Here is a 57,310-nt window from a genome sequence, read left to right on the forward strand (position 1 = left end):
CGGATTCCGCACACCATCAGAAGCACTCGAAGAAGTGTTGCGATGACCGCCTGAGCCCGCACCGCATACCGCGTGCTGACCGAACCGGCCAGCACGAGGCGCCGGCGGCGGGAACCTAGTGCGATGCAGAACGTCCGCAACTGCCGATGAGTATGCCGCTGAACGCAGTTGGTAACCGTCGCACTACCGCTGGCCGAACCGTCAACCGAACACACCCTGGGGACCGGGTTGCGAACCCTCGATTGGCCTTTCGCGCTCCGGATCGGTTCGGATCATGTGCAACAACCGGGCGATGCGGGGAAGCTTGCTGGCGCGTTGGCCGCTTGTGGCCTCTCAACCGTTAGCGGCGTGGATCAATGCCGCCTTGCGCCACCCTCCCGGGCTGATGCCGTTGGCTTCGCGGAAGCGCCGGGAGAAGTGGGAGGGGTCGCGGAATCCACACATGTGCGCGATAGTGCTGACCGATTTGTTCTCGACGCCGGGAGCAGCGAGAAGCTCGCGCGCATAGGCCAATCGCGCAGCAATGATGTGCTGTTCCAATCTGATTCCTGCGGCAGCCAGCAATCTGTAGAGATACCGGACCGAAACGAAATGAGCCGCCGCGATCGTTGATACATGGAGGTCGGGGTCGGTCAAGTGGCGATTGATGTAGTCGACGACCTGACCGACCATGATCGTCGAATCCACTGCAGTGCCATCGGGCACGGCGGCGTAGGGGTCCGTGTCGGTCGCCGAAGCAACGACTGCATTCACCAGAGCGATGAAGCCCCGGGCGAGTTCGCCGGCGCCGAGGTCGGCAGCGTAGCGATCGGCCTGGGCCGCTAGCAGGCCGATCTGCCTGGAGAGCAACGAATGCAAAGGCGACCGGTACAGGCCGCCGACCGCGCGTTCGATGATGTCTGGCGGAACGTTCAACTGTGAGCGCGGGATCCGGACGCTCAGCATCGACCCTGGATTCTGGAGATCGCCGACGTAAGGAGCGTCCGGGTCGTAGAGGATGCAGCGACCCTCTGGTAGGTCATGCGAGCCACGCTGCTCGACGCGGCTGGCGCCAGCGGCTTGCATCGTGACCGTTACTGCGCCGATCTCGTCACCGCGGCGGACCTCGGCCGCCGAGCGCCGGACGGTCAAACCCGTCGAGGTTATCCGCCCGAGCCAGATACCCCCGATGCTCCATGCCTCGTACCGTCCGGAGATCGCAGCGCCCGGGTCCGGAATCGACAGTGTTGCAAGCCCCGTCCGCTCTCTGGTGGCTGCCAAGAACGCTTCAACCCGATCCGCGGGCTGAACCGACTCGGTATCGAAAACAACCGCCATGCAGGCTCCCATCTGCCCGACCCCTCGGACACGAACCTTCCCCTCCACCGACTCTGGGGGGAACAAACGACACGCGATTATGTCAGAACCGGTCGGTCTCTGCGTAGGGTGAGAGTTACACGAGTGGCCACGGCCAGCGATCCAGCCACGAGCACCGATATGAACGAGATCGAGCGCTGGGTCGGCGACGCTCCGTACGGGATCCGATGGTCTCCGGCCCGACAGCAGTTCATCGCCCGCACCGATCGGTACCCCGGCGGCCTCAGCTATGGAGCCGACTGGCCCGGCACCGCAGTGCGAGGGCTCCAAGAAATCATCCGCCAGCGCCTCGTCGCAGGTAGCAATCGACCTTCGCGACGGCACCGGTCCACCGCAACGCACGCCTTCCGGTCTATCGCGGCCCCGCCGACGAATGCATGCCTATGCCACTTCGGGTCCGCCGCGGTGTCCGGTCATGCCGCATACCGCGCTAGCCGAACGGGCCCGCGATCTCAATGGGTTAACGCACCGCGTATCGAGTGGATGGAGCAGGCGCGGCTCCGCCGACTGGGCAAGCGGGACAGCTAGGTAGGCCTGAAGAAGCCTGCGGTTACCGGTGTGGGTTGAGGTCGCGGGTGAGCGGCTGTGTAGTGGTCGAATTCGAGTCCCTGGATGACACGCGCGCTCATATGCCCTCCGATCGGATGAGTTCGTCGAACCTATCGTGCCGCCTTCGACGCGGCACGTGGTTCTCTCCGGCGGACCGCTTACCGGTCAGTGGCCCGATTGCGGGGTGTCGCGTTGTTCGGCGATACGGCGGCGGATTTCGGGCCAGGGGAGGGGGAGTTCGTCGGCGGGGGCCTTGAAGAAGACGAAGGTTGCTTCTTGCATGACCTTTCGCTTGCGTTCGACTGTGGATTTGTGAGGTTCGGTGCGGGCGTAGGTGTAGATGGCTGCCTTGTCGTCCCAGGCCGAGTAGGTCCAGAAGGTGCCTTTGAACATTTCGGCTTTCAGGGCGACGCCGAGGGCTCCGGGGGAGCGGCGGGCCTGCCACCACAGGGAGAGGGAGGAGATGAGGAAGCCTGGGGCGTGGCGGAGGGATTTGACCTCCAGGCGGGAGGCCATGCATTGGACCTCGGGGGTGGTGGGGGTGCCTACTGTCGTCCACGGGAGGGTGGGCATGGGCTGGTCTCGTCTCTGGTGGTGAGATTCGCGACCGTTCGGTCACTCCGTGAAACCTACCGGTGTGAGGTAGCGAAACTAATGCCCCGAAAACTCATGTTCATATCCTGGTCGCTCATGGTTGGCCGCGACCGGACCGGATTCCTTGCGGCCGAGCGCCATTCGGGATCGGTTGCCGTATCGGTCGTGGGCTGTGCTGCCGGTGGAATGGTCGGCGATCTGAGATACGCTCGCCATGACGTATTGCGCGGGGGCGGAAGCTTTTCGTGCCCATCGGAAGTTAGGAAACGGAAGTCGACATGGGCGTTCTCGGGGTTCTCTTCACGCTGCTCTCACAGGCGTTCGGGATCGTGACCAACGGGTCTGCGTACATGAACAGCCCGCACTGATCAGAAGCCGAAAACTTCTGCCAGCTCGATCGATTCATCGTCCCAGCGGCGCTCGATGCGCTCGCGTTCGATGTCGGGGAGGAACGGATCCCATCCGGCCTTGCGCCAGAAGGCTTCTCGATGCTCATCGCTGAGCGGGTGCGGCGTGCTCATGGGGAATCCCTGGATCGTGATGGCCGGCGCATCCAGTTTATCGAGCAGCACTGAGCGCTCGTACCCGAATGGGGTACGAGCGCTCAGTCTTTTCGGGGCGGTGGCAAGCCCGCCGGTCAGTTGGTCTTCGGGGCCGTCAGGTCGTAGAGGGTGATGCCGTCCACCTCCTGAGAAGTGAAGTGCTCCTTCACCCAAGCGGTGATCTGGGCGCTCGGGCCATTCGCGTTCCCGCCCCGCTCACCACCCATCTGACTACCCGCGATGAAGTAGTGGATGCGACCGACCTGGACGTACTCCTGGAACTGGGCCAGCGTGGGGGACGGATCGCTGCCGTTGAAACCGCCGATCGGCATCACCGGCTGCTCGGACGCCAGCTGGAAACCGGCCGCCGAATTGGAGCTGACCGTCGCGGCCACCCAGGTGTATTCGGAGGCGTTGGCCTTCAACAGTTCGGTGACCTCGGCGCTCGGCCGGCTCGCCATCATCATGTTGCCCGCCGAGCCGCCCTCGGGACCGCCGGTCGGGGCGGAACCGTGATTCATGCCCCCGCCGTGCTGGCCGCCGGGCTGCCCGCCACGCGTGCCATTGCCGGGATTGAAGCCACCGGGAGCATTGAAACCGTTGCCGGGGAATCCGTTCGGCATGTCACCGCCACGCGGCCCACCCGGACCCCAACCGCCGCGCACCGCGGGACCGGCCGACGGCATCGGGCCCTGATGTGCGGAGGTGATGCCGTTCGCCGCATACGCGGTGGGCGCGGCCAAACCGACCAGCACCGCGGCCGCCGCGACACCCAGACCGGCCTTGAGGGGCAGCCGGACCAGCAGCAGAACCGTGGCGACGATGCCGCCAACCAGTACCACCCAGCGCAGCCACGGCATGAAGGAAGCGCTGCGGGACAGAATGATCCACGCCGTCCAGGTGGTCAGGCCCAGCGCCGATGCCATGGACAACCGCACCCACACCCGGTCGCGATGCTGCCACGCGAGCATCGAACCCGCGCCGATCAACGCCGCCACCCCGGGAGCCAGCGCCACCGTGTAATACGGGTGGAAGATGCCCTTCATGAAGCTGAACACCAGCCCGGTGCCGACCAGCCAGCCACCGAACAGGATCAGGGTCGCGCGCTGCGGGTCGGTGCGGGTCAGCTTGCCGCGCAGCAGGAGTCCCGCCACCAGCAGCACCAGCGCGGCCGGGATGAGCCAGGCGATCTGACCGGCCTGCGCCGGCTCGAACAGCCGCCCGATGCCGGGCGTGCCCCACATGCCGCCCCCGCCGGTCGGCATATCGCCGCCGCCGAAGCCGCCGACACTGCCGCGCTCCTCACCATTGAGGCGGCCCAGGCCGTTGTAGCCGAGGGTCAGCTCGATGATCGAATTATGCTGCGAACCACCGAAGTACGGCCGATCCGCGGCCGGCCACAGCTCGGCCAGCAGCACCCACCAGCCCGCGCCCGCCACCATGGCCGCGCCCGCCGCGAACAACTGCGCGACGCGCTTGCCCAGCGCGGGCGGACCGGCGATCAGATAGGTCAGCGCGAGCGCGGGCACCACCAGCAACACCTGCAACTGCTTGGCCAGGAAGCCCAATCCGATGAAGGCGCCGGTCAGCGCCAGCCAACGCCAGCGCCCGTCCTCGACCCCGCGCAGTAGCGCCCAGGCCGCCGCGACCATCAGGAACACCAGCATGGCGTCGGGATTGTTGAACCGGAACATCACGGCCGCGATCGGCGTCAGCGCCATGACCAGCCCGGCCAGCAGTCCGGCGCTCGCACCGAAATTCCGTCGCACGATCGCCCACAGCAGCGCCACCGACGCCACACCCAGCAGCGCCTGCGGCAGCAGCATGCTCCAGCTGTGCAGTCCGAAGAGGCGGACCGAGATCTCCATCGGCCACAGCGACAGCGGCGTCTTGTCGACGGTGATCGAGTTGGCGGCATCGGAGGAGCCGAAGAAGAACGCCTTCCACGACACCGAACCCGCCTGCACCGCAGCCGAATAGAAGGAGTTGGCCCAGCCGTTGGCGGACAGATTCCACAGGTAGGCGACCGCGGTGCCGATGAGCAGCGCCGCCAGCGCCAGATACTCCCGGCGATCGGTGCGGGCCGCTGGCGGTTCGGCCGGAGGTGCGGCGGGCCGGGTCTCGGTCAGTGTCGCGGTCATCGGTCGCCTCCTCGGCTGGTTCGTTCGGTCGGGTGGTCGGAGGGGGTGGCCCAGGCGGGCAACTCGCCGTGTTCGAGGTGGCAGCGGCCGGGGAAGTCGACCGCTACGAGCTGGAAGCCGTCGCCCGGAAGTGCCTGCGGCGCAGGGTCGATGATGGTCACCGGGCAGCCTCGGGAGCAGGATGCTTGCCCGCGTTGCGGAACACCCAACGCAGGCCGACGAACCGCAGCAGCGTGGCGACCAGGTTGGCGACCACCAGCACCAGCAGTTCCAGGTGCACGGCTGCATCCGGCGCCCAATGGTGCAGTGCGAAAAGGGAACCGGAGGTCAATGCCAGCCCGACGCCGAAGATGACCAGCCCTTGGAAGTGGTGCGACACCGCCTGACTGGACCCGCGCACCCCGAAGGTGAAGGCGCGGTTGGCGGCGGTATTGCCGATCGCGGTGATCAGCAGCGCCAGGAAGTTGGCGGCCTGCGCGCCCGTGATCCCTTGCAGCACAACGTAGAGCAGCAGATAGGCCAAGGTGGAGGTGACGCCGACGATGCCGAACCGCACCAGCTGCCCGACCATGCCCAGCGGCACGCCCTCGACCAGCGGTTCCCGCCCGATCGCGGCCCGCAGCTCGTTGGTCGGCAGCCGCCCGCTGGTCAGCGCGCGCCCGACCCGCCAGATGCCCTGCAGGTCCTTGCGGGCGGTGTCGACGATGTCCACGCGGGAGTCCGGGTCGTCGATCCAGTCCACCGGCACCTCGTGGATGCGCAGCCCGATCCGTTCGGCCAGCACCAGCAGTTCGGTGTCGAAGAACCATTCGCCATCCTCGACCAGCGGCAGCACCAGCTTCGCCACCTGCGAGCGCATGGCCTTGAAGCCGCACTGCGCGTCGGAGAACTTGGCCTGCAGCGAGGTGCGCAGGATGAGGTTGTAGCAGCGGGAGATGATCTCGCGCTTGGGTCCGCGCACCACCCGCGAGGAGGAGGCCAGCCGGGTGCCGATGGCCACGTCGGAGTGCCCCGACACCAGCGGCGCGACCAGCGGGAGCAGCGCGTTCAGATCGGTGGAGAGGTCCACGTCCATGTAGGCGACGACCTGCGCGTCGGAGGCCTGCCACACCTCGCGCAGCGCCCGCCCGCGGCCCTTGCGGTCCAGGTGCACCACGCGGACGCCGTCGAGCTGGGCGGCGAGCTGCCGCGCCACCTCGAGGGTGGAGTCGGTGGAGGCGTTGTCGGCGATGGTGATCCGCGCAGTGAACGGGAAGCCCAGGGTGAGGAAGGCGTGCAGCCGGCGCACGCACGGGCCGAGGTCGACCTCTTCGTTGTAGACCGGAACGACCACGTCCACCACGGGCGCGGTCACTGCCTTTGCGGATTCCGCCGCCCGGACGGCGGTCACGGTGTCGTTCATGGTGACCAATCTCGATCACCAGACTCACATCAGTCTGCGCCCTGCCTGGGAGGTTCCTGGGAGCCGTGACCGCGGCTATTGCCCGTCGAGCTGCAGCCGCCACAACGGGGAGACCGGTCCGTGTCCCGCGCCCAGGTCATAGGAGGCTTCCAGACAGCGGAAGGTCCACTCCTTGGCGAAGGCCACCGCGTCGGGCACCGAGTACCCGTGGGCGAGCGCGCAGCAGATGGCCGCGGCCAGGGTGTCGCCGCCGCCGTGGTCGTTGCCGGTGGTCAGCCGCCGGGCCGGGAGCTCGTGGAAGGCGTCGCCGTCGAAGAGCAGGTCGGTGGACTGCTCGGAGGTGCGCAGGTGCCCGCCCTTGACGATGGCCCACTGCGGGCCCAGCGCGATCAGCGCTTCGGCGGCCTTGCGGGCCGAGCGGTCGTCGACCACGTCGATGCCGGTGATGAGCCGGACCTCGTCCAGGTTCGGGGTGACCACGGTGGCCAGCGGAATCAGGGTGTGCCGCACCGCGTCCAGGGCCTCGGCGTGCAGCAGGGCGTCGCCGTGCATGGAGGCCGCGACCGGATCCACGACCAGCGGGATGCTGCCCTGGCGTCCGATGCCGACCTCGCGGCACACGCCCGCGACGGCCTCGATGATGGCGGTGGAGGCCAGCATGCCGGTCTTGGCCGCGCCGATCCCGATGTCGCCCACCACGGTTCGCACCTGGTCGGCCACGATCTGCGGCGGAATCTCGTGGAACCCGCTGACGCCGAGGGTGTTCTGCACGGTCACCGCGGCCACCGAGACGCAGGCGTGCACGCCGCACAGGGCCATGGTGCGGGAGTCGGCCTGGATGCCCGCGCCGCCGCCGGAGTCGGTGCCCGCGATGGTGAGGGCGCGAACCGGGGTGGAGCCATTCGGGGCAAGCGGTAGGAACTGCACGTCACAGACCCTACCGACAGCCGGATCGACCCGGTTCGGCATCCTCCGCGGCGGGTTCGGACGCGCCCGAAAATTGTTTCCGAATGAAATGATCAAAAGTGAAACATGTTCTAGTCATACCGTGCATACTGGCGGCGATTCGATCGATTTGTCCGGTTCCATCGCTGTAGCCGGGCGTTAGGAGTCCCCGTGAACCATTCGACCAAGCGGCTCGCCGTCGCGCCCGTCACCGGCGCGGCCATGATTGCCGGGATACTGCTCACCCCCGGCCAGGCGAGCGCCGGCGACACCAGCTTCACCAGCTCGTGCCAGGCGAAATCGATCATCACGGTCGACAAGTCCGTCGCCGCCACCATGAGCGTCACCGCACCCGCCTCGGTCGCGGCGGGGGATACCTTCACCTACCGGATCCAGCCCAACGTGTCCTCGTACCCGGACAAGGACTCCGGCGCGACCACCACGAACCTGTCGCGGATCAAGTACGACTACGCCATCCCCGACAACACGGTCTTCGTGAGCGCGGCCGTCGTGCCGGGCACCGCCGTGAACATCGACAACGTGGCCCCGAACGTGCTGCGCGTCAACGACTCCGGCACCGTGGATAACGCGGCGGGCACGATCGTGCGGCTGTCGGGCAACAACGAGGTCGTCGGCAACAGCCCGACCAGCAGCACCAACTCCGAGGGCGGCATCCGCGCGCCGAAACTGAAGAAGAACATCGACGGCAGCGCCAACTCCGCGGGCGACTCCTTCTACCGGCTCCCCGCCGTCGACATCACCGTCACCGCCGTCGCGGCCGGAGTGATCACCCCGAAGGTGCGGACCGCGGGCAGCGCCGCCAACTACGGCAACGACCAGAACTTCAGCACCTCGCTGGCCAAGGCCTCGCTGCTGGGCACCCAGTGGGCCCCGACCCGCTGCATCCCCAGCGACGACAAGAGCACCCTCAATGCCGGTGCGGGCCCGCTGGCCACGATCACCGTCACCGGTCCGGTGAACAACAACACCACGACCACGCTCACCGCTCCCGCGACTGCTACCACCGGTCAGGCCGTCACGTTGAGCGCCGCGGTGGCCCCGGCCGCCGCGACCGGCACCGTCCAGTTCAAGGACGGCAACACCGATCTGGGTGCGGCCGTACCGCTGAACAACGGCAACGCGACCCTCTCGCAGACCTTCACCACCGCCGGCGCGCATTCCATCACCGCCGTCTACAGCGGTGACTCGAAGAATCAGCCGTCCACGTCGGCCGCCTCGGTCGTCAACGTCACGGCCGCGATCGTCGACACCACCACCACGATGAATATCCCGAGCACCGCGACGACCGGTCAGTCCGTGGATCTGTGGGCCACCGTGAACGGTCCGGGCAACGTCCCCGCGACGGGTGGCACCGTGCAGTTCAAGGACGGCGGCACCGATATCGGCGGCCCGATCGCCCTCGCCTCCGGCGGTGCGAAGCTGACCTACACCTTCAATGCCGCGGGCTCCCACGCGATTTCGGCGGTGTACTCCGGTGCGGACGGCTTCAACCCGTCCACCGGCGGCCCCACCACCGTGACCGTCAGCGATCCGGCTCCGGTCGAACTGAACACTGTCACCACCCTGACGGTTCCGGCCACGGCCACCAAGGGTGACGCGGTGGCCTTCACCGCCGAGGTCAAGACCGATGCGGGCGCGGCCGTCACCTCCGGCACCGTGCGATTCATGGACGGCGGCACGCCGATCGGCGATGCGGTCACCGTGGTCAACGGCAAGGCGACCCTGCAGTACACCGTGGGTCAGACCGGCAATCGGGTAATCACCGCCGTCTACACCGGCGGTACCGGCTACAAGGGCTCGACGTCGGCGGCGTCGACCCTGAACGTCAAGGACGCCACCACGCCCGGCGGTGGCGGCGGCTCCTTCGGCCTGCCCGGTCTGGGAACGGGCTCCCTGGGTAAGTGATCGAACGGGATCAGTGATTGAACGCTGAAACGCCCGGCTGGACTGTTCCGGCCGGGCGTTTCGCGTTTCGGGGGCACCGAACCCGGGCCTGCAAATGAAAACCGTTATCATTAATGCCATGACTTCGGATCCGCAGACCCAGCCGCTGCCCGTGACCGTGCTGTCCGGCTTCCTCGGCGCGGGCAAGACGACCCTGCTCAACCACATCCTGGCCAACCGGGAAGGCCGCCGAGTCGCGGTCATCGTCAACGACATGAGCGAGGTGAACATCGACGCGGCCCTGGTCGCGGGCCAGGGGCACCTGGACCGGACCGAGGAGAAGCTGGTCGAACTCACCAACGGCTGCATCTGCTGCACGCTGCGCGAGGACCTCATCGAATCGGTCGGCAAGCTCGCCCGGGAGGGCCGTTTCGACCAGCTGGTCATCGAATCCACCGGCATCTCCGAGCCGATGCCGGTGGCGGCGACCTTCGAGTGGGAGTTCGAGGACGGCTTCCGGCTCGGCGAGCTGGCGCGGCTGGACACCATGGTGACCGTCGTCGACTGCTCCACCTTCCTCGCCGAAGTGGTCAAGGGGCAGGCGCTGGCCGAACGGAACCTGCAGGCGGGGGTGGGCGACGTGCGCACCATCGCCGACCTGCTCATCGAACAGGTCGAGTTCGCGAATGTGCTGGTGCTCAACAAGACCGACCTGGTGAGCGCGAACGCCGCGGGCACCGTCGAAGCGACCGTCCGGCAATTGAATCCGGGCGCGCGCATCGTGCGATCCGCGCACGGCGTGGTCGACCTCGCCGAAGTGCTCGGCACCGGCCGCTACAACCCGGACCTGGCCGCCCAATTCGACGGGTGGGCAGAGGAATTGGCGGGCGGGCACACCCCCGAGACGGAGGAGTACGGCATCGGCAGCCTGACCTTCACCGCCGATCGCCCCTTCCATCCGCAGCGCCTCGACGCGGCCCTGTCCCAGTTGGAGCGGCTGCTGCGCAGCAAGGGCTTCTTCTGGCTGGCCAGTCGTCCCGAGCTGGCCGCCATCTGGTCCCAGGCCGGCCCGAATCTGACCTTCGAAGCCGGTGCGTATTGGGACGCCCTGGATCTGGCGCCCGGTCAGGAGATCGTCTTCATCGGCGTGCAACTCGATCGCCCGCACGTGCGGGACCTGCTGACGGCCGCGCTGCTCACCGATGCCGAACTGGAGGCCGGGCCGCAGGCGTGGCTGCGGTACCCGGACCCCTTCCCGTCGTGGGGTGAAGCGCACGAGCACGCCTGACCCGGTCAGTGCGAAATGCCCGGCGTGCGACGCACATACGTGCCGTCGGTGAGCTGCTCCACCAGGAAGCCCGCCACGTCGGCGCGCGAGATCTTCAGCGACAGACCGGTTTCCGTGCCGGGGAAGTCCCGGCGGTAGTCGCCGGTGGCCGGTCCGTCGGTGAAGGCGCTGGGCCGCACGATGGTCCAGTCCAGGTCGCAGGCCAGCACGTACTCCTCCTGGCGCACGTGATCGGCGAACGCCGGCCGCAGCAGCATGCCGAACATGACGTACTTCCAGACGAAGTTCAGATTGCCGCGGCTGTCGCCGACGCCGAGCGTGGACTGGCAGATCAGCCGCTTCACCCCGGTGCGGTTCATGGCCTCGATGATCAGGCGGGTGCCCTCGGCGCGCACCACGCCGTTGCGGCCCGCGCCCAGCGCCACGATGACCGCGTCCTGTCCGATGACGGTGCGCTCCACGGCGGCCGGGTCCAGCACGTCCCCGGTCACGGCGCGCAGCCGCTCGTGCGTGACGGTCAGTTTGGCGGGGTCCCGCACCAGCACGGTGACCTGGTGGCCGGCCGCGAGGGCCTGCGTGACCACGTGGCGGCCGATGGTCCCGGTGGCTCCGAAAATGGCGACGTTCATGTCTCTCACCTCGTGTTATTCGTTGTTGCGAAGGTGAATTCAGTACATCAACCGGAGCCGCCGCGGAACATCGCCGCGCGTCTCGCGAACATGCGGGAGGGTCCAGACATGCGTCGGGCCCGCAACCCGACGGGGTGCGGGCCCGATACGGCGAATCAGCGCAGACCGGCGAAGAATTCGCGGATGTCGGCGACCAGGACATCGGTCGCCTCGTGTGCCGCGTAGTGCCCGGCCGCGTCGTTCGCGCTCGTCGACGTCGACGAATTCACGTCGTATGCATGCCAGCTCACGATGTTCTTGTGATCCCGCTCCGCGAATCGGCGGATGGACTGGAAGTCGCCCTTGAACATGGCCAGCCCGGTCGGAACCGTGGTCGGGCCCTCCGGCTGCTCGGCGTGCGCGTCCTCGTAGTAGAAGCGCAGCGCCGATCCGGTGGTGCCGGTCAGCCAGTAGATGGCGGTATTGCCGATCACGAACTCCGCGTCCAGGCCCTCGCTGAAGAGCTGCGCGTTCCAGCCCAGCAGGCCCACCGGCGAATCCGCGAGCGCGAAGGCGAGGGTGTGCGGCTGCTGGCTGTGCAAGGTGTTGAACGCCATCTTGTTCTCGTAGAACCACTGCAGATGCGCCAGCCCGGCCAGGTCCTCCTCGGACAGCCCGGCCATCTCTGCCGGATCGCCGGACGGGAACGAGAACAGCTGCGTCACATGGACTCCGAGTACCTGATCGGGTGCGATACGGCCGATTTCCGGGGAGACCATCGAGCCGCCGTCATTGCCGATCGCGCCGAAACGCTGGTACCCGAGGCGGTTCATCAGCTCCACCCAGGCGCGGGCGGTGCGGTAGCGGCTCCAGCCCGTGGAGCGGGTCGGGCCGGAGAAGCCGAAGCCCGGCAGGGACGGGATGACCACGTGGAAGGCGGGCGCCGCGGCGTCCTCGGGCTCGGTGAGCGGGGCGATCACGTCCAGGTATTCCAGGACCGAGCCGGGCCAGCCGTGGGTGAGGACGACCGGGGTGGCGTCCGCCCGGGACGAGCGCACGTGCAGGAAGTGGATGTCCTCGCCGTCGATCTCGGTGGTGAACTGCGGGTAGGCGTTGAGCCGGGCCTCGAGCGCCCGCCAGTCGAATTCCTCCAGCCAGTACTTCGCCAGCCCGCTGACCCGGTCGTTGGTGACGCCGTAGGCGTCGGCGACACCGGGGAGCTCGTTGGGCCACAGCGTCTTGCGCAGCCGGTCGGCCAGCTCGTCCAGCTGGGCCTGCGGGACGTCGATGCGGAAGGGGCGGATGGCGGCGGTGGTCTGCTGGGCGTTCATCATTCTCTCCTTTTTGGAACGGAATGCTTCGTTCTGTTTAAACCATAACGGAACGGATCATTCCGTTCAAGTGGTAATCTGAAGTCATGTCGAAGACAGCCGAACCCGCAGCTCAGCGCGCCCTGCCCGGACGCAAGGCGCAGGCCGCCCGCAATGACGAACTCATCCTGGCCGCCGCCCGCGACGTATTCCTCGCCGAACCCAAGGCCCCCATCTCGGCCGTCGCCGAACGGGCCGGCGTCGGCATCAGCGCGCTCTACCGCCGCTACCCCGGCAAGGAGGACCTGCTGCGCACCCTCTGCTACGGCGGGCTGCGCCGCTACAACGCGGAAGCCGAAGCGGCCCTGGAGAACACCGACGGCTGGGCCGCGCTGGTGGACTTCCTGCAACGCGTCGTCGACGCCGATGTCCACTCACTGGCGGTACACCTGGCCGGCACCTTCACCGCCGACGAATCGATCCTCCCCGACGTCATGCGCTCCGCCGAACTCAACGACGAACTCCTGCGCCGCGCACGGGAATCCGGCACGCTGCGCCCCGACGTCACCGTCGCCGACCTGGGCCTGATCCTCGAAGCCTGCGCCGCGGTGTCGCTCCCGGATCCGGAACGCACCGCCCAGCTGCGCCGCCGCGTGCTGGCCCTGCTCATCGACGGTCTCGCCGCCACCGGCGACCTCCCCGGACCGCCGCCCGCCGCAGGCGAATTCGCGCACCGCTGGCAACGCCGTGACCAGTGAACGGTAGCGTTCGCCACGTTCTCGCCGACATTCGTTCGTCCCCGTAATCGATTCGAGGAGTCGCGATGCGCTGGATCCGCCCCCTGCTCGCCCTGCCGCTCGCCGCGGCGGCGCTGTTCGCCGCCACCGGCACCGCCGCCGCCGACCCGGTCACCACCTTCACCCCCGCCTACACCGCGGGCTCGGGAGCCTTCCCCTGCTTCGGGCAGATCCAGGCGTTCCACGACCCCCAGAACACCTTCTACGGCAAGCAAACCGTCTGGGTGCGAGCCGAATTCACGTTCCTGCCGATACCGAACCCGGGCTGCGGCGCCACGGCGACCCTGAGCTGGCGCAACCTCGACACCGGTGCGAGCGGCAGCTTCCCGCCGGTGCCGCTCGGCGACGGTACGCCGTTCGGGCCGACCAACGCGCTCTGGGTGCCCGAGACGCTGCCCACCGGCCCCGGACGGGTGGAGGTCACCATCGACACCGACCTGCCGCACATCGCGGGCAAGGGAACCTTCTACTCGCCGGAGTGAATTCCGGTCAGGAATTCCGGACGCGACGCATCTACCAGCACGGACAGGCTCATTCGGCGCTGTCCACGCTGGGCTCGCGCGCGGGGGAGTCCTAGCGTCGGGACCGATCGGCAAGCACTGGTGCACAGCCGATCTCGGTTCTCCGGCACGTGAAGGATCCCGATGTACAAGCTTGTCACCACACTCACCATGACCGCGGTCGCGTTCCTCGGGCCCGTTGTCCCGGCCAACGCCTATACCTACAACCACGGCGCGATCTCCATCGGCAACAACGGAACCTACGCGGCCATCGTCGTGGACTACCCGACCTGGCAGGAAGCCACGGTCGCCGCCAACAATCGCTGCGGCTACACCGACTGCGGCTGGGTCATCACCTTCATGAACCAGTGCGCCGCCGCTGCCGTCTCGTCCAGCGGGCACTGGGGGTGGGCGCGCGAATCATCGATCGGGTACGCCGATCGGGTCGCCCTGGACTGGGCGGGGGCGGGCGCCCAGGTGATCGTGCACGGGTGCACGTCCGGATCCTGAATCGGCCGTTCGAACAGCGGTAGCGTTCCACGATGAATTCCGTGCTGTCGCTCCGACTTCCTGGAGAACACCCGAATCGGAAGGATATGTCGTGAACTGGACACTCGAAGTGGTCATCGTCCCGGTGTCGGACGTGGACCGCGCCAAGGACTTCTACGCGAACAAACTCGGATTCTACGTCGACCACGACACGCAGCCCGCACCGGGAATCCGGATCTGCCAGCTCACGCCGCCGGGCTCCGGCTGCTCCATCGTGATCGGGGAGGGCGCGATCCCGAAAATGGAGCCGGGCAGCATCAAAGGGCTGCAATTGGTGGTCAACGATGTGCGGCGGGCGCACGCCGAGCTGGTCGGACGGGGCGTGGCGGTCAGCGACGTGCAGGTGCTGCCGGGGCCGAGCACCGAGGGGGATCCGCTGAACAACGCGGGATTCATCTTCTTCGACGATCCGGACGGCAACAGCTGGGCCGTGCAGCAGATCAGCAACCGGGGCTGAGACGGATCGGGGCGGGTGGCTCGAAAGCCACCCGCCCCGGACCGGATTCGTCCGTAACTACACGACCGGCAGGTACACCTTGTTGCCCGCCTCGGCGAACTCGGCGGACTTCTCCGCCATGCCCGCCTCGATGGCGCTCACATCGGTGAGGCCGTTCTTCTCGGCGTAGTCGCGCACGTCCTGCGAGATGCGCATGGAGCAGAACTTCGGACCGCACATGGAGCAGAAGTGGGCGGTCTTGGCGGGCTCGGCCGGCATGGTCTCGTCGTGGTACTCCCGCGCGGTGTCGGGGTCCAGGGCGAGGTTGAACTGGTCGGTCCAGCGGAACTCGAAGCGCGCCTTCGACAGCGCATTGTCCCGATCCTGGGCGCGCGGGTGCTGCTTGGCCAGGTCGGCGGCGTGCGCGGCGATCTTGTAGGTGATCACGCCGACCTTCACGTCATCCCGGTTGGGCAGACCCAGGTGCTCCTTGGGCGTCACGTAGCAGAGCATCGCGGTACCGGCCTGCGCGATGATGGCCGCGCCGATCGCCGAGGTGATGTGGTCGTAGGCGGGCGCGATATCGGTCGCCAGCGGGCCCAGCGTGTAGAAGGGAGCCTCCTCGCAGAGCTCCTCCTCCAGCTTCACGTTCTCCACGATCTTGTGCATCGGCACGTGGCCGGGGCCCTCGATCATCACCTGCACGCCATAGGATTTCGCGATCTTGGTGAGCTCGCCCAGGGTGCGCAGTTCCGCGAACTGGGCCTCGTCGTTGGCGTCCGCGATGGAACCCGGGCGCAGGCCGTCACCGAGGGAGAAGGTGATGTCGTACTTCGCCAGGATCTCGCACAGCTCGCGGAAGTTGGTGTACAGGAACGACTCCTGGTGATGCGCCAGGCACCACGCCGCCATGATGGAACCACCGCGCGACACGATGCCGGTGACCCGCTTGGCGGCCAGCGGCACATAACGCAGCAGCACGCCGGCGTGCACCGTCATGTAGTCGACGCCCTGCTCGGCCTGCTCGATCACGGTGTCCCGGTACATCTCCCAGGTGAGCTTGGTGGGATCGCCGTTCACCTTCTCCAGGGCCTGGTAGATCGGCACGGTGCCGACCGGGACCGGGGAGTTACGCAGGATCCACTCGCGGGTCTCGTGAATGTTCTTGCCGGTGGACAGGTCCATGATGGTGTCGGCGCCCCAGCGGGTGGCCCACACCATCTTCTCCACCTCCTCGGCGATGGAGGAGCTCACGGCCGAGTTGCCGATATTCGCGTTGATCTTCACCGCGAACTTCTTGCCGATGATCATCGGCTCGGACTCGGGGTGCTTGTGGTTGGCGGGGATCACCGCGCGACCGGCGGCGACCTCGTCACGCACCAGCTCGGCCGAAACACCCTCGCGCGCCGCGATGTAGCGCATCTCGCTGGTGATGATGCCCTGACGCGCCCAGTTCAGCTGCGTCGGCGGGCCGTCGACCTGCGGCTTGTCCCATTCGTCGCGCAGCTTGGGCAGGCCGGCCTCGAGGTCGATGGTCGCGGTGTCGTCGGTGTACGGACCCGAGGTGTCGTACACGTCGAAGTGCTCGCCATTGGTGAGGTTGATGCGCCGCACCGGAACCCGCAGCGTCGCGCCGTCGGCGTCGACCTGTTCGTAGTGCTTGACGCTGCCCTGGATGGGGCCGGTGGTGACGGTGTCGACCGGGGCGGCCGAGCTGGAGACACGACTCGATGACATTGGAGATCCTCCCTACGCCGGCATTACCCGGTCAGGTTCATACGGTCGACGGCCCACTAGCCGTCCTCTCAGCCCGCTGGTGCGAGCCCCCGTTGGCAGACGTACTTTTTCCGAGCCGACCATACCCGGCCCCGGGGTACGCCAACCCCGGGACCGTGGAATATACGATTCGGTCTGCTCCGATCGGGTGTGTCGCTCAGTGCTCCCGCGGCCCGATCGGCCAGCCCAGCGCGCCGAACGCGGCATTGAGGCCGATCTCGGTCTGGGTGGCGAGCGCGTCCGGACTGCCCAGCATGGTGACCACGTCCTCGGTGCGGCAGCCCGACGGGTCGGGTGCGCCGGGAGCCAGGCGCGACTTCACCCAGTTGAAGGCGTCCGCCATGCCGAGGGTGGTCAAGGTCAGATGCTCGCTGAGGTGATCGCGCTTGTAGTAGACCGAGGCGCCGCCGTCGCACCAGCGCCCGACCATCCGGTCATTGGTGAACCACGGCACCGCCTCGTCGTAGACGCCCTGGTAGACCAAGGTCGGCGCGGTCGGCGGACGACTGCCCAGCACCGTCGAATCGAAGACCTCCCGGATCTCGGGCAGCGCGAGGAAATCCGCGATCGGGATGGTCAGCAGGCGTTGGTAGTCGGTGAACATGAGGGTCAGCGCATTACGCACCAGGCACTGCCCGGCGGTGCGGTCCATCAGCACCCGGCCCTCCGGTGTCAGGTACTGCTCGGTGGTCGCCGCGAACTTCGGGTACGCGTTGCGCAGTGAGGCGATGCCGACGCCGATCAGGCTCGCGAACATGGAACCGTTGACGTGCAACAGGGATTCGACATCCGAGACCGGCGCGCCCAGCGCGACGCCCTTGATGTTCAGCTCCGGCGCGTAGCCCGGCTGCATCTCCGCGGCCCAGCCGCTGCCCATGCCGCCGCCGGAGTAACCCCACAGTGCTACAGCCGTATTCGCGCCGTCCAGGCCCAGCGGCGCGAAGCTCTCGGCGGCGCGCACGCTGTCGAGAATCAGGTAGCCGGGCTCCTCGGCGACCGCGAGATGCCCCTGCACGCCCTCGTAGTCGGGGACGTTCACGGCGTAGCCCTGGCTGATGGAGGCGGCGAGTTCCAGGTACTCGGTGGTGGAGTGGATGCCCTCCAGCGCGGGCAGCCCGCCGCCCTGTTGCAGCACGTAGGAGGGTGCGCAGGCGGGGGAGGTGCTGTCGTAGAAGAACTGGTGCGAGACCAGCGGCCGGCTGTGCGAGGTATCGGCGCCCTCGGGAACCGCGACGGTGGTGGCGGCCACCGTGGGCTGACCGAACAGGTCGGTGGTGCGATACAGCAGCTGCCACGATCGCACGTGCACGGGTAGCACGGTGAGCACCGCCAGCTGCACTTCCCGGGTGCGCAGAACGGTGCCGGGCGCGGCCGATTCGAACCCGTCCGGCGCGCCGTAGAACGGATCGAGATTCACCGGAAGTGGTTGGGCAGCAGCGGTTCCCGCTGTCGCGCCCGATAGTAGTGCGGCCGAAGTCGCCGTCAGTGCCGTCGCGAGGGCGGCCGCGAGCAGCCGCCTCCCTCGCCGCCGGCGATCCCCTCTGATTGCCACGTCTCTGTTCCCTTCCTCGACGTGACAGCGATTACAGCACGGCCTCGGGTTACCAACAAGATGTCTTTCTGAAATGACCTTGGCTATCGTTTAGGCATGTCCCGCAGCAAATCTGCCGCGTCGACCGACCGGACCCCCGTGCGGCGTCGCATCCGCGGCCTCGACGCCGACGAGCGCAGCGCCCAACGTCGCCGACAACTCCTCACCGCCGCCACCGAACTCTTTGCCCGCCAGAGCTATTCGGGCACCTCCATCGAACAGATCTGCCAGCAGGCGTTCGTCGGCACCAAGGGCTTCTACGACCACTTCGAGAGCAAGGAAGCCTGCTACACCGCCCTGCTGGAACAGATCAGCACCGGCATCCAGCAACGCGTCGCCGAGGTAGCCGCCGACACCGCCGACGCCGACTGGCCCACCCGCCGCGCCGCCGTCCTCGCCGCCTTCGTCCACGCCATCGCCGACGACCCCCGCCTCGCCAAGGTCACCTTCGGCGAAGCCGGCGGCATCTCCCCCGCCGTAGAAGCCATGCGCCGCTCCAACCGCCGCTGGTCCGCCGAATTCCTGAAACACCAATGGCTACAGGCGGACCCGGCCGAAGAACCCCGTCTCCTGGCCCTGGCCCTCGCCACCATCGGCGGCATGTTCGAACTCGTCGCCGACTGGCTCCACCACCACGACGACGGCGGCGCCCCGGAATCCGTCGACACCCTGATCGCGGACCTCGAGCGCTTCGTGTCCGTCGTCGACGCGGGACGCGCCGCGATCCGTTAGCGCGCCAGAGCGACCGCGCGGTCGTTCTCGGTCGCGGCGCTCGGTTCCTCTTCCAGGCCGATCCGCTTGTGGAGGGCGGCAAGGGGTTTGGGGGACCACCAGTTGGCGGTGGACATGAGGCGCATGAGGGCGGGGGCCAGGAGGCCGCGGATTACGGTGGCGTCGGAGACTACCGCCAGGGCCAGCCCGATGCCGAAGAGTTTCATGGGGGCCACTTCGGAGGTGGCGACCGCCAGGAGGACCACGGCCATCAGGCCGGCCGCGGCGGTGAAGATTCGGCCGGTGCGGGCCACGCCGAGGGCCACCGAGCGGGTGTTGGCCTCGGGGGAGCGGTCGGAGGCCAGCCACTCCTCGCGGATACGGGACAGGAGGAAGACCTCGTAGTCCATGGACATGCCGAAGGCCAGGCAGATCATCAGGATCGGCATGAACAGGTCGATGCTGCCGGTGGAGGTGAAGCCGAGCAGGCTCGCGCCGTGGCCCTGCTCGAAGACCCAGATCATCGCGCCGAACGTGGCGGTCAGGGACAGCAGATTCAGCAGCAAGGCCTTCACGGGGAGCACGACGCTGCCGGTGAACAGGAACAACAGGATCAAGGTGATGATCGCGATGATCGCGCCCGCCAAGGGAAGTCGGCTGATCACCGAATCCATGGTGTCCTCGTTCAAGGCCGCGGCGCCGCCGAAGAGCACCTCACCCGGGGCGGGCACCGCGCGCAGGTCCGCGAGCTGCTGCTTGCCCTCCGCGGAGTACGGGGCGATGCGGGTGCCCACCGAGAGGTAGGCGCCGTCGGGACCGGTCATCTGCGGTACCCCGGCGGCCATCTTCGCGCCGTTCACGTAGACGCCCTCGCTGGACAGCACCGCGGGAACATTCGGCACCTGCGACAAACTGGATGCGTACGCGCCGATCTCCCTGGCGTCGCCGTGGAATCCGGGCAGCGCCACCACCGCGCTGGCGGCCATATCGGCATTGAAGTCGTGCCGCAGCGCGTCACCCACCTGACGGCTGGAAGCGAACGTGCCGATCACCCGATCGTCGGGGGTGCCGAAATGCGCCTTCAGGAACGGGGATCCGAGGGCCAGCAGCACCGCCGCGGTGACCACCGCGACCGGCAGCGCCCGCCGCATCACACCGGTGACCAGCTTGTACCAGAAGGTCTCCTCCGGCTGCTTGGGCGCGGGCTCACCGCGACCCAGCAAGCGGCGCACCGGCTTACGCAGATCCCAGGCATTCACCCGATCACCGAGCAGCATCAGCGCGGCGGGCAACAACAACACCGACGCGCCCACGGCCGCCACCACCACCGCGACGCCGGCGTAGGCGAAGGACTTGAAGAACGGCTGCGGGAACACCGCCAGCGCGGCCAGCGCCAGCGCGACGGTCAAGCCGGAGAACACCACCGTGCGCCCCGCCGTCTGCACCGACCGCAGGATCGCCGCGCGGGTATCGCGGCCATTGGCCAGCTCCTCGCGATACCGGCTGACGATGAACAGGCTGTAGTCGATGGCCAGCGCCAGACCCAGCGCGCTGGTCATGTTCAACGCGAAGATCGACACGTCCATGAACGTGGTCATCGCGCGCAGAATGCCGAGGGTCGCGGCGATCGCGAACAGTCCCACGCCCACCGGCAGCAGCGCCGCGATCACGCTGCCGAACACCAGCACCAGCAGCAGCGCCGACACCGGCACCGCGATCGCCTCGGCCAGCACCAGATCCTTCTCCACCTGGTGATTGATGTCGGCGAAGGATCCGGCCATGCCGCCGACGCGCACCTGCACGCCGTCACGATCGCCGTTGAGCTGGTTGGACAGCTCCGCCGCCCGGTTCTGCACCTCGGTGTCGGTGCCGGTGACCGTGGCCATGATCAGCCCGCGATGCCCGTCCTTGCTCTTCAACGCGGAGGCCAGATCGGGCCGGGTGGCGCTGTTGGCCCAATAGGACTGCACGCCGGTCACCGTCGAGTCGTGGCCCAGCTCGTCGGTGATGCGCTGCGCCGCGGCGCGGACCTCGGGGCTGTTGACGCCGCCGTCGCCGCTGACCATGACGATCAGGTTCGGATTGCCGCCGGGGAAGCTCTCGGTGATGAAGTCGTTGGCGCGCACCGATTCCAGCGAGCCGGTCAGATAACCGCCGCCGACCATGTGCGATTTCACGGTGGCCCCGAAGCCGCCGCAGACCAGCATGAGCAGCAGGGCCGCCACCAGCACCGCGCGGGGGCGGGCCATGGCGAACCGGGCAGAACTGGTCAACATCGACGCCACCTCCGAAGGTCCAAACCTTCGGAACGTTAGCGTTCCTGACTTACCGGTCGGTAGGGACAGTGACCATGCTCATGGCAATGCAACCCGGCTATCACTCGGCTTTCGCGATTCGCCCCCGGACCTCGCCCAGCTCCAGACGGCCACCCCCGGCCGCCGGCGCGGTTGCCGTGATCACCACCTCATCGCCGTCCTGCAGGAACGTGCGCTGCACGCCGTTCACCTCGAGCGGCTCGGCGCCACCCCAGGTCATCTCCATCAGCGATCCGCGCTCACCCCGATCCGCACCCGAAATGGTGCCCGAGGCGAACAGGTCGCCGGTCCGGGTCGAGGCCCCGTTCACGGTCAGATGCGCGAGCATCTGCGCGGGTGACCAGTACATCCGGCGGTACGGGGGAGTGGAGACCAGCTGACCGTTCCACACCACCCGGACCGCGATGTCCAGACCCCAGCCCGCCGCGTCGCGCAGATACGGCAGCGGCTCGGGATGCTGCGGCGGCAGCGGAATCCGCGCCTGCGACAGGGCGTCGAGCGGAGTCACCCACGCGGACAGGGAGGTTGCGAAGGACTTGCCCAGGAACGGACCCAGCGGCTGCCCCTCCCACGCCTGGATGTCGCGCGCCGACCAATCGTTCACCAGCGCCACCCCGAACACATGCTCGGCGAATTCGCCGGTACCGATCGGCTTGCCGAGCGCCGACCCCGCGCCCACCACGAAACCCAGCTCGGCCTCGATATCGAGGCGACGGGTCGGGCCGAAATCCGGTGCGCCGGAATCGGACCGGCGCTGACCGTACGGGCGGATCACATCGGTGCCCGACACCACCACCGTGCCGGCGCGTCCGTGGTACCCCACCGGCAGATGCCGCCAATTCGGCAGCAGCGGTTCACCATCCGGCCGCAGCATGCGACCCAGCGCCGTGGCGTGGTCGAGGCTGGCGTAGAAGTCGACGTAGTCGCCGACCTGGATCGGCAGGTCCAGCCGCACCGCGCGCAGCGGATACACCGCGCCCGCCGGCAGCTCCGCCTCGGCCACGTCGCGCACCCGCTCCCGGATCTCGCGCCAGCACCGCGGCCCCTGCGTCATAAAGGCGTTCAGGGTGGGCTGGGCGAACATCGGATCGTCCAGCGCCACCGCCAGATCGATGACCGAATCACCCAGCCGCGCACCCACCCGGGGCGGACCGCCCAACGGGCGGAAGACGCCGTACGGCAGGTGCTCCAGGCCGAAACCGGACTCCGCGGGAACCTCGATCCGAACCCGGCTGTTCACGTCGTCAGATCCATTCCGTCGGGCCCCGTCCCGACCAGGTCCAGGCATAATCGGGGTCCTCGCAGGCCAGCGCGCCCTCGCCCAGTTGCAGCGGACGGAAGGTGTCCACCATCACCGCCAGTTCGTCGAAGAAGTCGAGACCGATGCTGCGCTCGTAGGCCCCCGGCTGCGGCCCGTGCGCGTACCCGCCCGGATGCACCGACACCGAACCCGGCCCGATCCCGGATCCCTTGCGCGCCTCGTAGTTTCCGCCGCAATAGAACATGATCTCGTCGGAGTCCACGTTCGAGTGGTAGTAGGGCACCGGAATCGAGAGCGGGTGATAGTCCACCTTGCGCGGCACGAAATCGCAGATCACGAAGTTCTGGCCCTCGAACGCCTGATGCACCGGCGGCGGCTGATGCACCCGGCCGGTGATCGGCTCGAAGTCGGCGATGTCGAAGGTGAACGGGTACAGGCAGCCGTCCCAGCCCACCACGTCGAAGGGGTGGGTGGCGTAAACCAGACTGGTGCCGACGATCTCACCGGCGGGACGATGCTTGACCAGCACCTCCACATCCTCGCCCGCTTCCTCCGCCGGTGTTGCCGGGCTGTGCAGATCTCGCTCGCAATAGGGCGAATTCTCCAGGAACTGACCGAATTTCGAGAGATACCGTTTGGGTGGCGTGATGTGACCGGAGCCTTCGATGATGTAGGCGCGCAACGGTTCCGGACCGTCGGGAATCCAGCGGTGGGTGGTGGCGCGCGGCAGCAGCACCTGATGCCCCTGCCGCACCGGCAGCGTGCCGAACACGGTTTCCACTCGCCCCGAACCGGATTCGATGTAGGCCAGCTCGTCGCCGACGGCATTGCGGTACAGCGCCGACTCACGCAGCGCCGCCACATACGAGATGCGCACGTCGGCATTGCCCAGCAGCAGCCGCCGCCCGGTCACCACGTCGGTGTCGTCCGGCCGGTCGTCCGGGAACAGGTCGTGGAGTTTCAAATGCCGGTGCTGCAGTGGATGATTCGGGATCAGTCGCTGCTGGGGTAGCACCCACACCCGCGAATCCACGATGGCCGGAGGCAATCCGCGGTGGTAGAGCAGCGAGGAATCGCCGGAGAAGCCCTCTTCTCCCATCAGCTCTTCGTAATAGAGCCGGCCCCGCTCATCCCGATGCTGCGTGTGCCGCTTGGGCGGCACCGAACCAACCTGCCGATAGAACGTCATGGCGTCCTCCCGCTGACCGATGGTCGCTTTCCATCGTAGCCATCGGATAGCCGGTGCAGCCCGGATTCCGGGCGTGGCGCGGGGCCCTTCAGGCGTGGCGCAGGGCCCGGTAGACCGCCGCGCCGACGAACTCGCCGAGAGTGTCGGGAGTCCAGTCGCCCGGCTCGGTCAGCAGCGTGCGGACCGCGCCCTCACCGGCCGACACCCACAGCTCGACCAGGGCCGGAAGTTTGCGTTCGGCGTCCGCGGTGCCCCAGGCCAGCAGCGTCGGGCGCAGTCGCCGGGCGCAGCGTTCCACCGCCAGCAGCCGGCCCTTGCCGAACGAATCCGCCACGGCCGGATCGGGATTGCCGTACAGCAGCCGCCAGGTGTCGGGCCGCTGGGAGACGGTGTGCAGCAGCGCGCGGAAGCCCTCCACGAACACGGCCTCGTCGGCCTCCACCCGGCGGCGGGGCAGCGTTTCCAGGACGCCCTCGATCAGGTAGTCCTCCTCGCGCCGGATGAGCGCTTCGAGCAGCTCCACCCGATCGGCGAAGCAGGCGTAGACGACCGGGCGGGTGACCTTCATGCGCTCGGCCACCGCCGCGATCGTCACCGCGGCGATGCCGTCCGCGACGGCGATCTCCAGGGCGGTGTCGAGGACCTGCGGGCGACGGCGTTCCGGACCCAGATGCCGCGCGCGCTGGCGTGGTCGCGTCGCCGAATCGGTGCCCATGCGAACCGACGATAGCAGCGGTCCCGAAGATCGCTTCCTACGGCGGTGCATAAAAATGCTACATTCACGAATGAACCCACTCGGCGTAGCCGGGTGAGCCCCCGGCCGGAGGAGACGAAGACCGATGAGCCAGACCCTGTTCAACCCGAAGACCTGCGAATTCACCGAATTCGACGCCGAGACCGGGCGGCTGCTGCGCGCCACCGTCGACTACTTCGAGACCTTCGGCAAGACCCGGCTGCTGGCCGAGAGCCGGGACCGGATCTGGTACGCCGACTTCCTCGACTTCAGCAAGCGTGAACGCGTCTTCGCGACCTTCCTGACCCCGGCCGCGCAGGCCGGCGGCGACCCGAACAAGCGCTGGGACACCGCGCGCATCGCCATGATGAGCAAGATCCTCGGCTTCTACGGCATGCAGTACTGGTACGTCTGGCAGGTCACGATCCTGGGCCTGGGCCCGATCTGGCAGAGCGCCAACCAGGAAGCCAAGGCCCGCGCCGCCGCCCTGCTCGAATCGGGCGAGATCTTCGCGTTCGGCCTCTCCGAACAGGAGCACGGCGCCGACATCTACTCCACCGACATGGTGCTCGAGCCCGACGCGAGCGGCGGCTACACCGCGACCGGCGGCAAGTACTACATCGGCAACGGCAATCTCGCGGGCATGGTGTCGGTCTTCGGCCGCCGCGCCGACAAACCGATCATCGACTCCTCCGACTTCCTGCGGAAGATGACCGACGAGGAGTACTCCGGCTACCTGTTCTTCGCCGCCGACTCCCGGCACAAGAACTACAAGCTGCGCAAGAACGTCGTCGACTCCCAGATGTACGTCGCCGCTTTCGATCTCGACGGGTACCCGGTCGCCGAGTCCGACATCCTGCACACCGGCCGCGCCGCCTTCGACGCCGCCATGAACACCGTCAACGTCGGCAAGTTCAACCTCGGCTTCGGCGCGGTCGGCGCCTGCGAGCACGCCATGTTCGAAGCCGTCACCCACGCCCACAACCGAATCCTGTTCGGGCACCGCGTGACCGAGTTCCCGCAGGTGCGGTCGCTGCTCGCGGACAGCTACGCGCGGCTGATCGGCATGAAGCTCTACAGCGAGCGCGCCATCGACTACATGCGCTCCGCCGACGAGCACGACCGCCGCTACCTGCTGTTCAACGCCATCGAGAAGATGTCGGTGACCCGGCACGGCCAGAAGCTGTACGAGGACCTCGCCGACGTGATCGCCGCGCGCGGCTTCGAGAACGACATGTACTTCCCGATGGCCATGATCGGCATGTTCGGCCTGCCGCGGCTCGAGGGCACCGTCCACGTGAACATGGCGTTGTCGCTGAAGTTCATGCCCAACTACATGTTCCATCCCGCCGACGCGGGCCTGGCCGCGCTGCGCTACCTGCCCGGCGCGGGCGTGGCCCCCAAGGCCGCGGTGCGCGCGGTGTCCGGCGCGCTGAGCTGGACCAGCCGCCACGCTACCGGTCCCGCCGCCAAGGCCGTGCCCGCACTGAAGACCGAATTCGCCCGTGCCGCACACGCTCCCGTGCCCACCCGCCGTGATGCCGCCGACGACGAATTCCTGTTCCGGCAGGGCCCGAGCAGCGGCCTGGGCAAGATCCGTTTCGCCGATTGGCGTCCGGTCTTCGAGAAGTTCGCTCACATCCCGAATGTCGCGATCTTCCTGGAACAGGCGCTCGCCCTGCAGACCCTGCTGGCCGCCGCCACCCCGACCGCCGAACAGCAGCAGGACGTCGACTTCCTCTTCGGCCTGGGCGAGCTGTTCACCACGCTGCCCTACGCCCAGCTCATCCTCGAACAGGCCGAGATCGCCGGCGCCGACGAAGCCGTGCTGGACCAGCTCTTCGATCTGTTCGTGCGCGAGTTCTCCAAGCACGCGCTGACGCTGCACACCAAGCCTTCCGCCACCAAGGCCCAGCAGGTCCGCGCTCTGGATCTGGTGCGCCGCCCGGCCGCCGACCCCGCCCGCTTCGAGAACGTGCTCACGCAGGTCCGGGCCTTGGCCGGCACCTACGAGATGAATCCCTGACCACCATCATCGCCACTGCCAAGGAGCAGACACGATGACTTCGGCCGCCACGCGCCCCCAATTCGACGCGCCCGCCCGCACCATCCGTGAACTCGACTACGGCTTCTTCGGACCGGGATCCCCGACCTGGAAGGTGTGGACCGCGCCGACCGCGCTGATCGGGTTCCAGCGCGCGGTCACCCTCGAGCACTTCGACCCGGACCTGACCGCGGCCGTCGCCGATGTCGGCGGTATCTACAGCGATCCGCGCGGGCGGCTCGCCCACACCTTCGCGTACTTCCTGATCGCGGCCGTGGCCGACGCCGCCTACCCGCCGGCGGTCCGCGCGGCCATGTCCGCGCTGAAGAGCGATCGTCTGAAGCTGGCGGTCGCCCGCCATGGAATTGGTCAGATGACCGGTCGGCTTCTGGCGGAGCATATGCGAGCCGGGGTTCCCGTGAATCCCGTCACCGTGACTCCGCAGCAGGCCAAGGCGCTATATGGGCGCAAGTCCAGCTCGAGCGCATAACGGCGCGGTTAACTTTTCGGCATTCCGCCGGGTCGGACGAGGCCCGGCGGGTTAAGAGGTCTGCCTACGGTTGCGTAACCGGACAGGCGTACGGCAGCCTTCGGCTTGATCCCAGATCTTGATCGCCAGCATCGCGTCGAAACTTCAGCCGAGGAGGCCCTTCCGTGTCCCACTACAAGGCGAACCTACGAGACATCGAGTTCAACTTGTTCGAAGTACTGGGGATCGGGGAACTGCTGGACGGGGGCGCCTACGGCGACCTCGACGCCGACACCGCACGAGAGATGCTCGCCGAGGCCAAGCGCCTCGCCGAAGGGCCGGTCGCCGACTCCTTCGCCGACGCCGACCGCAACCCGGTCGAGTTCCTGCCCGAGCAGCACACCATCACGGTGCCCGAATCGCTGAAGAAGACCGTCGCCGCGGTCAACGAGGCCGGCTACTCCGGCCTGGGCATGGCCGAGGAGATGGGTGGCGTGCCCGCCCCCAACGCCCTCATCTGGTCCATCCAGGAAATGCTGGTCGCAGCCAACAACGCGGCCTCCTTCTTCAACATGGGCCCGCTCATGCACAAGGTGCTCTTCGACGAGGGCACCGAGGAGCAGCAGCGCTGGGCCGCACACGCGTGGGAGAACCGCTGGGGCGGCACCATGGTGCTCACCGAGCCCGACGCCGGCTCCGACGTCGGCATGGGCCGCACCAAGGCCGTCGAACAGCCCGACGGCACCTGGCACATCGACGGCGTGAAGCGCTTCATCTCCGGCGGCGACGTCGGCGACACCGCCGACAACATCTTCCACCTGGTGCTGGCCCGCCCCGAAGGCGCCGGACCCGGCACCAAGGGCCTGTCGCTGTTCATGGTGCCGCGCTTCCTGTTCGACTCCGAGACCATGGAGATCGGCGCCAAGAACGGCGCGCTGGTCACCGGCGTCGAGCACAAGATGGGCATCAAGTCCTCGCCCACCTGTGAGATCACCTTCGGCGGCGACATCCCGGCCGTCGGCTACCTGGTCGGCGGCGTGCACAACGGCATCGCCCAGATGTTCAAGGTCATCGAGAACGCGCGGATGATGGTGGGCACCAAGGCCACCGGCGCGCTGTCCACCGGTTACCTCAACGCCCTCGAGTACGCCAAGCAGCGCGTGCAGGGCGCCGACCTGACCCAGATGACCGACAAGGCCGCCCCGCGCGTCACCATCACCCACCACCCGGACGTGCGCCGCTCGCTGGCCACCCAGAAGGGGTACGCGGAGGGCCTGCGCGCGCTCTACATGTACTGCGCCTCCTACCAGAACGCCGATGTGGCGCAGGTCAATTACGGTGTCGACGCCGAACTGGCCGAGCGGGTCAACGACCTGCTGCTGCCGCTGGTCAAGGGCTGCGGCTCCGACCGCGCCTACGAGTCACTGACCGAATCGCTGCAGACCCTGGGCGGCTCCGGCTACCTGCAGGACTACCCGATCGAGCAGTACATCCGCGACTGCAAGATCGACTCCCTGTACGAGGGCACCACCGCCATCCAGGCGCAGGACTTCTTCTTCCGCAAGATCATTCGTGACAAGGGCGTCGCCCTCGGTCATGTCGCGGGCCTGATCCAGAAGTTCGTCGACGGCGGCCCCGACCAGTTCAAGGTCGAGCGCGGACTGCTCGGCGCGGCCCTGGCCGACGTGCAGGCCATGGCGGCCGCGCTCACCGGCTACCTGATGGCCTCCCAGCAGCAGGTCGACGAGCTCTACAAGGTCGGCCTCGGCTCGGTCCGATTCCTGTACGCCGTAGGCGATCTCGTCATCGTGTGGCGACTGCTCGAGCACGCCGCCATCGCCCAGGCGGCGCTGGACGCGGGCGCGGCCGAGAAGGACAAGACCTTCTACACCGGCAAGGTCGGCGTCGGCTCCTGGTTCGCCAAGAACAAGCTGCCGCTGCTCAGCGCCTCGCGCGCGGTCATCGAGAACCTCGACAACGACATCATGAAGCTGGACGAAGCGGCTTTCTAACTCCCGCTGCATCTCCCGGCCCCCGCACCAGTGGTGCGGGGGCCGGATTCGTCGGGGGACGCACCTCGCAGGTGTGTCCGATCGGCGAGCCGAGACTCACCGATAGGACACGCACACTTCATTTCTGACCCGCCGATACGTGTCGTGCCCAGCGGGTACAACTACCACATGGTCTTCCCGGTTTCCTTCGGCTGGATCCAGATGGTGCTGTTGGTGCTGGGCATCGCGGCCATCGGATTGCTGGTCACGGCGGTTCTGAAAGCGCGCAAGGTTGGCTGGCGGGTGCTGGTCGGACGCGGCATCGGCGCGATGGGCCTGGTGCTCGTCGCGGTGGTGATTCTGTGGATCACCACGCTGCTGCAGGCCTTCCTCGGCCTCACCGGCGAAGTGAAGGCCGCGCACATCGAGGCCAAACCCGTTGCGGGGCAAGAGCACATGCTCAACGTGGACCTCACCCTCTACGGCGACGAGGACCACGGCGACCAGCACAAGACCTACCAGGTCGAGGGCGACATGTGGGTGCTGCAAGCCAATATCGTGGAACTCGAGGCGTGGGTGAACGCCCTCGGCTTCAACGCCGGATACAAGGTGACCCGGCTCTACGGGCAGCGCCTCGACGGCATCGCCACCAAACAGAACCAGATCTTCCTCAACGGCAGCGACGCCGACTTCTACCAGGACATGAAGGACAAGACCTGGTACACCAGGCCTTTCGTGCGCTCGGCCAACGGCAACGCGGTCATCGCCATCGCCGGCAGCTACGACGTCTTCATCTCCCGCGACGCCATCAAGGCCCGGCCGGTCTAGCCGGGCCTCGCCCGCACTAGTCGGCGAGCACCGCCGTCACGGGCGCATGATCGCTGGCGCCCTTGCCTTTTCGCTCCTCACGGTCCACGTTCGCCTCGGTGACGCGAGCCGCCAGGGCGGGGGACGCCAGGATGTAGTCGATGCGCATGCCCTCCTTACGGGGGAAGCGCAGCTGCGTGTAATCCCAATAGGTGTAGACGCCGGGACCCGGGTGGAACGGCCGCATCACATCGGTGAAACCGACCTCGCCGAACGCATCGAAGGCGTCGCGTTCCCGTTCGGAGACATGGGTCTTGCCCTCGAAGAACTCCGGCGACCACACGTCCAGGTCGGTCGGGGCGATGTTCCAGTCGCCCACCAGCGCGATCTGCGCCTCCGGGTCCTCCGACAGCCACTTGCTGCCCGCGACCCGCAGCTGCTCCAGCCACTCCAGCTTGTAGGCGTAGTGCGGGTCGTCCAGCGCGCGGCCGTTGGGCACGTACAGACTCCACACCCGCACACCGCCGCAGGTCGCGCCGATCGCGCGGGCCTCCACCACGGGGGTGCTGAGCAGGGACTCGCCCGCGTCCTTGTCGAATCCGGGCTGATCCGGGAAGTGGATCTCGACATCGTCCAGGCCCACCCGGGAGGCGATGGCCACGCCGTTCCACTGGTTCAGGCCGATATGCGCGACCTCGTACCCGGCCGCCTCGAACGCCTCGAACGGGAACTGCTCGTCCTTGCACTTGGTTTCCTGCATGGCCAGCACGTCGATATCGGCGCGATCCAGCCACGCCAGCACCCGATCCTGCCGGGTGCGGATCGAGTTCACATTCCAGGTCGCGATACGCACGGCGGTAAACCTTTCAGAACTAGTGTCTTTCGAAAGCGGCGCGCGCGCCATCAGGGCGCGGTGTACCGGTAACGGTGGTGCTCGACGAAACCCATCTCCTGGTACAACGCCAGCGCCGCCTCATTGTCGTCCGACACCTGCACGTAGGCGTGCGTGGCCCCGTGGGTGCGGCCCCAGCGGATCATCTCCGCGCACACCAGCGCGCCCAGCCCGTGTCGCCGATGCCCCGACGCCACCGCCACGCAGGTCAGGCCCACCCAGCGGCGGCCGTCCGGAGCCGTGGTCACCGCCGCGCGGCCGATCGCGATCGGCGCGGGCAAACCCAGTGTGGCGAAGACGACTTCGCCGTCGCGGACCGCGGTCAGCACATCCACCACCGGGGTCGACCCGACATCGGTATCGCCGCCGCGATGCCGGTGCATGGACAACCAGGCCCCGTCCGGTTCCGGCGTGAACCGCACCATCGACGGGCCCGACGGCAGCGCCATGGTCTCGATATCGACGGCCAGCACCTGGGTTTCGTGCCAGCGCCGCCACTCCGCGGGCGCGGACGCCAGCCGGTCGGGCAGTTGCAGCTGCAAGGGCAGGCCGTGCGCGGTGTACCACTCGCCGATCCGGCGCAGCGTGTCGGTGTTCAGCGACGCCGGGCCGTCCGTACCGCCCAGCGGCACCGCGGAATTCGCGCGATAGGTATAGCCGTCCCCGGCGCGCAGCAGCCAGCCGTCGATCCAGGACCGCATCAGACCCGGCCAGCCGTCCGCGGCCGCCGCCTCCAGCGAGCGGATCTCACTGGTCCGAATGGGCCGGGGCCCGAGCGGCTTCCAGGCCACCACCTCTTCCCAGGCGATCGACACCACCTGGCCGTCGGCGGTGCGCACGGTCAGCGGGTCGGTCGCGGTGAGTTCACCGATCACATCCGTCAGCGGTTGTGGATAACCTGCGGGCAGGCGGTATCGAACCACCACCCGCTTACCGATCGGCGGGAGTTCGGAAGCGGTCATACCCGATCAGTCGTCGAGATCGTCGTCGTCGTGTCCGAAGGGGTCCGGCACGGTGCCCGGCACCCAGCTCAAACCCGGCTTGCCCCAGCCGTTTCGCTTGATGGACTTCTTGGCGGCGCGGGCATTGCGGCCGATCAACACGTCCACGTACAGGAAGCCGTCCAGGTGCCCGGTCTCGTGCTGGAGCATGCGGGCGAAGAAGCCGTGGCCCTCCAGCTCGACCGATTCGCCGCGCTCGTCGGTGCCGGTGACCTTGGCCCAGTCGGCGCGACCGGTCGGGAACTGCTCGCCCGGGACCGACAGGCAGCCCTCGTCGTCATCGTCGGGATCCGGCATGGACTCCGGGATCTCGGAGGTCGTCAGCACCGGATTGATCACGCAGCCACGGCGGCGGACAGTCTTGCCGTCCGCGGTCTCGTCGGGGCAGTCGTAGACGAAGATGCGCGGCGACGCCTCGTCCTCGTCCTCGATGATCACCTGATTGGCGGCCAAGCCGACCCCGTGCGCGGCGTCCATCGTCTCGTACATGTCCGCGATCAGCTGCGCCAGCTCTTCCGGTGTCCGCGTGACCGGAGTGGTCGGGCGGTGCAGAACCGGGTCGCCGACAATGCGAATCGGGAGAATAGCCATGCTGAGCAGCGTACTGTGCTGCGTTTCCCCCGAAGATCACACCCTGGGGACGGGTCCGGAGCAGTGCTGGAAGCCCCGCCGAACTGCCCGACACGCCGGGGCCTTTGTCACAAAACACGCCGATTGGTACGCATCGCGTTGTCTGTGCCGCGTGGTTGAATGGGCTCCGACGCAAGCACCATATTCGTCTGGTGACCACTCGGCGAGGGAGCTCTATGGACAGCGCAGCGGCACGCGACATTCCCGCAAGCGAGGACGGTCCTTCCGACGAGGATGGCGCGCACGGGCTTTCCCGCCGTGAGCTCGAGATTCTCGACTTCGAACGCAAATGGTGGAAGTACGCCGGTGCGAAGGAAGAAGCCATCCGCGAACTGTTCGACCTCTCGGCAACCCGCTACTACCAGGTCCTGAACGCGGTCGTCGACAAGCCCGAGGCGCTGGCGGCGGACCCGATGCTGGTCAAACGCCTGCGCCGGCTGCGCGCCAGCCGTCAGAAGACCAGGGCCGCACGCCGTCTCGGTTTCCAGGTGTGAACCGAGCCCCGACCGTGAACCGGCGCTACACCCCGCCTGCGTCCGCGCTTGATCCCGCGCGCGTGGGCCTGCACCCATTAGGCTCGACGCCGTGAGCAACCCGAATTCGCCGGCCGGCGGTCCGCCACTGCGGGCCCTGGCGATGGTTTTGATCGCCCTGGCCATCGTGTTCGCCGGGATCGGCGCGATGTCACTGTCGAGTTCGGACTCCTCGGACAGCAGCGCCGGATCGACCTCCGAGGCCGCCACCAGCACTGCGGCGCAGCAGAATTCGACCGTGGCGGGCACCCCGCAGCTGGTGTCCAGCACCATCGCGCCCACGACCACCACGGCCGCGCCCACCACCACGGCCGCCACGCCGACCACCAGCGCGGCCGCGGGCGTCGACAAGTCCCTTCCGGTCCGGGTCTACAACAACGGCACCGTCGCCGGCCTCGCCAAGAAGACCGGCGACCAGCTCAGCGGCGAGGGCTACAACATCACCGAGGTGGGCAACTACCCCGGCGGCGTCATCCCGAAAACCACCGTGTACTACGGCAGTTCGGCCAAGGAGCAGGCGCTCGCCAAGGCCATCGCCGCGGAACTGGGCTGCTCCGCCGAGCCCCGCTTCCCCGGGATCTCGGATTCGCCCACCGGTGTCATCGTCATCGTCACCGGCAACTGAATCGTTGTCCGGCCAGGGGTCGCAACGCCGCGCGAAAGAAACCGTGCGGCCCCTCCACGGGACACACGCACGGCTCTGGCATCATCTTGTCCGGTACGAACTATGTCCACCCTGCTTTCCCGATAAACTCGGACTCGTAAAGGAGTTCCCCGATGGCCTCGTCCTCAACTCGTCGCCCTTCCTGGTGGACTGTTGCTCCGGTGCTCGCGGTCGCGGCCCTCGGCCTCACCGCCTGCTCCAACAGCCAGGAATCGAGTGACGTCAAGGGGACGACCCCGCCGGTGTTCACCAGCTCGCCCGCGCCCGCCGGCGCCGAGCACGGCACCGAGCACGGCGCCGCCACCCCGCAGGACTCCACCAGCGTCACGCTGAAGGACCCCAGCGGCGGCACCGTCGGCACCGCCTCCGTCGTGAAGGTGGGCAACCACCTCGAGATCACCGTCGAAGCCCACGGCCTCAAGCCCGGCTTCCACGGCCTGCACATCCACCAGTTCGGCAAGTGCGAGACCAACTCCACCGCCCCCTCGGGCGGCGCGCCCGGCGACTTCCTGTCCGCCGGCGGCCACCTGCAGGTCGGCGAGCAGAACACGCACCCCGCCAGCGGCGATCTGGACTCGCTCCAGGTGCTCAAGGACGGCACCGCCAAGCTGGTCACCACCACCGACGCCGTGACCCTGGACGACATCAAGGGCAAGGCGCTGATCATCCACGCCGGCGCCGACAACTTCGGCAACATTCCCACCCGGTACGCGCCCGCACCGGATGCGGACACCCTCGCGACCGGCGACGCGGGTGCACGGGTCGCCTGCGGCGTCGTCGCCTGAACCCATTGAGGTGAGCCATGGCCGGGGCAGGCATTCCGAAGGTCCCCTTCAATTCATCGCCCCGGCCCACGCTCGGCGTGGAATGGGAGGTCGCGCTCGTCGACAAGACGACGCGTGACCTGTCCAACACCGCCGCAGCCGTTTTCGAGGCCTGCGGCGACCTCCGCGCCTGGGACGGCACCCCGCAGATCACCAAGGAACTACTGAAGAACACCGTCGAACTGGTCTCCGGCAAGCACGACACCGTGAGCGAAGTCGTCGACGAACTCCGCGCCACCCAGGAAGCCGTGCGACGTGCCGCCGACCAGGTCGGCGTCGACCTGTTCTGCGCCGGCACCCATCCGTTCGCGCAATGGTCCACCCAACAGCTCACGCGCAGTGCGCATTACGACGAACTGATCGAGCGCACCCAGTGGTGGGGCCGCCAGATGCTGATCTGGGGCGTGCACGTGCACGTCGGAATCTCGCACCCGGACAAGGTGTTCCCGATCCTCAACGCCATGCTGCCGGCCTACCCGCACCTGCTGGCGCTGTCCGCCTCCTCGCCAATGTGGGCGGGCGTCGATACCGGTTACGCCAGCAACCGGGCGCTCATGTTCCAGCAGCTGCCCACCGCCGGACTGCCCTTCCAGTTCGACAATTGGGGCCAGTTCGAGGGTTTCGTGCACGACCAGCTGAAAACCGGTGTGATCGAACAGATCGGCGGCATGCACTGGGACATCCGGCCCGCACCCAAATGGGGCACCATCGAGGTGCGCATCTGCGACGGCATCCCCACCAAGGCCGAACTGGCCGCCCTCGTGGCCCTGATCCATTCCCTCGTGGTCGATCTCGACCGCCGGGTGGAGAACGGCGAACCCCTCCCGGCCGTCCTGCCGCCCTGGCACGTGCAGGAAAACAAGTGGCGCGCAGCGCGATACGGGCTCGACGCCATCATCATCACCGACGCCGACAGCAATGAGCGCCTGGTCACCGACGACCTGATGGACCTGCTGAACCGGCTCGAACCCACCGCCAAGAGCCTCGGCTGCGAGAACGAGCTCGCCATGGTCGCCGACATCCCGAAGAGGGGCGCGTCGTATCAGCGGCAGCGCCGGGTCGCCGCGGCCGCCCAGGGTGATCTGGTCGCGGTGGTCGACTCCCTGGTCCACGAACTCGAGCAGTAGGGACCCGACGCCCGGAACTCTCGGGCGCGACGCTCCGCGAGTTGCACTGGTGTGATTTCGATTACGGCGAAATGCGGCCGCCGTACGCCGTGGCCAGGGGCGATATCACGCTGACCGGGGGCTGTTCATCCGGGGTGGGATGCGGCGTTCAACTGGGTATGGGGGCTGCGTTCACACGGCGTTTACTATGGCTGGATGTTGCTCGACGATCCGCGTTCCCAGACCGGCGGCGCAGCACGCCGATCAGGGATGTGGATGGCGTCGCCGCGCGCCCGGCTGACGGCCGTGCTGAGCGTGGGCGCCGTCGCGCTGCTCGCTTTGCAGCTCGTCGCCTCCCGTCACCACTTCACCGGTCCGCTGGAAAGCATCTGGGACGACTTCGCCGGCAATGCCAAATCCTTCACCGTGCCGTGGGCCGGACTCGGGCTCGCCCTGATCGGGCTGAGCTGGCGGCGGCGGTTCCTGGCCGTCGGGGCCGCGCTCGGCATCGACGTCGCGTATCAAACGGTGCGCAGTCTGTCCGGCGGACCGTTGGCCATGGGCAACGGACCGGTTCTGGTCCTGCTGTCCATCCTGGGCCTTGCGGTCTGGAAGTGGCAGGGCAAGGACCGCTCCAACGCCCTGCACGCCGCCGCCCTCGGCATTCTGCTGGTGCTGTCCAGCAAGGTCGCCGACGTCTGGCTCGGCATCACCGTGCTCGCCGGGCCGCGCGTGCTGGACGAGCACATCGTGCTGGTGGACCACGCCCTCGGCGACCCGTCGTGGATGGCCGGGCAGCTGGTCGACTGGCTGGGACCCGTGGCTTCGGCTGTGCTGCACTGGGTTTACATCGAACTGCCCGTCGGCGCGATGATCGTGACCATCTGGCAGCTGCGCAATGTGGTCGGGACCGGGGTGTGGCCGCGGCACTATCTGGTGCGGACCTTCCTCGTGCTCGGTCTGATCGGGCCGCTGTTCTATGTGCTGTTCCCCGTCGTCGGACCGATCTTCGCGTACGGCGCGGACGGGCACGCCTTCTCGCTCGGCCAGTACTGGCCGAATGTGGTGCCGCCGGTGGACCTCTCACCGGGGTCCATCGGCTTCGACCACTACGCCCCGCGCAACTGCATGCCGTCACTGCACACCGCGTGGGCGCTGTCGATCTTCATCCACTCCCGGCGCGACCCCCTGACCGGCGCGCCCGCACCCACCTGGCTGCGCTGGGGCGGAGCCTTCTGGCTGGCCGCCACCATCGGCGCCACCCTCGGCTTCGGCTACCACTACGGCGCGGACCTGGTCGCCGGCGCGGTGCTGTGCCTGACCATCGAATCCGGGCTGCGCGCACCGGAAAGTGGCTGGGACCGCACCCGCATCCGGCTGGTGTCCGCGGGAGCCGCGCTCTTCGCCGGGCTACTGCTGTCCTACCGGTACCTGTCGACCGGGTTCGCCGAACACCCGGTGCCCGCGGGCATCATCGTCATCGGCCTGTTCGTGGCCTACGTGACGGCCTTCTACCGCACCTGGTTCGCCGAGCCCGCGCCCGCGCCCGCTACCCCGCTCGAAATCGCCGCGCGCGCCTGACCGTTCGCCGTCATTCGGTGGTGCCCGCCTGGGACTCCGGCGCGGCCGAGGTCGGAACCGGCAGCGGACGCATGCGTCGCAGCAGGAACATGCCCGCCAGGCAGCCGCCCGCCACGATCACCGAGGTCCACCCCGGGGTCGACGTATTACCCGAACTCACCGTGCACATCAGCACGTTGCCGGACGACTGCATCGCGTAATCGCCACGCGCCACGAAATCACGCATACCCAGCACCGCCGACGGCACGAACAACACCAGGGTGCCCAGCACCCGGCTCGGCACGTACCGCGGCCGGGTCGCCAGCAGCCCGAAACCGAGCAGCCAGGACACCACCGCCGCGCTGCCCACGATCAGCCACGCCTTGGTGCTATCGCTGGTGAGCGCCGTCGACGCCCCGACCGCCATGGCCAGCCACAGCACCGGCATCGGCGCGGCCACCTGGCTGCCCGCCCACATACCGAACGCGCTCACCGCGACCAGCAGCGGAATCGACCACGCGGGCAGCTCGGCCGCGATCGTCGCCGCACCCACCGCGCCCATGCCCACCGCGACCAGCACGATCTCCCCGTCGCGGCCCGGCAACAGCATGGACGCGATCAACGCGGTACCGACCGACGTCAGCACCGCCAGCACGATGCCCGCGACCGTGCCGCCGTGCCGGGCCAGCCATTCCGCACTGAACAGTGTGATCAGCACCATCAGCACGCCCGCCAGAATCGGCGCCAGCGGCAGCTCGATCGACAGCCGTTGCGAGACCGGGCCCTTCCGATTGATCAGCAGCGACGCCACGGCCAGCGCGAAGGCCAGCAAGAGCATCCAGATGGGCGGCAGGTCGGTGCTGTGCCACGTGGTGCTCACGTCGGTGTTGATGCCGCCACCCACGCGTGGCACCGGATTCACCGAGCCCAGCAGCAGACTGATCAGGATGCCCAGCGTCCACGCGAACGCGGGTAGCCGGTGATGCAACACCGCCGCTCCGAGCGCACCCAGGATCACGCCGCCGGACAGCGAATCGATGAAGTTCATGGTGGACAGCGAGGCATTCGGGTCGTGGGTATGTCCGAACACGTGATTGGCCACCAGTACCACCAGCCCGCCCACCGTCGTCGACCACGCCGCCGACGGATTGCCCAGGGTGGTGATGAACACGGCCACGATCATGGCGATGAGCACGCCCGCGGCGATCGCCCGCGGCAGGCTGTAGGCCAGCAGATTCAGCTCCAAGGCGGAAGTCTGTGAGGTCCAGCCGAAGTTGATCGGCAAGGCCAGCGCCAGTCCAGCAACCAACGCTGCGACCAGCGCAGTGAGCGTTTCGGTGGCGACCTTATACGACCTCACCTGCGCAAAAGTACCGGCCGGTGGCGGGTCGATCGGTCCGACTCGCTTGCTTTGTGGATATTTGGCGAATTTCTGGCATCGATCGGACTCGGCGGGATGATTCAGACATAGCCGGAGGGGTCACCGGCCGGGCCGGGCAGCTCGCGCTTCGCCGCGAACAACCGCAGCGACTCCACCTGGACCGGATCCAGCGACGGTCGAACCGCCTTGCGCGCCGCCGCCACATCGGCCGCCGTCACCTCCCCGGCATCCACATCGCGGCGCATGGCCGCCAGCGCGGCCTCCCGCAGCAGGGCCGAACAGTCGGCGGCCGAATACCCGTCCAGCTCACGCGCCAGCCGCCGCAGATTCACGTCCTTGGCCAGCGGTACGGATTTGCCCGCGGTGCGCAGGATCTCCACCCGGGCCTCGGCATCCGGCGGCGGCACGAACACCAGCCGCTCCAACCGGCCGGGCCGGGTGAGCGCCGAATCGATCAGATCCGGGCGGTTGGTCGCGCCGACCACCACCACGTCCCGCAGCGGCTCCACCCCGTCCAGCTCGGTGAGCAGGGCCGCCACCACCCGATCCGACACCCCCGAATCCGAGGACTGCCCGCGCTGTGGGGCCAGCGCGTCCACCTCGTCGAGGAAGATCAGCGACGGCGCGGAATCCCGTGCCCGCTGGAACAACTCGCGTACCGCGCGCTCCGACGAGCCGACCCACTTGTCCATCAGCTCCGCGCCCTTCACCGCGTGCACACTCAACTGCCCGGACCCGGCCAGCGCCCGCACCAGGAAGGTCTTGCCGCAACCGGGCGGCCCGTACAGCAGCACCCCGCGCGGCGGCTCGATACCCAAGCGCGCGAACGAATCCGGATGCCGCAACGGCCACAGCACCGCCTCGGTCAGCGCCTGCTTGGTCTCGACCATGTCGCCGACGTCGTCGAGACTCAGCTGACCGATGGACAATTCCTCCGAACCCGAGCGCGACAGCGGGCGGATCACCTCCAGCGCACCGGTCAGATCCTCCTGCCGCAGCACCGGATCCACGTCCTCACCGGTGTCGTGGTGTTCCCGGCTCGCCCGGACGGCCGCCTGCAGCGCCGCCTCCCGCACCAGCGCCGCCAGATCCGACACCACGAACCCCGGTGTCCGCGAGGCGATCTCGTCCACCTTCAGCCCCTCGGTAGGGGCCTTGCGCAACAGCTGCTCCAGTAATGCCGCCCGCACCGCGGCGGTCGGCAGCGGCAGCGACACCTGCCGGTCGAACAGCTCGGGGCCGCGCAGCCGCGCGTCCAGGCCGATCGGATTCGACGTGGTGGCCAGCACCGCGACCGCGGGCAGCGCCACCGCCCGGCGCAACTGGTCCAGGATCATGGTGGCCACCGGCTCCGGCTCGGCGGGCAGCAGCGCGTCGATATCGGTGATCAGCAGCACGCCGCCCGCGCCGGAACCGATCTCCTGCACCTTGTCCCCGACATCGCGGAAACGTTTGCCGCTCTCGGTGGCGCCGACCGCCGGGCCGTCGAGTTCGACCAGCCGCCGCGAACCCACCACCGCCCGCGCCAGCGTCGCCTTCCCGACCCCCGCCGGACCCGTGATCAACACGCCCAGATGTGAACTGGCCCCCAGCGCCTTCAGCAGTTCGGGCTCGTCCAAGGCCAGATTCAGCCATTCCCTCAGTTTGGCGGCCTGCGCCTGCACCCCGGCCAGATCCGCCACGGCCACCGCCGAGGTGGGCGCCGCCACGGACAGATGTTCCTGCGGCACGGCGGAGGGGATGTTCAGCGGGACGTCGTCGAGCAGGCCGAGGGGCGCGTCGGTGGCGCCGAGGCTGGACCCCAGCGTCACCGCGGTGCTCGGCAGAATGGTGACCGGCCCCGGATACGGCTCGGTCGACACCACCGTCAGCACCTCCGAGGTCCAGGCGATCCCCAAGCCCTTCAGCGCCTTTCGGGCCGCGGCCGGATTGTCGCCGGGCAGCAGATCCCGCGGCAGCAGGGTGACGGTGTCGCCGACGGTGACGATCTTCCCCAGCAGCGCCTGCCGCAGCGTCGACTCCGGAATCGAGGCCATGGCCAGCGAGGACCCCGTCACCGAGACGCGACGGGCATCGGTCTCGGTCGCCGGAGCGATCGTGATGTCACCGCCGTCGCGCACCTTGGCGTTCGACAGGGTCACCTCGTCGAGCAAGGCGACGCCGGTGCCGAAACCCTGCGACGGTTTGAACGCCCCCACCACCGCGGTGGTGCGCCGCCCGCCGGTCAGGGTGACGCCCTGACCGGGGTGCAGGGCCAGCGCCATCAGCACTTCGGGGTGCAGTCGCACCAGCCCCCAGCGGGCGTCGCCACCCGAGGAGTTGCGGCGCGCGGTCAGCTTGAATTCCGGCACCTGTCAATTCTGCCCGGGCGAACCGGTCGCCGGTGTTCTATCCGCGTCGGATGATCATCCGCGCTGGCCGGGACGCCGCAGTCGCAGCCGCGCCGTCGAGACCTTCGGCACCCGGCTGCCCAATGGCCGCTGCCGGCGCTGCGCCTTGCGCTGGGCGCGGCGTTCGGCCGGCTTGTGGTTCCAGGTCTCCGGCCGCGCGGCCACCCAGCGCGCGGAGTGCACCGCGAACGGAATGTGGCCCAGGTACAGCACGACCAGCGCCATCATCAGGATGAGCGGGTAGGTGACCAGCAGGGCGGCGGCCAAGGCGACCAGCACCAGCAGGATCGGCGCGGTCCGCGGCGCCACCGACACCGACTTGACGGCGAGGGTCGGCAGCGTGCTCACACACAGCAGACCGGTCAGCACGGTCCACACCGCGACCATCGGGAAACTCACCCACCAGCCGTCGCCGAACTGCTCGGACAACGCGATGGGGGTCAGCACGATCAGCGCGCCCGCGGGCGCGGGCACCCCGACGAAATACTCCCGCTGCCAATCCGGGCGGTTGTCGTCGTCCATCAGGGTGTTGAAGCGGGCCAGCCGCAGCACCATGCAGACGGCGAACATCAGCGCCAGCACCCAGCCGATGCTGTCCCCGTGCAGGAATGTCACATACAGCACCAGCGCGGGGGTGACGCCGAACGCGATGGCGTCCGACAGCGAATCCAGCTCCGCGCCCATCTTGGAGGTGGCGTCCAGCATGCGGGCGATCCGGCCGTCCAGCATGTCGAAGACGGCGGCCGCGCCGACCAGCGCCAGCGCGATTCCCAACTGGCCCTGGATGGCGAACTTCACCGCCGACAGGCCCGAGCACAGCCCCAGCACGGTGACCATGCTGGGGAGCAGCCGGATGGTGCGATTGCGGCGGCGCGCATGCGGCGCGGGCGCGAGTTGCTCCATCATGAATCCAGTTCGGCCAGCACCGTTTCCGCACCGATGGTGCGCTGTCCGGGAACCACCAGTGGCTTGGTTCCGACCGGGAAGTAGGTGTCCACGCGCGAACCGAACCGGATCAAGCCGTAGGTGTCGCCGATGCCCAGCTTGTCGCCGGCCTTCGCCTCGCACACGATGCGGCGCGCCAGCAGACCGGCGATCTGCACCACCACGATCCGCTGGCCCGACTCGGTCTCGATGACCATGCTGTTGCGCTCGTTGCGGTCGCTGGCCTCGGGCAGATCGGCCGACAGGAACTGGCCCTTCTGGTAGGCGATCTGCTCCACCAGGCCGTTCACCGGCACCCGCTGCACGTGCACGTCCAGCACCGACAGGAAGATGCTCACCCGCGGCAGCGGTGTGTCACCCAGGCCGAGTTCGGCCGGCGGCACCGCGGTGTCGACCAGGGCCACCTCGCCGTCGGCGGGAGCGACCACCACACCGGGGCGGTTCGGCGGCACCCGGTGCGGGTGCCGGAAGAAGGTGGCGCAGGCGGCCGCGGCGGCAAGCCCGGTGCGGCGCACCCACTTTCGCCGGAAGCCCAGCGCCGCCACCGCGAGCGGGGCCGCCACGAAGGGCAGGCCGGCCGGATGCAGCGGCGGAATGGAGGATCGGACCAGGTCGGCCACGTGACCGAGTCCGGTCGTTTCCGGGGTGCCGGGCGGGGTGGGGCGACGGGCCACGAGCTCCTCTTTCATGCGCGGGTAGGTGCGGTCATAGACCGCGTCACACGATACGGGAAGTGCGTTCGACGCTCGCGTTCTCGGTAGCCGAGACCGTGTGGTCAGGCTCCGGACCGGATGTGCGGTTCCGGGCAAACCACCCACGATTGTGACCCGAAGCACATACATGAGAAGCTGACGCGATTAAGCTGAGGGAGCCTCATGTATGCGGCGTCTGGTCCGCGGGGGTGGGAACTCGATGAAGGTCACGTTCGACGCGCAGTACGCAGTACATAGGAGAGAACCAATGTCTGCTCGAATTGCCTCGATCAGCGGGGCAGAGCACACGGCAATGCTCGGGCTCGGCGTGTACCGGCCGGAGCGGATCGTCACCAATGACGAGGTGGCAGGGCCGATAGATTCCAGCGACGAATGGATCCGGACGCGTTCCGGCATCCGCACCCGCCGTTTCGCCTCCGACGCGGAGACGATCATCAGCATGAGCGCCGCGGCCGCCCGCGACGCCATCGAAGCGGCGGACATCGATCCGAGCCGGATCGACTGTGTCCTCGTCGCGACATCCACCTGGCTACTGCTGACGCCCGCCGCGGCTCCGCAGATCGCTACCGAACTCGGCCTGAACAATGTGGCCGCCTTCGACATCTCGGCCGGTTGCGCGGGCTTCTGTCACGCCGTCGCGATGGGCTCGGACCTGGTCAAGGCGGGTACCGCCCGCAATGTCCTGGTCATCGGCGTGGAGAAGCTGACCGATACGTTCAATCCGCGCGACCGCGGCACCGCGTTCCTGTTCGCCGACGGCGCGGGCGCAGTGGTGATCGGTCCGTCGGAGGAAGCCGGCATCGGCCCGACCGTGTGGGGCTCCGACGGCACCCAGCACCGCGCCATCCGTCAGGACAAGGACTGGATGGAATTCTTCCGCGAGATCGACGAGAAAGGTTTGGACGCCGTCCGCCCCTACCTCGCCATGGAGGGCACGGCCGTCTTCCGCTGGGCCGCACACTCTTTGGAGAAGGTCTGCCGGGAGGCCATCGACCGCGCCGGCCTGACCCCCGCGGATCTGGACGCCATGGTCCCGCACCAGGCCAACGGCCGCATCATCGAGATCATGGCCCGGGTGCTGAAACTGCCCGAGGACTGCGCGCTGGCCAACGACATCGAGGAGACCGGCAACACCTCGGCCGCCTCGGTTCCGCTGGCCATGGAGGCCATGATGCGCAAGGGCGACGCCAAACCCGGCGGCACCGCCCTGCTCATCGCCTTCGGTGCGGGCCTGTCCTACGCGGCCCAGGTGGTCCACCTGCCGAACTGGAAGTAGCGCAAGGGCTTTCGCCCGCGCGGTCAGCCGATGTCCCAGGCGGCGGTCACGGTGAACGTGACCGTCTGCTGACCGGGTTCGAGGTTGACGGCGGGCGCGCCCCCGGGCACCGCGTCGCGGTACATCGGGGTCTGGGTGGGCGTCGTGCCGCTGCCGTTCTCGCTGATGGTCTTGACCTTCTTCAGCTTCAGCCCGGACAGGTCCGCGTACTGCTGGGCGCGGCTCTTGGCGTCCTCGAAGGCACGGGCGCGGGCATCGGCGAGCAGCTTGGTGTTGTCCTCCAGCCCGAACGCGACCGAGCTGATCCGGGTGTCGTTGCCGCCCGCCTGCACCGCCGCCGACAGAATGCCCGAGGCCTTCGGGAGTTCCCGCACGGCCACGTGCATGGTGTTGGTGGCGCGATAGCCGGTGATGAGGCGTCCCTCCGGCCCGTAACTGGGCTGGACGGACAGGTCACTGGTGGTGATGTCCTCGCGCTTGGCGCCGGCCGTCACCATGGCGTCGGTGATGGCCTTGGCCTTGGCGTTGGCCTGATCGACCGCGGTGGAGACGTCCGCCGCGCTCACCTCGGTGCCGAGATCGGCATTGAGCACGTCCGGCGTGCCCTGGACCTTTCCGGTGCCGGTCACCGTGACCGTGCGGTCGCCCGAGGATTCCGAGCTGCCGCATCCGGTCAGCAGTAACGCGACACCGGCGGTCGCGGCGCAGATCGCTGTGAGTCGTCGCATAGGCCGAACCTACGCTCAGCGCTCCAGGGTTTCCTTGATCCGGCCGAGGGTTTCGTGCATGCCCTGCACGAGCCCGCCCTCGAAGGCGGCTTCGCCGCCGAAGACCTTGTCGACGGTGAGCTGCAGCCAGCCCGGCAGCTTGCCCTTGGGCACGTCGCGGCGCTGGATCAGCTTGGTGCCGCCGTCGGCGGTGGGCTCGAGGGTGTAGCTCCAGACCGTTCCGTTCTCGTTCATGCGGAACGCCAGCGCCTGGTTGGGTTCGAAGCGCACGATCCGCGAGGTGCTCGGGTAGACGTAGCCCTCGGCCTTGTTGAGGTTCACCGTCCAGGTGCCGGTGCGGACCGTGCGGCCCAGCGGCTGCATGCGCAGGGTGTTCGGGCTGAACTCGCGAATGCGCTGGAGATCGGAGACGACGCCCCAGACCTGTTCCGGCGCGGCCGCGATGTCGATGGTGGCTTCGAGTACGTTCGGCAACACTGCCCCCTGGTACGTAACGGTCGGTTGCACGCATCCTAGTTGGAGTGGCGTGGATCACCGGGTCGCCGTGGCGTGGATCACCCTCTCCGACCTGCGCGTATTGGATGTGTCCCGCAGGCATTCCGGGGCGAAAAATCACTTACATCACATTCTGGGTTTGTTGATGTCCGAACTGTAATGCCCGGAGCAGAATGACGGATAAACGAAGTTACAGACACTGCCACCTGCTTCCGATTGGGAAACGTGAGGTGATCGGCCGTGAACCTGCGTTCGCTTCTGCATCTGGACACCAAGACGGTCCCGCTGCTCCCCGCTGCCGAGCCCGAGGGGTCCGGAATCGGCGCGGATTCCGATCCCGCTAAACCACCCGGCCGGTCCGGTCTGAAGGTAGATCGTGAGCTCGAGGAACGACTCGAGCGATTACTGACCCCGACCGAGATGGATCTCATTCAGCATCACCGAATTTGAGTCGGCGATACTGGTCAGGTGACTTCACCAGCTGCCGCCAAGCCGGCCATCCTCAGCGTCGACGACGACCCGGGCGTCTCGCGTGCGGTCGTGCGGGATCTGCGACGCCGGTACGGGGCCGACTACCGGATTCTGCGCGCGGAATCCGGGGCGGACGCCCTCGACGCGCTGCGTGAGATGAAACTGCGCGGCCAGCCGGTCGCGGTCCTGATCGCCGACTACCGGATGCCCGGCATGAACGGCGTCGAATTCCTCGAACGGGCCATGGACCTGCACCCGTACGCGCGCCGCGTGCTGCTCACCGCGTACGCCGACACCAACGCCGCCATCGAGGCCATCAATGTGGTCGACCTCGACCACTACCTGCTCAAGCCGTGGGATCCGCCGGAGGAGAAGCTCTACCCGGTCGTCGACGCCCTGCTCGAGGCGTGGCGCGGCGACGACCACAAGCCGGTGACCGAGACCAAGGTGGTCGGCCACCGCTGGTCGGCCCGCTGCTCGGAGGTGCGGGAGTTCCTGGCGCGCAACCAATTGCCGTATCGCTGGTACCAGGTCGACGAGCCCGAGGGCGCGCGGCTGCTGACCGCGGCCAACGCCACCGAGGACCAGTGCCCGGTCATCATCAACCCCGGCGGTGATGTGCTCATCATGCCGACGGACGCGCAGCTGGCCGAGGGCGTCGGCCTCAATGTCGATGCCTCCAGCGACTTCTACGACCTGATCGTGATCGGCGGCGGACCGGCCGGTCTCGGCGCGGCCGTCTACGGCGCCTCCGAGGGCCTGCGCACCGTGCTCGTCGAACGCACCGCCACCGGCGGCCAGGCCGGGCAGAGCTCGCGCATCGAGAACTACCTCGGCTTCCCCGACGGACTCTCCGGCGCGCAGCTGGCCGACCGGGCCCGGCGGCAGGCCGTGAAATTCGGGGCCGAACTGATCACCGCCCGCGAGGTTGTCGGCCTGGAGGCCTGCGGTTCCGCGCGCGTGGTGAAGTTCGCCGACGGCGGCAGCGTCGCCGCGCACTCGGTGCTCATCGCCACCGGCGTCAACTACCGCCACCACCCGGCCCCCGGCGTCGACGAATACACCGGCCGCGGCGTCTACTACGGCTCGGCCATGACCGAGGCCAGCGACTGCGCCGACAAGGACGTGTACATCGTCGGCGGCGCGAACTCGGCGGGCCAGGCCGCGGTGTTCCTGTCCCGGCGCGCCCGCACCGTGCACATCCTGGTGCGCGGGGAGTCGCTGGAAGCGTCCATGTCGCACTACCTGATCCAGCAGATCGCGCAGATCCCGAACATCAAGGTGCACACCCACACCGAGGTGGTGTCTGCCGACGGCGACGACCACCTGGAATGGATCGTGCTGCGCGACAACGCCGCCGGCACGGAAGAAAAAGTGGACGCGGAGCGGTTGTTCCTGTTCATCGGCGCCGCACCGGAAACCGACTGGCTGGAGGGCGTCGTCCGCCGCGACGACGCCGGCTACGTGCTGGCCGGACCCGACCTCATGGTGGACGGCGAACGCCCGGCCGGCTGGGAACTGCCGCGTCCCCCACAGCATCTGGAGACCAGCGTGCCCGGCGTCTTCGTCGCCGGCGACGTGCGTTCGGAATCGGCGAAGCGGGTGGCCTCGGCCGTCGGCGAGGGCGCGATGGCCGTCATGCTGGTTCACCGCTGGCTCGCGAAACAGTAGGAGTAGGCGCACATGGGCAACACCCGATTGATCTGCGACCCGAACGAACTGCGGCACCTGTTCCTGTTCGAGAAGCTCGACGACACCCAGCTGGCCTGGCTGTGCCGCGACGGTCGCGTCGAAATGTTCGAGCCCGGAATGGTTTTCCGCGAGGGTGACCCCGCCACCTGCTTCTACGTCCTGATGGACGGCGAGGTGCGGCTGACCAAGATGTCGGGCGGCGAGGAGATCGAACTCGTCCGCACCGAACACGTCGGCTCGTACTCGGGCGCGTGGACCGCCTACATGGGCGACAAGGTCGAACAGACCTATACCGCGTCCTTCTACGTGACCCGGCCGTCGAAATTCTTCGTCCTCGACGCCGGCACCTTCGCGAAGATGATGCAGGAATGGTTCCCGATGGCGCTGCACCTGCTGGAGGGCGTCTTCTTCGGCAACCGCAATGCCAACGAGCGCATCGGCCAGCGGGAACGGCTGCTGGCGCTCGGCTCGCTCTCGGCGGGTCTGACCCACGAGCTGAACAATCCGGCCGCCGCCGCCGTGCGCGCCACCTCCTCGCTGCGCGACCGGGTGGCCGGGATGCGGCACAAGCTGCGGATGATGGCGCACGGCAAGTTCAACTCCGAGACCCTCGAGGCGCTGGCGCAACTGCAGGAGGAGGCGGCCGCGCAGGTCGCCAAGGCCCCGGTGCTGACGCCGCTGGAGGCCGCCGACCGCGAGGACGAGCTGGGCGACTGGCTCTCGGACCACGGCGTCGCCAACAGCTGGGACGTGGCGCCGAATTTCGTGCAGGCCGGGTTCGACATCGACTGGATGGAGAGGGTGCACGGCACGCTCTCCGGTTGCGGCGCCGACGTTTTCGAGGCGGCGATGAAGTGGCTCAACTACACCGTCGAGACCGAGCTGCTGATGAACGAGATCACCGACTCGACCAACCGCATCTCCTCGCTGGTGCACGCGGCCAAGCAGTACTCGCAGATGGATCGCGCCCCGTTCCAGGTGGTGGACATCCGGGAACTGCTCGACAGCACACTGGTCATGCTGGCCCGCAAGATCGGCGACGACATCACGGTGGTCAAGGAGTACGACCCGGCGTTGCCGCCGGTGCCCTGCTACGCCGCCGAACTCAACCAGGTGTGGACCAATCTGATCGACAACGCGGTCGCCGCCATGAACGGCCGCGGCACGCTCACCGTGCGCACCTATCAGGAGAACGACTGCGCCGCAGTGGAAATCGGCGACACCGGGCCCGGCATCCCCGACGAGATCCGAACCCGCATCTTCGAACCGTTCTTCACCACCAAGCCGGTCGGTGAGGGCACCGGTCTGGGGCTCGACATCTCCTTCCGGATCGTGGTGAACAAGCACCACGGCGACATCCGCGTCGAATCCGAGCCGGGAAACACGCGATTCATCGTCCGGCTGCCGCTCGAAGCGGCAGCATCGTCGGAAACCGGGACAGTGCAAGCGACTACGGAAGGCAACTGATGACCGGACAGATCGAGGGCATCGACATCACCGTTCCGCCCAGCGGATCGGGCTGCGTCGAATGCGACGCGGCGGGCGGCTGGTGGGTGCACCTGCGCCGCTGCGCGCAGTGCGGGCACGTCGGCTGTTGCGACATGTCGCCGAACCAGCACGGCACCAAGCATTTCCAGAGCACCGGGCACCCGTTCATCCAGAGCTTCGAGCCCGGTGAGGACTGGTTCTACAACTTCACCTCGGAGGAGATGTACGAGGGCGGCCCGGAGCTGGCGCCGCCGCACGCGCATCCGCTGGATCAGCCGGTGCCGGGGCCGAGCGGCCGGGTTCCGGCGGATTGGCAGCAGCACCTGCACTGACCAACCGTCTGGTCTGAATCTTCTGCTTTCGGGAGTCGCCGAGGCCGGGTACGCTGCTGCGAGCGCCGGGCCGGTCCGGCGTGTCCGGCACACTCGGGAACTTCGGAAAGCAGGGTATGAAGCGTCTTTCGATGGTCGCCCTCGCCGCTGGTGTGATGGTGTTGACCCTCGCTGGTTGTAGTTCGGGCAAATCCGGCGACGCCGGCAGTCTGAAACAGGCTGGGGCCACCACCGCGTCAGCCAGAACCACCAGCGCGGCCGCCACCACCACGACCGTCGAGTCGCCCGTCGACCTACCCGCCGCGGCCCCCACCGCCGCGACCGTGGTCAAGAAGACCAGCGCCCCCAACGGCGCCCAGACCACCTGCGCCGACTTCCGCGACCTCACCGAGGACGCCGAGCAGCAGGTCATCCAGCAGGTCCTGGCCGCCCACCCGGGCTCGTTCCTGGACGGCAGCCCCGCCGCCGCCCTCAGCACCGCCAAGCTCGCCTGCCTGGCCGGAACCTACGCCAACACCCCGGTCGCAGTCGCGATCCGGGTGGCCCCCAAGTAGTCTCACAGGAGAATTTCCGGGGAGGCGGTACCCATGCTCGAATTCGAACGGCACCGGCCGAGACTGTTCGCGCTCGCCTACCGCATGCTCGGATCCGCCGCCGAAGCCGAGGACGCCGTCCAGGAGACCTACCTGCGCTGGCACGGCGCCGACCAGGCCGAGATCCGCAATATCGAAGCCTGGCTGACCACCGTCCTGGTCAATCAATGTCGCACCTGGCTGGACTCGGCCAGGGCCCGCCGCGAAACCTACGTCGGACCCTGGCTCCCCGAACCCGTCCCCACCGGCCACGGCGAACTCGGCCCGCTCGAATCGGCCGAACAACGCGACCTGGTGTCCATGGCCTTCCTGGCGCTGGCCGAACGGCTCAGCCCCACCGAACGCGCGGTCTTCGTGCTGCGCGAAGCCTTCGGCTACGCGCACCGCGAGATCGCCGACATGCTCGGCATCACCGAATCCAACGCGCAACAGGTGTACCGCCGCGCCGCGCACCGCGTGCAGGAGGAGAAGCCGCGCTTCGACACCGCCCCGGCGCACGCCCGCGAACTGGTCGAAAAGTTCCTCGGCGCAGCGCAATCCGGTGACATCGCGGCGCTCGAATCCATGTTCAGCGCCGACATCGTCGCTGTCGCCGACGGCGGCTCCAAGGTCAACGCGGCCAAGCGGCCCATCGTCGGTGTGTCCCAGGTGGCCCGCTACCTGCTGGGCCTGTTCGGCAAGATCCCGAGCTTCGGCGCCGACATCAGCGTCGTGGTCGAAGAGGTCAATGCCGCGCCGGCCTTCGTGGTGCGGTCGGGGGAGACCGTGCTCGGCACCGTCTCGGTCGGCTTCATCGGGGAGTCGATCGCCTCGCTGCATCTCGTGGTGAACCCGGACAAGCTCGCCTACTTCCAGCGGGACGACCAGAAGTTCGCGGACGAAACCGCTGGTTAGCGGCAATTTCAGCGTCACGGATGCGCATGTGACGGAGGACACAACCCGAATCTGTCAGGGATCGCGGGGCTGTCCGGTCTAGAGGGTGTCGGCTACCGAGCGGGGCCGGAAGAGGAGCACTCTCATGACCGAGCAGCACCGAATCGTCGTTCTGGGCGCGGGCTACGCGGGACTGGCCGCGGCACAGCAGGTGAGCAAGGCCAAGGGCGCGCACGTCACCGTCATCGACCTGCACACCGAATTCGTCGACCGGGTGCGCCTGCACCAGGTCACGGCCGGGCAGGACGTGCAGCGCTGGGAACTGCGGAAGGCTCTGGCGGCCAAAGGCATCGAGTTCGTCAACGGCCGCGCCGAGCGCATCGACACCGCCGCACGCCGGGTCGAGCTGGCCGGCGGCGACGCCGTCGCCTACGACTCGCTGATCTACGCCCTCGGCAGCCGCGCCGACCTCTCGATGGTGCCCGGCGCCGCCGAATACGCCCACACCGTCGCGACTTCCGAAGACGTGCAACGGATTCCGGAGCTCGCCGGCCGGGTGGCCGTGGTGGGCGGCGGCGCGACCGGCCTCGAGACCGCGACGGAACTGGCCGAATCGCGCCCCGACCTGGAGGTGGTCCTGGTGAATTCGGACCAGCCGGGCGGCTGGCTGATCCCCAAGGCCGTCACGCACATTCGTACGGTGCTGGATCGTCTCGGCGTCCAGGTGCGGGTGGCCAAGGTGGCGGCGGTGACCGCGACCGGACTCGAGCTGGTCGACGGCGACCGCATCGACGCCGACATCGTGCTCTGGACAACGGGTTTCAAGGTTCCCGAGGTGGCGGCCGACTCGGGCCTGCCGGTGGACGCGCGCAACCGGGTCCTGGTCGACGAGCACCTGCGGGTGCCCGGGGTCGAGGGTGTGTACGCGGTCGGCGACGCGGCGGTGATGATGGGGTACAACGGCCGTGAGGCGCGGATGTCGTGCCAGGCGGCGCAGCCCGCGGGCAAGTACCTGGGTGCGGCCGTCGCGGCCCGGCTGCGCGGCAAGGACCCCAAGCCCTTCCGGGCTCGCTTCGTGCTGACCTGCATCAGCCTGGGTCGCCGCGACGCCGTCGTCCAGTTCATGAAGGCCGACGATTCGAACGGCAACACGGTGCTGACCGGTCGCACGGGGGCCTGGATCAAGGAGCAGATCGTGAGCGCGGTGGGCCGGGGTGCCAAGCCTTGATCCTTTCCGCCACCATCGTCAACTCATGGTTGACCATCCATGCATGGTCAACCTAGAGTTGACGCATGACGAATTCCATTCGCCTCGACGATCTGATCGACGGCATCAAGAAGGCTCGCCCCGACGACGTCCTCGAGCAGCTCTCCGACGCCGTCGTCCTCGGCAACCACATCGGTGACGTGGCCGATCATCTGATCGGCCACTTCGTCGACCAGGCCCGCCGCTCCGGCGCCTCCTGGACCGATATCGGCCAGAGCATGGGCGTCACCAAGCAGGCCGCCCAGAAACGATTCGTCCCCAAGACCCCCGCCGACGCCGGCCAGGCGGGCGCCCTCGACCCCAGCGCCGGTTTCGCCCGCTTCACCTCGCGCGCCCGCCAAGTGGTGATAGCCGCGCAGGAAGAAGCCCGGGCCGTCGGCAACCTCGAGACCCGCCCCGAACACCTGATCCTGGGCCTGCTCTCGGAACCGGAGTCGCTGGCCGTCAAGGTCATCGAGGCCAAGGGCATCTCCGCCGACGCCGTCCGCAGGGTGGCCACCGCCGCCCTGCCCGCCGCCACCGGCGACCCCGTCCCGCCCCTCATCCCCTTCGACGCGCAGGCCCGCAAGGCCCTCGAGCTCACCTTCCGCGAGGCGCTGCGGCTCGGCCACAACTACGTCGGCACCGAACACCTGCTGCTCGCTCTCCTCGATCTGGAGCACGGCGCGGGAGTCCTGTCCGGCCTGGGTCTGGACAAGGACGCGGTACAGGCCGACGTCGCGGGTCTGCTGGCGTCGCTGCAATTGCCCGGTTCCGCGGCGACCGAACCGGACACGCAGTAGTCCGCGTGTCGCTCCGCACTGCTGCCGACCTGGTGATGTAGAACTCGGCACCGCTCCCGTCGCCCCGGATCCCGTGGGGAGCATGTTGCGCCAGATACGATTGTGGAATGGCGGACGACGAGGGTTCCGACCTAGTTGCGGGGGAGCGGCGCGCTGACCTGCTGCGCGCCCTCAACTATGTCTCCACCGAGGACACGCCCGACGGCGGCTACATCGTGAACGGGGACCTCCCACCAGAGGTGGCGCCTCCGTTCATCCGCGCGATCATGCGCATCGAAGCCGAACTCCTGCTGCAGGACGCCGAACTCGTCACCGTCGAGCACGGCGAACCCCGCACACCCGAGGAGCGCCGCACCGATGCGCTGATCGCCCTGCTGCTGCGGGTGGATGACCGGTCGCACTTCGGGTAGTCCTCGTGCGATCCCCGGCCGCCGAGAAGCCTCGCGCGGCCATCGGCGGTTTCCGCTCCGGATCCGGGGCTCGGAACGCCGCCCCAACCTTGCACTCGTCTTGGGTGAGTGCTAGAAATGGCTTTGGCACTCCCTACCGGTGAGTGCTAGGTCGGGGCGGTGAGGCCGGGCTGTGTTTCAACCGAAGCTCCTCGGTCGTCCGTCGCGGGCACCATGCCTGGCCAGAACACTGTCAATCCCCAGATCTGGAGGATCTCAACGCAATGGCCAAGACAATTGCGTACGACGAAGAGGCTCGCCGCGGACTCGAGCGTGGCCTGAACGCCCTCGCTGACGCCGTCAAGGTGACCCTGGGCCCCAAGGGCCGCAACGTCGTGCTGGAGAAGAAGTGGGGCGCCCCCACCATCACCAACGACGGTGTCTCCATCGCGAAGGAAATCGAGCTCGAGGACCCGTACGAGAAGATCGGCGCGGAGCTCGTCAAGGAAGTTGCCAAGAAGACCGACGACGTCGCGGGTGACGGCACCACCACCGCCACCGTGCTGGCCCAGGCGCTGGTCCGTGAGGGCCTGCGCAACGTGGCCGCCGGCGCCAACCCGCTCGGCCTGAAGCGCGGCATCGAGAAGGCCGTCGAGGCCGTCACCGCCAAGCTGCTCGACACCGCCAAGGAGGTCGAGACCAAGGAGCAGATCGCCGCCACCGCCGGTATCTCGGCCGGCGACTCGTCCATCGGTGAGCTCATCGCCGAGGCCATGGACAAGGTCGGCAAGGAAGGCGTCATCACCGTCGAGGAGAGCAACACCTTCGGTCTCCAGCTGGAGCTCACCGAGGGCATGCGCTTCGACAAGGGCTACATCTCCGGTTACTTCGTGACCGACCCCGAGCGTCAGGAAGCGGTCCTCGAGGACCCGTACATCCTGCTCGTCGGTTCGAAGATCTCGACCGTCAAGGACCTGCTGCCGCTGCTGGAGAAGGTCATCCAGGCCGGCAAGCCGCTGCTGATCATCGCCGAGGACGTCGAGGGCGAGGCCCTGTCGACCCTGGTCGTGAACAAGATCCGTGGCACCTTCAAGTCCATCGCCGTCAAGGCGCCGGGCTTCGGTGACCGTCGCAAGGCCATGCTGGCCGACATCGCCATCCTGACCGGTGGCGAGGTCATCAGCGAAGAGGTCGGCCTCTCGCTGGAGACCGCCGGCATCGAGCTGCTGGGCCAGGCCCGCAAGGTCGTCATCACCAAGGACGAGACCACCATCGTCGAGGGCGCGGGCGACGCGGAGGCCATCAAGGGCCGCGTGCAGCAGATCCGCACCGAGATCGAGAACTCGGACTCGGACTACGACCGTGAGAAGCTGCAGGAGCGTCTGGCCAAGCTGGCCGGCGGTGTCGCGGTCATCAAGGCCGGCGCCGCGACCGAGGTCGAGCTCAAGGAGCGCAAGCACCGCATCGAGGACGCCGTCCGCAACGCGAAGGCTGCCGTCGAAGAGGGCATCGTCGCCGGTGGTGGCGTGGCCCTGCTGCAGTCGGCTCCGGCCCTGGACGCGCTGACCCTGACCGGTGACGAGGCCACCGGCGCGAACATCGTTCGCGTCGCGCTGTCCGCGCCGCTGAAGCAGATCGCCTTCAACGCCGGCCTGGAGCCGGGCGTCGTCGCCGAGAAGGTCTCGAACCTTCCCGCCGGCCACGGCCTGAACGCCGACTCGGGCGAGTACGTCGACCTGCTGGCCGCCGGCGTTGCCGACCCGGTCAAGGTCACCCGCTCGGCCCTGCAGAACGCCGCCTCCATCGCGGCGCTGTTCCTCACCACCGAGGCCGTCGTCGCCGACAAGCCGGAGAAGGCCGCCCCCGCGGGCGACCCGACCGGTGGCATGGGCGGCATGGACTTCTAGTCCGCGCCTCCGGCAACGGAATTGATCGAACTGGGCCCGGTCACCTCACGGTGACCGGGCCCAGTGCTGTGTGTGGTGAGGATCGGCACCGAAAACACTCGGTGGCGGGCGGGAGTCAGTCGGCGGCGGGGAGGCCGACCAGGTCGGCCATCAGGTTCATGTGGTGGTGGAAGTAGTCGGCGACGGCTTCGATGGTGCCGTCCAGGCGGCCGAAGATCTCGAAGGTGACCAGGCCGAAAAGCTGTGTCCAGCCGAGGAATACGCGGTCGAGGACCTCTTCGGGGAGGTCGGAGGACTGCTGGTCGATGAGGGCGCGCAGGTCGGCGCGCACGGGGGCGGGCAGGGGAGTGGGCAGGGCGGCGGGGGTGAGGCGGTCGGCGGCCGCGGCCTGGGCGGCGATGTCGGCGAGCAACAGGACGACCGTGGCGGCGGGCGCGACGGTGTCCTTCGGGGCGTCGTAGCCGGGGATGGGGCTGCCGTAGAGCAGGCCGTATTCGGTGGGGTTGGCGATGGCCCAGTCTCGTACCGCGGTGCATACCGAAAGCCATTGTGCGCGTTCATCGTTCGCTGGTGCGGCGGCGCGGGCAGCGCCGGCGGCCGCGCCGAGAGCGCGGTAGCCGTCCAGGATGAGCGCGGTGAGCAGGTCGTCGCGGCTGGGGAAGTAGCGGTACAGCGCGGAGGCGACGATGCCGAGGTCGCGGGCGACGCCGCGCAGGGAGAGGTTCGCGCCGTCGGTGGCCAGCCGCGTGCGCGCGGTGGCCTTGATCTCCTCGATCATTTCGGTGCGGACGCGGGCGCGCAGGGATCCGGCGGACATCCTCGCAGTGTAGAGAACAGGCAACCGGTTGGAGAACGGCTGGCGACTAAGAGAACAGTGTTCTTGACAGGAAACGGTGTGCACTTCTACCGTCGATGACACGAGAACAGTGTTCTCGGAACACCCGTCCGACAGGATCGAGGACCTCATGTCCCTGCACGTCGTCATCGGCGCGGGCCCGGTGGGCACGGCCACCGCACGCCTGCTCGCCGCGCGGGGTGATCACGTCCGCGTCGTCACCCGCCGCGGCACCGGCCCCGAGCACCCGAATATCGAGACCGTCTCCGCCGACGCCACCGATGCCGCGGCGCTGCTCACCCACTGCGCGGGCGCGACCGCCCTCTACCAGTGCGCCCAGCCCGCCTACCACCGCTGGCCACAGGACTTCCCGCCCCTGCACCGCGCCATCCTGACCGTCGCCGAACGCTCCGGCGCACCGCTGATCACCGTCGGAAACCTATACGGCTATGGCGAATTCGACGGCCCGGTCTCCGAATCGCACCCGCTGCGACCGAATTCGACGAAGGGCCGGGTACGTGCGGACCTGTGGTCCGAGCAGTTGGAAGCCCACCGGACCGGCCGGATCCGCACCGCCGAGGTGCGTGGCTCCGACTACCTCGGCCCGGCCGCGACCTCGGCCTTCACCGCCCTGGTGCTGCCCGCCGTGCTCGCGGGCAAGCGCGCCCTGGTCCCGGCGGACCTGGATGCCCCGCACAGCTGGACGGCCACCGAGGACGTGGCCCGCCTGCTCCTGGCGGTCGCCGACGACGAAACCGCTTGGAGCCGAGCCTGGCACGTGCCCACCGCGCCGCCGCTGTCGATCCGAGCCCTCGCCGACCTGACCGCGTCGGTCGCCGGCACACCGCCCGCCCGGGTCGGCCGCCTGCCCGGCGCACTGCTCTGGGCGGCGGGCTGCTTCAACCGCGATGCCCGCGAGCTGCGCGAGCTGCGCTACCAGTTCGATAGGCCTTTCGTCCTGGACTCCTCCGCCGCGACCAGCCGTTTCGGGCACACGCCGACCACGCTCGAGGACTCCTTACGCGCCACGCTCGACGGACTTCCCAGCGGCGTTCCCGCTCATACCGCCGCAAAAAGGTAGGTCACGCCATGTCCGCAATGCGCGATTCCGTATCTCCAGGTGCTCCGAACCCGGCGAGCGTCGCTGTCTCCGCCACATCCCACGCCCCCAAGCGAACGGCTGTCGCGGCAAGGGCGCTGATCGTGCCCGTGTTGATCGTCGCGGCGGTGGTGTCCATGAACGCTGGGTTCGCCGGTCTGGGCGCGGTCTTCGATTACCCGCGGGTGTTGTCCCGCCCGGGCGCGGAGGTGTTGGCGTCGTTCCGGATGCACGAGTCCGCCGTGGTCGCGTGGTTCTCGATGCTCGCGGTCGGCGCGCTGCTGTTCGTTCCGATCGCCCTGGGGGTGGGTCGTCGCGCGGATTCGGCGCGCATGCGCTGGGCGGTGCGTGCCGGGGTGGCGGCGGGCGTTGTACAGGCGGCTGGCCTGTTGCGCTGGCCGCTGCTGGTACCGGGGCCGGCCACCCGGTCGGCCTCCGAGTTCGGAAGCTCCACGGCGGTAACGGAATTCGAGTTCCGGAACAGGGTGTTGGGCTCGGTCGCCGGTGAGACGCTGGGCTACTCGCTGACCGCCGTGTGGACTGTGCTGGTGGCATCGATCTTGTGGCACAAGGGGTTTCCGCGCTGGTTCGCCGTGCTCGGCACGGTCGCGGCAGCCCTGATCCTGCTCGGCGTG

Annotated in this window: 52 protein-coding genes, 1 pseudogene and 1 riboswitch (1 of these 54 cut by a window edge); of the genes and pseudogenes, 28 read left to right on the top strand and 25 right to left on the bottom strand. The window is 68.2% G+C overall.

All coding sequences use genetic code 11. The features are described 5' to 3' along the window. Positions 1–333 precede the first annotated feature (333 nt). From ACYVKL_RS38405 to thiD, 7 genes are all read right to left on the bottom strand, one after another. Positions 334–1,317 carry an AraC family transcriptional regulator gene (locus ACYVKL_RS38405; protein ID WP_379174282.1) on the bottom strand — a complete coding sequence of 328 codons (984 nt, stop codon included), beginning with the start codon at positions 1,315–1,317 and terminating at the stop codon, positions 334–336. Positions 1,318–2,070: 753 nt separating this feature from the next. Beyond that, entirely contained in the window at positions 2,071–2,478 is a 408-nt protein-coding gene (locus ACYVKL_RS38410) for a hypothetical protein (protein WP_379174281.1), read from the bottom strand. 389 nt (positions 2,479–2,867) lie between these two features. Next, positions 2,868–3,071: a hypothetical protein gene (locus ACYVKL_RS38415; RefSeq protein WP_379174280.1), complete on the bottom strand. Its 204-nt coding sequence runs from the start codon at positions 3,069–3,071 to the stop codon at positions 2,868–2,870. Between the two features lie 65 nt (positions 3,072–3,136). Further along, positions 3,137–5,182 (bottom strand): ArnT family glycosyltransferase, encoded by a 2,046-nt coding sequence (locus ACYVKL_RS38420; protein WP_379174279.1) that lies wholly within the window; start codon positions 5,180–5,182, stop codon positions 3,137–3,139. Then, the gene (locus tag ACYVKL_RS38425) at positions 5,179–5,343 is read right to left on the bottom strand and encodes a hypothetical protein (protein ID WP_379174278.1); all 165 of its coding nucleotides are present in this window, start codon (positions 5,341–5,343) and stop codon (positions 5,179–5,181) included. The genes ACYVKL_RS38420 and ACYVKL_RS38425 overlap by 4 nt, the downstream gene beginning before the upstream one ends. After that, on the bottom strand, positions 5,340–6,584 hold the full coding sequence (locus ACYVKL_RS38430) for a bifunctional glycosyltransferase family 2/GtrA family protein (protein WP_379174276.1): 1,245 nt from the start codon (positions 6,582–6,584) through the stop codon (positions 5,340–5,342). Before ACYVKL_RS38430 ends, ACYVKL_RS38425 begins: the two co-directional genes overlap by 4 nt. Positions 6,585–6,659: 75 nt before the next feature. Beyond that, on the bottom strand, positions 6,660–7,511 hold the full coding sequence (gene thiD, locus ACYVKL_RS38435) for a bifunctional hydroxymethylpyrimidine kinase/phosphomethylpyrimidine kinase (RefSeq protein ID WP_379174275.1): 852 nt from the start codon (positions 7,509–7,511) through the stop codon (positions 6,660–6,662). 189 nt (positions 7,512–7,700) lie between these two features. On the opposite strand from thiD, the gene ACYVKL_RS38440 reads away from it, so the two are divergent. After that, positions 7,701–9,455 carry an Ig-like domain repeat protein gene (locus ACYVKL_RS38440; protein WP_379174274.1) on the top strand — a complete coding sequence of 585 codons (1,755 nt, stop codon included), beginning with the start codon at positions 7,701–7,703 and terminating at the stop codon, positions 9,453–9,455. 118 nt (positions 9,456–9,573) lie between these two features. Further along, positions 9,574–10,722: a GTP-binding protein gene (locus tag ACYVKL_RS38445; RefSeq protein WP_379174273.1), complete on the top strand. Its 1,149-nt coding sequence runs from the start codon at positions 9,574–9,576 to the stop codon at positions 10,720–10,722. A gap of 5 nt (positions 10,723–10,727) precedes the next feature. On the opposite strand, the gene ACYVKL_RS38450 is transcribed toward ACYVKL_RS38445, so the two are convergent. Continuing rightward, positions 10,728–11,351 carry an NAD(P)-dependent oxidoreductase gene (locus ACYVKL_RS38450; protein WP_379174272.1) on the bottom strand — a complete coding sequence of 208 codons (624 nt, stop codon included), beginning with the start codon at positions 11,349–11,351 and terminating at the stop codon, positions 10,728–10,730. A gap of 155 nt (positions 11,352–11,506) precedes the next feature. Continuing rightward, positions 11,507–12,661 carry an epoxide hydrolase family protein gene (locus tag ACYVKL_RS38455; RefSeq protein ID WP_379174271.1) on the bottom strand — a complete coding sequence of 385 codons (1,155 nt, stop codon included), beginning with the start codon at positions 12,659–12,661 and terminating at the stop codon, positions 11,507–11,509. 86 nt (positions 12,662–12,747) lie between these two features. Between ACYVKL_RS38455 and ACYVKL_RS38460 the strand changes: the two genes are divergently transcribed. The 4 genes from ACYVKL_RS38460 to ACYVKL_RS38475 all read left to right on the top strand — a co-directional run bounded on the left by ACYVKL_RS38460 (position 12,748) and on the right by ACYVKL_RS38475 (position 14,943). Further along, positions 12,748–13,398, top strand: coding sequence for a TetR/AcrR family transcriptional regulator (locus ACYVKL_RS38460; RefSeq protein WP_379174270.1), 651 nt, complete (start codon positions 12,748–12,750; stop codon positions 13,396–13,398). 65 nt (positions 13,399–13,463) lie between these two features. After that, the gene (locus ACYVKL_RS38465; protein WP_357189048.1) at positions 13,464–13,919 is read left to right on the top strand and encodes a hypothetical protein; all 456 of its coding nucleotides are present in this window, start codon (positions 13,464–13,466) and stop codon (positions 13,917–13,919) included. Between the two features lie 162 nt (positions 13,920–14,081). Then, positions 14,082–14,447, top strand: a complete 366-nt coding sequence (locus tag ACYVKL_RS38470; RefSeq protein WP_213558370.1) for a DUF4189 domain-containing protein — start codon at positions 14,082–14,084, stop codon at positions 14,445–14,447. A gap of 91 nt (positions 14,448–14,538) precedes the next feature. Further along, positions 14,539–14,943, top strand: coding sequence for a VOC family protein (locus ACYVKL_RS38475; RefSeq protein ID WP_379174269.1), 405 nt, complete (start codon positions 14,539–14,541; stop codon positions 14,941–14,943). A 57-nt stretch (positions 14,944–15,000) separates the two neighbouring features. Here ACYVKL_RS38475 and thiC read toward each other — a convergent pair whose 3' ends face one another. After that, entirely contained in the window at positions 15,001–16,659 is a 1,659-nt protein-coding gene (gene thiC, locus ACYVKL_RS38480) for a phosphomethylpyrimidine synthase ThiC (protein WP_379174268.1), read from the bottom strand. Beyond that, positions 16,652–16,762: riboswitch (TPP riboswitch) on the bottom strand. (Overlaps the previous gene by 8 nt.) A gap of 93 nt (positions 16,763–16,855) precedes the next feature. Beyond that, entirely contained in the window at positions 16,856–18,115 is a 1,260-nt protein-coding gene (locus ACYVKL_RS38485; RefSeq protein WP_379174267.1) for a lipase family protein, read from the bottom strand. Between the two features lie 231 nt (positions 18,116–18,346). Here ACYVKL_RS38485 and ACYVKL_RS38490 point away from each other — a divergent pair, with 231 nt between their 5' ends. Next, entirely contained in the window at positions 18,347–19,021 is a 675-nt protein-coding gene (locus ACYVKL_RS38490; RefSeq protein WP_379174266.1) for a TetR/AcrR family transcriptional regulator, read from the top strand. Here the strand turns inward: ACYVKL_RS38490 and ACYVKL_RS38495 are convergent. From ACYVKL_RS38495 to ACYVKL_RS38510, 4 genes are all read right to left on the bottom strand, one after another. After that, positions 19,018–21,276, bottom strand: a complete 2,259-nt coding sequence (locus ACYVKL_RS38495) for an MMPL family transporter (RefSeq protein ID WP_379174265.1) — start codon at positions 21,274–21,276, stop codon at positions 19,018–19,020. The two genes, ACYVKL_RS38490 and ACYVKL_RS38495, sit on opposite strands and share 4 nt — an antisense overlap. Before the next feature lie 100 nt (positions 21,277–21,376). Beyond that, a complete protein-coding gene (gene fahA / locus ACYVKL_RS38500) occupies positions 21,377–22,555 on the bottom strand; it encodes a fumarylacetoacetase (RefSeq protein WP_379174264.1) in 1,179 nt (392 codons plus the stop codon). Positions 22,556–22,559: 4 nt separating this feature from the next. After that, positions 22,560–23,765, bottom strand: coding sequence for a homogentisate 1,2-dioxygenase (locus ACYVKL_RS38505; RefSeq protein ID WP_379174262.1), 1,206 nt, complete (start codon positions 23,763–23,765; stop codon positions 22,560–22,562). 88 nt (positions 23,766–23,853) lie between these two features. Further along, a complete protein-coding gene (locus ACYVKL_RS38510; protein ID WP_379174261.1) occupies positions 23,854–24,480 on the bottom strand; it encodes a TetR/AcrR family transcriptional regulator in 627 nt (208 codons plus the stop codon). Positions 24,481–24,604: 124 nt separating this feature from the next. Here ACYVKL_RS38510 and ACYVKL_RS38515 point away from each other — a divergent pair, with 124 nt between their 5' ends. The 4 genes and pseudogenes from ACYVKL_RS38515 (at position 24,605) to ACYVKL_RS38530 (ending at position 29,830) form a co-directional block, all read left to right on the top strand. Further along, the gene (locus tag ACYVKL_RS38515) at positions 24,605–26,524 is read left to right on the top strand and encodes an acyl-CoA dehydrogenase family protein (RefSeq protein WP_379174260.1); all 1,920 of its coding nucleotides are present in this window, start codon (positions 24,605–24,607) and stop codon (positions 26,522–26,524) included. Positions 26,525–26,558: 34 nt separating this feature from the next. Beyond that, positions 26,559–26,924, top strand: a pseudogene (locus ACYVKL_RS38520) (oxygenase MpaB family protein); the annotation flags it as partial. Between the two features lie 272 nt (positions 26,925–27,196). Then, on the top strand, positions 27,197–29,023 hold the full coding sequence (locus tag ACYVKL_RS38525) for an acyl-CoA dehydrogenase (RefSeq protein ID WP_379174259.1): 1,827 nt from the start codon (positions 27,197–27,199) through the stop codon (positions 29,021–29,023). Positions 29,024–29,191: 168 nt separating this feature from the next. After that, complete coding sequence (locus ACYVKL_RS38530) at positions 29,192–29,830, top strand: hypothetical protein (protein ID WP_379174258.1); 639 nt, start codon at positions 29,192–29,194, stop codon at positions 29,828–29,830. A 16-nt stretch (positions 29,831–29,846) separates the two neighbouring features. Here ACYVKL_RS38530 and ACYVKL_RS38535 read toward each other — a convergent pair whose 3' ends face one another. From ACYVKL_RS38535 to ACYVKL_RS38545, 3 genes are read right to left on the bottom strand one after another with little or no spacing between them, the layout of a single operon-like run. Then, entirely contained in the window at positions 29,847–30,662 is an 816-nt protein-coding gene (locus ACYVKL_RS38535; RefSeq protein ID WP_379174257.1) for an exodeoxyribonuclease III, read from the bottom strand. Between the two features lie 50 nt (positions 30,663–30,712). After that, positions 30,713–31,663, bottom strand: coding sequence for an N-acetylglutamate synthase, CG3035 family (locus tag ACYVKL_RS38540; RefSeq protein ID WP_213558357.1), 951 nt, complete (start codon positions 31,661–31,663; stop codon positions 30,713–30,715). A 6-nt stretch (positions 31,664–31,669) separates the two neighbouring features. Beyond that, positions 31,670–32,293, bottom strand: a complete 624-nt coding sequence (locus tag ACYVKL_RS38545) for a peptide deformylase (protein ID WP_379174256.1) — start codon at positions 32,291–32,293, stop codon at positions 31,670–31,672. Positions 32,294–32,508: 215 nt separating this feature from the next. Between ACYVKL_RS38545 and ACYVKL_RS38550 the strand changes: the two genes are divergently transcribed. The 5 genes from ACYVKL_RS38550 (at position 32,509) to ACYVKL_RS38570 (ending at position 37,040) form a co-directional block, all read left to right on the top strand. Then, complete coding sequence (locus ACYVKL_RS38550; protein WP_213558355.1) at positions 32,509–32,826, top strand: DUF3263 domain-containing protein; 318 nt, start codon at positions 32,509–32,511, stop codon at positions 32,824–32,826. Between the two features lie 91 nt (positions 32,827–32,917). Then, a complete protein-coding gene (locus ACYVKL_RS38555; protein WP_379174255.1) occupies positions 32,918–33,490 on the top strand; it encodes a LytR C-terminal domain-containing protein in 573 nt (190 codons plus the stop codon). Positions 33,491–33,642: 152 nt separating this feature from the next. After that, positions 33,643–34,314, top strand: coding sequence for a superoxide dismutase[Cu-Zn] (sodC, locus tag ACYVKL_RS38560; RefSeq protein WP_357189003.1), 672 nt, complete (start codon positions 33,643–33,645; stop codon positions 34,312–34,314). Positions 34,315–34,331: 17 nt separating this feature from the next. Then, positions 34,332–35,480, top strand: a complete 1,149-nt coding sequence (locus ACYVKL_RS38565) for a glutamate--cysteine ligase (protein ID WP_379174253.1) — start codon at positions 34,332–34,334, stop codon at positions 35,478–35,480. 195 nt (positions 35,481–35,675) lie between these two features. Then, positions 35,676–37,040, top strand: coding sequence for a phosphatase PAP2 family protein (locus ACYVKL_RS38570; protein WP_379174252.1), 1,365 nt, complete (start codon positions 35,676–35,678; stop codon positions 37,038–37,040). 10 nt (positions 37,041–37,050) lie between these two features. On the opposite strand, the gene ACYVKL_RS38575 is transcribed toward ACYVKL_RS38570, so the two are convergent. The 4 genes from ACYVKL_RS38575 to ACYVKL_RS38590 all read right to left on the bottom strand — a co-directional run bounded on the left by ACYVKL_RS38575 (position 37,051) and on the right by ACYVKL_RS38590 (position 42,409). After that, entirely contained in the window at positions 37,051–38,379 is a 1,329-nt protein-coding gene (locus ACYVKL_RS38575) for a hypothetical protein (RefSeq protein ID WP_379174251.1), read from the bottom strand. 101 nt (positions 38,380–38,480) lie between these two features. Then, the gene (locus ACYVKL_RS38580) at positions 38,481–40,751 is read right to left on the bottom strand and encodes an AAA family ATPase (RefSeq protein ID WP_379174250.1); all 2,271 of its coding nucleotides are present in this window, start codon (positions 40,749–40,751) and stop codon (positions 38,481–38,483) included. A 54-nt stretch (positions 40,752–40,805) separates the two neighbouring features. Further along, positions 40,806–41,693, bottom strand: coding sequence for a CDP-diacylglycerol--serine O-phosphatidyltransferase (pssA, locus tag ACYVKL_RS38585; RefSeq protein WP_213560694.1), 888 nt, complete (start codon positions 41,691–41,693; stop codon positions 40,806–40,808). After that, positions 41,693–42,409, bottom strand: coding sequence for a phosphatidylserine decarboxylase (locus ACYVKL_RS38590; protein WP_213560693.1), 717 nt, complete (start codon positions 42,407–42,409; stop codon positions 41,693–41,695). Before ACYVKL_RS38590 ends, pssA begins: the two co-directional genes overlap by 1 nt. 286 nt (positions 42,410–42,695) lie before the next feature. On the opposite strand from ACYVKL_RS38590, the gene ACYVKL_RS38595 reads away from it, so the two are divergent. After that, a complete protein-coding gene (locus ACYVKL_RS38595) occupies positions 42,696–43,724 on the top strand; it encodes a beta-ketoacyl-ACP synthase III (protein WP_213558350.1) in 1,029 nt (342 codons plus the stop codon). A 23-nt stretch (positions 43,725–43,747) separates the two neighbouring features. Here the strand turns inward: ACYVKL_RS38595 and ACYVKL_RS38600 are convergent, their stop codons facing one another. Then, complete coding sequence (locus ACYVKL_RS38600) at positions 43,748–44,452, bottom strand: SIMPL domain-containing protein (protein ID WP_379174249.1); 705 nt, start codon at positions 44,450–44,452, stop codon at positions 43,748–43,750. 15 nt (positions 44,453–44,467) lie between these two features. Continuing rightward, on the bottom strand, positions 44,468–44,929 hold the full coding sequence (locus tag ACYVKL_RS38605) for an SRPBCC family protein (RefSeq protein ID WP_379174248.1): 462 nt from the start codon (positions 44,927–44,929) through the stop codon (positions 44,468–44,470). Positions 44,930–45,415: 486 nt separating this feature from the next. Between ACYVKL_RS38605 and ACYVKL_RS38610 the strand changes: the two genes are divergently transcribed. The 9 genes from ACYVKL_RS38610 (at position 45,416) to groL (ending at position 54,741) form a co-directional block, all read left to right on the top strand. Then, on the top strand, positions 45,416–47,089 hold the full coding sequence (locus ACYVKL_RS38610) for an NAD(P)/FAD-dependent oxidoreductase (RefSeq protein WP_379174247.1): 1,674 nt from the start codon (positions 45,416–45,418) through the stop codon (positions 47,087–47,089). Positions 47,090–47,101: 12 nt separating this feature from the next. After that, complete coding sequence (locus ACYVKL_RS38615) at positions 47,102–48,577, top strand: ATP-binding protein (RefSeq protein WP_379174245.1); 1,476 nt, start codon at positions 47,102–47,104, stop codon at positions 48,575–48,577. Continuing rightward, the gene (locus tag ACYVKL_RS38620) at positions 48,577–48,930 is read left to right on the top strand and encodes a UBP-type zinc finger domain-containing protein (RefSeq protein WP_213558345.1); all 354 of its coding nucleotides are present in this window, start codon (positions 48,577–48,579) and stop codon (positions 48,928–48,930) included. The genes ACYVKL_RS38615 and ACYVKL_RS38620 overlap by 1 nt, the downstream gene beginning before the upstream one ends. 116 nt (positions 48,931–49,046) lie before the next feature. Continuing rightward, positions 49,047–49,484, top strand: a complete 438-nt coding sequence (locus ACYVKL_RS38625) for a hypothetical protein (protein WP_379174243.1) — start codon at positions 49,047–49,049, stop codon at positions 49,482–49,484. 33 nt (positions 49,485–49,517) lie between these two features. After that, positions 49,518–50,417, top strand: a complete 900-nt coding sequence (locus ACYVKL_RS38630; RefSeq protein ID WP_379174241.1) for an RNA polymerase sigma-70 factor — start codon at positions 49,518–49,520, stop codon at positions 50,415–50,417. A 124-nt stretch (positions 50,418–50,541) separates the two neighbouring features. Beyond that, positions 50,542–51,624, top strand: a complete 1,083-nt coding sequence (locus tag ACYVKL_RS38635; RefSeq protein ID WP_379174240.1) for an NAD(P)/FAD-dependent oxidoreductase — start codon at positions 50,542–50,544, stop codon at positions 51,622–51,624. Positions 51,625–51,689: 65 nt separating this feature from the next. Then, on the top strand, positions 51,690–52,445 hold the full coding sequence (locus tag ACYVKL_RS38640; RefSeq protein WP_379174239.1) for a Clp protease N-terminal domain-containing protein: 756 nt from the start codon (positions 51,690–51,692) through the stop codon (positions 52,443–52,445). A gap of 107 nt (positions 52,446–52,552) precedes the next feature. Continuing rightward, positions 52,553–52,855: a hypothetical protein gene (locus tag ACYVKL_RS38645; protein WP_357188970.1), complete on the top strand. Its 303-nt coding sequence runs from the start codon at positions 52,553–52,555 to the stop codon at positions 52,853–52,855. A 263-nt stretch (positions 52,856–53,118) separates the two neighbouring features. Beyond that, positions 53,119–54,741, top strand: a complete 1,623-nt coding sequence (gene groL, locus ACYVKL_RS38650; RefSeq protein WP_213558340.1) for a chaperonin GroEL — start codon at positions 53,119–53,121, stop codon at positions 54,739–54,741. 115 nt (positions 54,742–54,856) lie between these two features. On the opposite strand, the gene ACYVKL_RS38655 is transcribed toward groL, so the two are convergent. Beyond that, positions 54,857–55,558, bottom strand: a complete 702-nt coding sequence (locus tag ACYVKL_RS38655; protein WP_379174238.1) for a TetR/AcrR family transcriptional regulator — start codon at positions 55,556–55,558, stop codon at positions 54,857–54,859. A gap of 148 nt (positions 55,559–55,706) precedes the next feature. Between ACYVKL_RS38655 and ACYVKL_RS38660 the strand changes: the two genes are divergently transcribed. Together ACYVKL_RS38660 and ACYVKL_RS38665 are read left to right on the top strand one after the other, a co-directional pair. Beyond that, positions 55,707–56,657 carry an NAD-dependent epimerase/dehydratase family protein gene (locus tag ACYVKL_RS38660; protein ID WP_379174237.1) on the top strand — a complete coding sequence of 317 codons (951 nt, stop codon included), beginning with the start codon at positions 55,707–55,709 and terminating at the stop codon, positions 56,655–56,657. Positions 56,658–56,779: 122 nt separating this feature from the next. Further along, a protein-coding gene (locus tag ACYVKL_RS38665) for a DUF4386 domain-containing protein (RefSeq protein ID WP_379174236.1) crosses the window boundary here: on the top strand, positions 56,780–57,310 show its 5' portion. 111 nt of this gene lie beyond the right edge of the window; only the first 531 of its 642 coding nucleotides appear in the window; the start codon lies at positions 56,780–56,782; the stop codon falls past the right edge of the window.

Source organism: Nocardia tengchongensis (assembly GCF_054781395.1).

Bases quoted from the DNA above. Each gene is read 5' to 3' on its own strand.
- ACYVKL_RS38615 (WP_379174245.1), top strand. From the start codon at position 47,102: ATGGGCAACACCCGATTGATCTGCGACCCGAACGAACTGCGGCACCTG.
- ACYVKL_RS38460 (WP_379174270.1), top strand. From the start codon at position 12,748: ATGTCGAAGACAGCCGAACCCGCAGCTCAGCGCGCCCTGCCCGGACGC.
- ACYVKL_RS38510 (WP_379174261.1), bottom strand. From the start codon at position 24,480: ATGGGCACCGATTCGGCGACGCGACCACGCCAGCGCGCGCGGCATCTG.
- thiC (WP_379174268.1), bottom strand. From the start codon at position 16,659: ATGTCATCGAGTCGTGTCTCCAGCTCGGCCGCCCCGGTCGACACCGTC.
- ACYVKL_RS38570 (WP_379174252.1), top strand. From the start codon at position 35,676: ATGTTGCTCGACGATCCGCGTTCCCAGACCGGCGGCGCAGCACGCCGA.
- ACYVKL_RS38495 (WP_379174265.1), bottom strand. From the start codon at position 21,276: ATGTTGACCAGTTCTGCCCGGTTCGCCATGGCCCGCCCCCGCGCGGTG.
- sodC (WP_357189003.1), top strand. From the start codon at position 33,643: ATGGCCTCGTCCTCAACTCGTCGCCCTTCCTGGTGGACTGTTGCTCCG.
- ACYVKL_RS38635 (WP_379174240.1), top strand. From the start codon at position 50,542: ATGACCGAGCAGCACCGAATCGTCGTTCTGGGCGCGGGCTACGCGGGA.
- ACYVKL_RS38655 (WP_379174238.1), bottom strand. From the start codon at position 55,558: ATGTCCGCCGGATCCCTGCGCGCCCGCGTCCGCACCGAAATGATCGAG.
- ACYVKL_RS38490 (WP_379174266.1), top strand. From the start codon at position 18,347: ATGTCCCGCAGCAAATCTGCCGCGTCGACCGACCGGACCCCCGTGCGG.
- ACYVKL_RS38470 (WP_213558370.1), top strand. From the start codon at position 14,082: ATGTACAAGCTTGTCACCACACTCACCATGACCGCGGTCGCGTTCCTC.
- ACYVKL_RS38630 (WP_379174241.1), top strand. From the start codon at position 49,518: ATGCTCGAATTCGAACGGCACCGGCCGAGACTGTTCGCGCTCGCCTAC.
- ACYVKL_RS38455 (WP_379174271.1), bottom strand. From the start codon at position 12,661: ATGAACGCCCAGCAGACCACCGCCGCCATCCGCCCCTTCCGCATCGAC.
- ACYVKL_RS38430 (WP_379174276.1), bottom strand. From the start codon at position 6,584: ATGAACGACACCGTGACCGCCGTCCGGGCGGCGGAATCCGCAAAGGCA.
- ACYVKL_RS38540 (WP_213558357.1), bottom strand. From the start codon at position 31,663: ATGACCGCTTCCGAACTCCCGCCGATCGGTAAGCGGGTGGTGGTTCGA.
- ACYVKL_RS38660 (WP_379174237.1), top strand. From the start codon at position 55,707: ATGTCCCTGCACGTCGTCATCGGCGCGGGCCCGGTGGGCACGGCCACC.
- ACYVKL_RS38515 (WP_379174260.1), top strand. From the start codon at position 24,605: ATGAGCCAGACCCTGTTCAACCCGAAGACCTGCGAATTCACCGAATTC.
- ACYVKL_RS38645 (WP_357188970.1), top strand. From the start codon at position 52,553: ATGGCGGACGACGAGGGTTCCGACCTAGTTGCGGGGGAGCGGCGCGCT.
- groL (WP_213558340.1), top strand. From the start codon at position 53,119: ATGGCCAAGACAATTGCGTACGACGAAGAGGCTCGCCGCGGACTCGAG.
- ACYVKL_RS38410 (WP_379174281.1), bottom strand. From the start codon at position 2,478: ATGCCCACCCTCCCGTGGACGACAGTAGGCACCCCCACCACCCCCGAG.
- ACYVKL_RS38640 (WP_379174239.1), top strand. From the start codon at position 51,690: ATGACGAATTCCATTCGCCTCGACGATCTGATCGACGGCATCAAGAAG.
- ACYVKL_RS38625 (WP_379174243.1), top strand. From the start codon at position 49,047: ATGAAGCGTCTTTCGATGGTCGCCCTCGCCGCTGGTGTGATGGTGTTG.
- ACYVKL_RS38450 (WP_379174272.1), bottom strand. From the start codon at position 11,351: ATGAACGTCGCCATTTTCGGAGCCACCGGGACCATCGGCCGCCACGTG.
- ACYVKL_RS38530 (WP_379174258.1), top strand. From the start codon at position 29,192: ATGGTCTTCCCGGTTTCCTTCGGCTGGATCCAGATGGTGCTGTTGGTG.
- ACYVKL_RS38405 (WP_379174282.1), bottom strand. From the start codon at position 1,317: ATGGCGGTTGTTTTCGATACCGAGTCGGTTCAGCCCGCGGATCGGGTT.
- ACYVKL_RS38595 (WP_213558350.1), top strand. From the start codon at position 42,696: ATGTCTGCTCGAATTGCCTCGATCAGCGGGGCAGAGCACACGGCAATG.
- ACYVKL_RS38550 (WP_213558355.1), top strand. From the start codon at position 32,509: ATGGACAGCGCAGCGGCACGCGACATTCCCGCAAGCGAGGACGGTCCT.
- ACYVKL_RS38565 (WP_379174253.1), top strand. From the start codon at position 34,332: ATGGCCGGGGCAGGCATTCCGAAGGTCCCCTTCAATTCATCGCCCCGG.
- ACYVKL_RS38445 (WP_379174273.1), top strand. From the start codon at position 9,574: ATGACTTCGGATCCGCAGACCCAGCCGCTGCCCGTGACCGTGCTGTCC.
- ACYVKL_RS38505 (WP_379174262.1), bottom strand. From the start codon at position 23,765: ATGACGTTCTATCGGCAGGTTGGTTCGGTGCCGCCCAAGCGGCACACG.
- ACYVKL_RS38420 (WP_379174279.1), bottom strand. From the start codon at position 5,182: ATGACCGCGACACTGACCGAGACCCGGCCCGCCGCACCTCCGGCCGAA.
- pssA (WP_213560694.1), bottom strand. From the start codon at position 41,693: ATGGAGCAACTCGCGCCCGCGCCGCATGCGCGCCGCCGCAATCGCACC.
- ACYVKL_RS38600 (WP_379174249.1), bottom strand. From the start codon at position 44,452: ATGCGACGACTCACAGCGATCTGCGCCGCGACCGCCGGTGTCGCGTTA.
- ACYVKL_RS38465 (WP_357189048.1), top strand. From the start codon at position 13,464: ATGCGCTGGATCCGCCCCCTGCTCGCCCTGCCGCTCGCCGCGGCGGCG.
- ACYVKL_RS38620 (WP_213558345.1), top strand. From the start codon at position 48,577: ATGACCGGACAGATCGAGGGCATCGACATCACCGTTCCGCCCAGCGGA.
- ACYVKL_RS38545 (WP_379174256.1), bottom strand. From the start codon at position 32,293: ATGGCTATTCTCCCGATTCGCATTGTCGGCGACCCGGTTCTGCACCGC.